The sequence below is a fragment of the Aquimarina algiphila genome, assembly GCF_007489275.1.
Taxonomy (GTDB): Bacteria; Bacteroidota; Bacteroidia; order Flavobacteriales; family Flavobacteriaceae; genus Aquimarina; species Aquimarina algiphila.
On record NZ_VLNR01000009.1, the window covers coordinates 1 to 57,671 of the forward strand.

The window sequence follows — 57,671 nt, forward strand, 5'->3', positions numbered from 1 at the left end:
CAGACCCAACAACAGCTATAGATTATAGCAATCCAGTGAAATTTACAGTAACAGCAGAAGATGGTACAACCAAAGAGTATACAATAACAGTAACTGTGTTAAGTGCAGCTAGTACAGAAAAATCAATAACTAAGTTTACAACAACAGAAGGAATAGACGGAGTTATAGATGAGTCTTCTAAAACAATAGTAGTAATTTTACCATCAGGAACATCAAAGACGGGATTAAAAGCAACAGCAGTTATATCGGATAAAGCAAGTATTAGCCCAGACCCAACAACAGCTATAGATTATAGTACTCCAGTAATATATACAGTAACGGCAGAAGATGGTACAACTCAAGAGTATACAGTATCTTGCTCATTTGCGAAATTCACAGAAGCAGATTTTGTAGGAGAATTTATTGCCCAAAAAGCTAAACTTGTGTCAGTGATAGATGGTAATACTACTATATTTTATGACGATGATTATACCTTAGATGATCAAACTCAAAATACAAATCTTTCTGCTGAGTTGTACTTTAAAGAAGATAATACAGGAGTTTATCGTATTTACAGATCAGGATCTATTACAGTGAGTTCTTTTAAATGGGAGGTAAATAAAGAAGGTAATAACTTAATTTTAAAAGGTATGGATGTTGGTTTTAAAGAAGATTTACCACATTCTGTTAATGATTTAACTTTTAATAATGGTGAGTTAAGTTTTGTGTATTCTTTTGGTACAGATTTAGAAAGAAAAGGAACAAGAACATTAACATTTGTTTTAAAAAAGAAAGTAGAGTCAGAGTCAAAATAATTGATTGAGTCGTCCTAAAATAGGTTGACAATTTTACGATATTTAATTTAGTCCTGTGAAGCTAGCTTCACAGGATTTTTTGTTATGTACAAAATTAGGTGTTTTTAAATTAAGACTCCAATGTGGTCTTTTGTTATTATAAGTTTCTATGGATTGTTCTATTAATTTTTTGAGTTCTGTTCTATTATTACAGATATTGATTAAAAATTCACCTTTCAATATTCCATTGATTCGTTCAGCAAGTGCATTTTGATAACAATCATACCCATCGGTCATTGATGGAATTATCTTATGTTTTTCTAATGCTGACAGATAGGTGGCAGAACAATACTGTAAACCTCTATCGGAATGATGTATCAGATCTTTAGTAGTTTTTCTATTATGAGTTGCCATTTTTATGGCCTGTACCACATTTTCTGCACTCATATCATCACTAAGGTGGTAGTCCATTATTTTTCTACTATAAGCATCGGTAACCAATGATAAATAATGAGTTCTTTCTCTGCTTTTAATATAGGTGATATCGCTAACAAAAAACTCTTCAGGTCTTGAAGGACTAGTATCTTTCATTAAGTTAGGATGTTTTCTAAGCCAATGTTTAGAATTTGTGGTTTTTGTATAGTTTTTCTTTGGTTTTATCAATAGGGATTCACTACCTAGGTAATCAAATAGAGCATCTCTTCCTATTTTGATTCCTTGACGATCAAACTCTTCTTTCAATAAAAAATATAGTTTTCTAGTACCTAGCCTAGGCATATCCATTGGAACTTGTTGTACTAGATATTTTACCTGACTAAGTTGCTTATTACGAGCCAGTGATCGCTTTTGTGATTGATAGATCGCCTGTCTACTGATCCCAAACAATCGACAACAACGTGACAGACTTATTGGTCTTTGTTGCTGGATGCATCTGATTGATTGGGTAAAAACTTTTTTCTGATCCCAGTGCCATATTGTTTATCTGAAATATCGATCATGGTATTGAGAATCTCATTTTTGAGTTTTTCATCCGAAAGCTCACGCTCTAATCGCTTGATCTTTTGTGCTGGTGTTTCTTTTGATTTTGGCATTTGGTGTTGAATTGGTTTACTCCAGTCTAAAGTACCATGTTTTCGTAACCAAACCAAAACAGTACTTCTCCCCTGTATACCATAAGATTTTTGGGCTTGCTTATAGGTCAGCTCACCTTTTTCAACTTGGGCAACTACTGCTAATTTAAAGCCTAAATTGTAATCTCGTTGTGTACGCTTCTTCCTTGGTTGTTCTGAATGTTTCATAAATAAGTCAATTTTGTGTCAACTTATTTTAGGACAAGACAATATAAATAAAAAGGTCTGAAAATTAATTTTCAGACCTTTTTATTTTAATATTAGTATTCTTTTCCTTTAAAAAGAGTAACGCTGTGGACCTCCTCGTCTAATTTCTTCGTTAGCATAAGCTTCGAATTTTTTGAAATTCTCTCTAAAAGCATTTGTTAACTTAAATGCAGTTGTGTAATACGCTTCATCATCATTCCAAGTAGCTCTCGGACTCAACACACTTGTAGGAACACCAGGACACTCTCTTGGTTGCGCTACTCCAAATACCGAGTGAATGTGATATTTGTCGTATGAATATGTTCCTAAATCTCCGTTTAACACTGCGTTTATCATAGCTCGAGTATACTTCAGTTTCATTCGGGTTCCTACACCATAAGACCCTCCAGTCCAACCTGTATTTACAAGCCACACATTTACACCAGTATCATTCATTTTCTTAATTAACATCTCTGCATATTTAGCAGGATGCAACGGCATAAATGGTGCTCCAAAACATGCAGAAAACGAAGGTGTAGGCTCTACAATCCCTGCTTCTGTACCTGCTACTTTTGCAGTATATCCAGACATAAAATGATATGCTGCCTGACTAGGTGTTAGCTTAGAAATCGGAGGAATTACTCCAAAAGCATCAGCAGTCAAAAAGAATATATTCTTTGGGTTTTTACCAATAGAAGGTTTCTGTATATTTTCAATATGATGAATTGGATAGCTAACTCTGGTATTTTGAGTAATTGACGTATCAGCAAAATCTACAACACCGTTATCGCCAATGATTACATTCTCAAGAATTGCTCCTTTTTTAATTGCTCTATATATTTCAGGCTCTTTCTCTTCGGCAAGGTCAATAACTTTTGCATAACACCCTCCTTCAAAATTGAATATGGTATTTTCTTTAGTCCACCCATGCTCATCATCCCCTATCAATTTACGGTTAGGGTCTGTAGACAATGTAGTTTTACCAGTACCAGAAAGACCAAAAAATATAGCAGTATCTCCATCTTCTCCTACGTTAGCAGAACAATGCATAGGAAGCGATTCCTTATACACAGGTAAAATAAAATTCAACGCAGAAAAAATACCTTTTTTAATTTCTCCAGTATATCCTGTACCTCCTATTAATGCAATCTTTTTTTCAAAATTTAATATCGCAAAATTGTGTTGGCGCGTACCATCTACAGCAGCATCTGCCATAAAACCTGGTGCATTAACAATTAACCATTCTGGATCAAAATCTTTTAACTCCTCATCTGTTGGCCTCAAAAACATATTATACGCAAACATATTTGACCAAGGATACTCGTTAATCACACGTATATTTAATTTATACTCGGGATCTGCACAAGCATAGCTATCACGCACAAAAACCTCTTTTCCAGAAAGGTAGTTTGTTACCTTATCGTACAGTGCATCAAATGCATCTGGATCAAAAGGAATGTTGATATCTCCCCACCACACTTTGTCTTGTGTGATCTGATCTTTAACAATAAAACGATCCATAGGAGAACGACCAGTAAATTCACCGGTGTTAATTGCCAGTGCGCCTGATGACGTAATCTTTCCCTGACCTTTTTGCACTACTTCATCCTCAAGATCTTGAGGTGATAATTGGTAGCGCATTGTAGCATTTTCAATACCGTAATGCTTTAACGAAAACGTTTTCGTAATTGGATACAGTGGTTCCATAAAAATATGTTGTGTTTTGTTATGTACGTGCAAAATTATAAATAATAATCACACCAACCGATAAAAAATCATTTAATCTTAACTAACGAAATTATAAAGAAAATCCATCCAAGAATTAACAAAAAACCTCCTAAAGGTGTAATAAAACCAATACTTGACAGAGAAACCCCTAATACTTCATCTATTACCAAAAGGTATATTGACCCCGAAAAAAGGGTTATTCCCCCCAGAAATAAATAAAAAATTCTCTTTTTGGAAGTAGAACTCAAAATAGTCATATTTCCTAAAATCAAACACACAATCGCATGATACATTTGGTATCTGACTCCGGTAGTAAAAGAATCAATACTTTCTGCGTTCACTAATTTCTCCAATCCATGAGCTCCAAAAGCTCCTAATAACACCGCAAGCAATCCCATCACACCCCCCATAATCAAAATTGTTTTATTCGTAGATATTTTATTCATAATTGACTATACTAGCTATTAAATTTTAAAATTTAGACACATTTTTATCAAAAACATAATTAATCCGTCAAAATTGAGAACCTACTTTTTACGGTATTTACTACATTCGTATCAAAGTTATTAAAATATCATCAGGTATGCGAAAGATCTTAGTTATTGGTGCAGGTAAATCTACAGCGGTATTAATTAAATATTTTCAGGATAAATCTATTACTGAGAATTTATTTATAACGATAGGTGATATTTCTGTTGAAAATGCCAAAAACTTGGCAAATGATCACCCAAACACCAAAGCAATTCTTTTGGATGTTTTTGATCAAACTTCTCGTCAAAATGCTATTCAAGATGCTGACATTGTAGTTTCTATGCTTCCTGCACGTTTTCATATCGAAGTTGCAAAAGATTGTTTGACGTTTAACAAATGTATGGTTACTGCCTCCTATGTAAGTAAAGAGATGCAAGAACTCGATACTGAAGTTCGAGAAAAGGGATTGATTTTCATGAATGAAATTGGGGTAGATCCTGGCATTGACCATATGAGTGCTATGCAAGTTATAGATCGCATACGTAACCAAGGAGGAAAAATAATTCTATTTGAATCCTTTACAGGCGGGTTAGTAGCTCCCGAAAGCGATACTAATCTTTGGAATTATAAATTCACCTGGAATCCCCGTAATGTAGTAGTAGCTGGGCAAGGTGGAGCAGCAGAGTTTCTTCAGGAAGGCACATATAAATATATACCATATCATAAATTATTTAGAAGAACAGAATTTTTAGAGGTTGAAGGTTATGGTCGTTTTGAGGCATATGCAAACCGGAATTCATTAAAATACCAGAGCATCTATGGATTAGAAGATATCTTAACCCTTTATCGAGGGACCATAAGAAGAGTAGGGTTCTCCAGAGCCTGGAATACCTTTGTGCAATTAGGCATGACTGCTGATGATTATACTATTATGAACTCTGAGCATATGAGTTATCGAGATTTTACGAACTCTTTTTTAGCCTACTCTCCTTCTGATTCGGTAGAATTAAAACTTCGTCATTACCTCAAAATAGATCAGGATGACATCATGTGGGATAAGCTTCTAGAGCTTGATCTTTTCAATCCTAATAAAAAAATTGGAATTCCAAATGCAACACCAGCGCAAGGACTTCAAAAGATTTTGATGGACAAATGGACACTGGATGACGGTGATAAGGATATGATCGTCATGTATCATAAATTTGGTTATGAGTTTAATGGTCAACAAAAACAAATAGATGCAACTATGGTAAGCACTGGTGAAGATCAAACATATACTGCTATGGCTCGAACTGTGGGACTCCCTGTTGCAATGGCCACCCTGCGCATACTAAACAAACAAATTTCTCTTACAGGGGTTCAGATACCTATCCATGAAGAAGTATATGCTCCCATACTTAAAGAGCTTGAAGAGTACGGTATTATATTTAAAGAAAAAGAACGTGACTATCTTGGTTATAATCCTGATGGAGTAAAAGGATAAATCACATTAGTAGTATAGAAAGGAAATCTACATAACAAAATATTACAATAAAATATATTTCAACTTTACACATCCATCAATTTTACAAAAATACATGCTTTTGCATTTCAATTAAAAAGCATTAATTGCGTTTTTAATTAATATCTGTAACTTTGTATATTATGAAAAATCAAAATTCAACTTTGAAAATTGATGGAATTGATAAAGAAATCCTACGTAATCTTATGGAAGACGCACGAAGGCCTATTCTTGAAATCGCAAGAAAAGTTGGTATTTCTGGAGCAGCTATTCATCAAAGACTGCGCAAATTAGAAGCCTCAGGGCTTATCGCAGGGTCAAAATTTGTTATAGACCCCAAAGTACTTGGATACAAAACCATGGCTTTCGTTGGAGTATACCTGGACAAAGCCGTAAGCAATCCTAAAGCTGTAAAACAACTGCAAGAAATTCCTGAAGTAATTGAATGCCATTATACCACAGGAAATTGGTCTATTTTTATTAAAATCTTATGCAAAGATAATGAGCACTTAATGATTGTTTTAAACAAAGATATCCAGGCAATAGAAGGAGTATCCAGAACAGAAACTTTCATATCACTGGATCAGCAAATTGATCGGCAGATTAAAATATAATCAGACCTTACCCGTCAGAAAACAGATAAGATCTGATCCATAAATTATTTAATCTCTTCTACCTAAAAAAATGGAAATAAAATAGAGTAATGTGGCTAACGAACCTAAAGCAGCAACCAGATATGTTCTGGCCGCCCATTTTAAGGCATCTTTAGAAGCAGCATGCTCTTCTCTAGTTACCATATTTGTCTTTTCTAACCAAGCCAGCGCTCTATTACTTGCATCATACTCTACAGGTAATGTTATAAATGTAAATAAAGTAGTCACTCCAAAGAGCAAAATACCGACTAAGAAAATAGTATTTCCAAGCACCATCCCTGAAGCAGATAAAACTAATCCTGCCATAATGACCAAGTTAGAGAGTTTACTAGAAATCCCTACTGCTGGCACTATTTTGGATCGCATGGTTAACCAACTATAGGCAGTAGCATGCTGTACAGCATGTCCACACTCATGAGCAGCAACAGCGGCAGCGGCGGCATTACGTTGATTGTATACTCCTTCACTTAAATTCACTGTTTTATTCAACGGATTATAATGATCGGTTAGCATTCCTGGTGTCGAAATTACTTTCACATCTCGTATCCCATTATCGTGTAACATCTTTGTCGCAATTTCTGCTCCGCTCATTCCATTTTGCAAATGAACATTAGAATATTTCTTGAATTTACTTTTAAGTTTATTGCTTACATATGAACTCACAAGAAATATAATCCCTGCAATGATATAATATCCCATCATAATTCAATACTTTTTATACTTATTAATACGGGTACATAAAATACAAAAACCTCGCCAAAATAGCGAGGTCTTTGTTTAAATAAACTTGAGTTAGCCAATAAATCGAGTCTACTTTAAATATCCATTCACATCCTCTAGAGGAAGGTTAAAAGCTTCTGATATCGCAGGATACACTACGTCACCGTTAATAACATTTAGTCCTTTTTTAAGTGGTTCATTCTCTGCACAAGCCTTTTTCCAACCCTTATTTGCCAATTGTATTGCATATGGCAAAGTGACATTAGTTAATGCCAAAGTTGAAGTATATGGCACAGCTCCTGGCATATTTGCCACAGAATAATGCACTACATCGTCAATAATATACACAGGATCCTGGTGAGTTGTAGGTTTTGTTGTTTCAAAACAACCACCTTGATCAACCGCCACATCAACTAATACAGTTCCCGGACGCATCTCCTTCAGCATATCTCGGGTAATTAATTTAGGTGCCTTAGCTCCTGGTATTAATACTCCTCCAATAATTAAATCTGAAGTTTTTATATGTTTACGAATATTATGTTCGTTAGAAAATTCTGTATTCACATTAGCAGACATTACATCATCAAGATAACGTAATCTCTTTATACTAATATCCAAAATTGTTACATCTGCACCCATTCCCGCTGCCATTTTTGCTGCCTGTGTCCCAACAACTCCGCCTCCAAGTACCAACACCTTTGCTGGTGCCACCCCTGGAACTCCTCCTAAAAGAATCCCTATACCTTTTAACGGTTTTTCAAGATATTTTGCTCCTTGCTGAATAGACATACGACCAGCTACTTCACTCATCGGAGTTAATAACGGCAAACTACGATCAGGATCTTCAACAGTTTCATAAGAAACACAAACCGATCCACTATCAATCATAGCTTTGGTAAGAGGTTCACTAGATGCAAAGTGAAAATATGTAAATACTAATTGATCTTTTTTAATCAATGTATATTCCTGCTCAATAGGTTCCTTTACTTTAATAATCATCTCAGCAGTTTGATACACCTCTTCAATGGTAGCCAATATTTTACCTCCAGCTTTGGTATATTCTTCGTCCTCAAAACCACTTTGAAGACCAGCATTTTGCTGAATGAAAACGGTATGACCATGTTTAACAAGCTCCATAGTCCCGGCAGGTGTAAGACCTACTCTGTTCTCGTTATTTTTGATTTCCTTAGGAACACCAATTATCATATTCTTATTTTTTGGTCGAAAATAGCTGTTTTTATGAAATAAAACAATAAAAGATACCCTAAAAATATTTTATCAATAATTTTACTAGGTTATCACTTTATTTGTTAAAAAACAAGAAAAATTGAAAATTTCTATTAGTTTTTATATCGATACTTAAAATAAAGTAATAGAAATCCTGATATCGCGGTTATGAAATTCGCTAAAATGATGGGTACACTATTGATTAAAAAACCATAAATAAGCCAACAAAGCACTCCAATGACAAAAATATACAACATTGACAATGATAAACTATCGGTAGATTTTGTTTTCCAAGTTTTGTAAACCTGTGGTAAAAAAGCAGTTGTGGTTAATATTGCTGCCACTAATCCTAAGATTTCTATTGGATTTATCATAATCTAAAAAAAAGAGTACACTTCGACAGACTCAGTGTACGATTCTACAAATTCTCATAACAATACTCACCCTTCAAGAGCCTTAGAATTCGACAATAAAGGTAGATTAAAACTCTTGTCAATTATTATTAAGGTTACTTATCCAACCACATTAACAATCTTACCAGGAACAACAATTACCTTTTTAGGTGTTCGTCCATCTAGTTGTTGTTTCGTTTTTTCATGTCCCATCACCTCGGCCTCGATCTCATCTTTACTTAAATCTAAAGACAATTCTAATGTAAAACGTGTTTTACCATTAAACGAAATTGGATATTGCTTTGTACTTTCTACTAAGTGCTTTTCTTCGAATATTGGGAATGCTTCAGTAGCAATAGATTCACTATGCCCTAGTTTTTGCCATAACTCCTCGGCAATATGTGGTGCATAAGGAGAAACCAGTATTGTCAATGGTTCTAATATCACTCTCGAATTACATTTCTGAGCAGTTAATTCATTCACTGCAATCATAAAGGTACTTACCGAAGTATTAAAACTAAAATTCTCAATATCTTCTTCTACTTTTTTAATGGTTTTATGTAAGGTCTTAAGACTGTCTTTGGTAGGTGCTTCATCAGTTACATCAAAAACATCTCCATTATGATATAATTTCCACAATTTTTTTAAAAAAGAATGCACTCCAGTAATCCCTGCAGTATTCCAGGGCTTAGCCTGTTCTAGCGGTCCTAAAAACATCTCGTATAATCGTAAACTATCTGCACCATATTGCTCGCAAATACCGTCTGGATTGACTACATTATACCATCGTTTAGACATTTTTTCAACTTCACGGCCAACAATAAATTTACCATCTTCCAGAATAAATTCTGCATCTTTAAATTGAGGTTGCCAGCTCATTAACTCTTCTGGAATCAGTTCATCTGAAGCATTAATCATATTAACATCAACCCGAAGTTCTTCGGTTTCATACTCATCTTTTATTCCCTTAGAGACATATGTATTCGAACCACTAATCCTATATACTATAGCACTAGTCCCTAAAATCATCCCCTGATTGATCAGTTTTTTGGCAAATTCATCAACTGGCACAACACCTCTATCAAACAAGAATTTTTGCCAGAAACGAGCATATAACAAATGACCCGTTGCATGTTCGCTTCCGCCAATATATAAATCTACTTCTTTCCAGTAGTTAATTGCTTCCTTAGAAAATACCTCATCTACGTTATGAGGATCCATATATCGATTAAAATAGTATGAACTCCCAGCCCAACCTGGCATTGTATTTAATTCTAAAGGAAATACATTAGTATCATCGATTAAATCGTTAGACACCACTTTATTATTCTTAGCGTCCCAAGCCCAAACTGTAGCACGACCTAAAGGAGGCTCTCCAGTTTCGGTAGGTAAATATTTTTCTACTTCGGGTAATGCGATCGGTAAATGCGCTACATCAATCATTTGTGGCATGCCATCTACATAATATACCGGGAATGGCTCTCCCCAATACCGTTGACGACTAAATACCGCATCACGTAGTCGGTAATTAATTTTTCCTTCTCCCTGACCAATCTTTTCTAACTCAAAAATAGCAGTTTTTGTTGCTTTCTTATAGCTTAAACCATTTAAGAAATCAGAATTAGCAATGATGGTATTTTCCTTATCGGCAAAAGCTTCTTCAGAAATATCAACTCCTTCAAAAATATTAGGGATATCGATTTCAAAATATTTCGCAAAGTCATAATCACGCTGATCCCCACATGGCACAGCCATTACAGCTCCTGTACCATACCCCGCCAATACATAGTCTCCTATCCAAATCGGCACTGGTTCTTTGGTAAAAGGATGTTCGGCATATGCACCGGTAAACACTCCACTAATGGTTTTTACATCAGCCATACGTTCACGTTCGCTACGTTTTGCCGTGGCTTCTACATAAGCTTGTACTTCTTCTTTCTGCTCAGAAGTAGTTATCTTTTGAACCAATTCATGCTCTGGAGCCAAAGTCATAAAACTAACTCCAAAAATAGTATCTGGCCGTGTTGTAAATACTTCGATAGTAGCCTCATGATCCTTTACATTAAAAGTTACACTTGCACCTTGAGATCGTCCTATCCAATTGGTCTGAGAATCCTTTAGCGGTTGTGGCCAATCAATCGTATCTAATCCATCTAATAATCGTTGTGCATACGCAGAGATTCGCATACTCCATTGCGTCATTTTTTTACGAACCACAGGATACCCACCACGTTCTGAAACTCCGTTTACAATTTCATCATTTGCCAAAACAGTTCCTAATTGCGGACACCAATTTACTTCGGTTTCTGCTAAATAGGTCAACCTATATTTTAACAATACCTCTTGTTTTTCTTTTGATGAAAAACCATTCCAACCTTCTGCTGTAAATGGTTCTACATCTTCATCACAAACTGCATTTACGTTTGCATTCCCTTCTTTAGTAAAAATAGCTTCGAGATCAGTAATTACTCTCGCTTTATCCGCATCCTTATCATACCAGGAATTGAAAAGTTCTATAAAGATCCACTGGGTCCATTTATAAAACTTTGGGTCACTGGTTTTAACTTCTCTACTCCAATCAAAAGAAAACCCAATTTTATCTAATTGCTCACGATAACGTGCTATATTTTCTCTGGTTGTAATCGCCGGATGCTGACCCGTTTGAATGGCATATTGTTCTGCTGGCAACCCAAAAGAATCATATCCTTGCGGATGCAATACATTAAATCCTTTATGACGCTTATATCTCGCATAGATATCACTTGCTATATATCCTAGTGGATGACCAACATGCAATCCTGCTCCTGATGGGTAAGGAAACATGTCCAAAACATAATATTTGGGCTTTTCCCTGTTATTTTCTGCGTTAAACGTTGCTTTCTCTGCCCAATATTTCTGCCAATTGGCTTCAATAGTATTAAAATCGTAGCTCATTCCTCTAAAATTAAGACCGCAAATTTACAATTTTATGTGAGTTTACTACTCTTTTTTGTTTTAGTTTTTAGCACTTCTCGCCTTTACCTCCATAGGCTGTAAACATCTGTAGGTAAATCCATTTATAGGTGTGGATATACCTAATTTTATCCCTTCTTTTACTATAAAACCATTAAAATTATCTAATTCTGATGGTCTACCTTCTATAATATCTCGTTGTGTAGAGGCTGTAGAATCATAAGGTTGCTTGCTAATAAAAACCATTATTCGGTCTACAAGGTCTTTTGGTAAGTTTATGTTTTTGCCGGTACCAATTTTATAAATTTCGGTTGCCGTTTGCTCTAAAAGCTCTTTGACATCTGGGTTTTCATACATTTCTCCAATTGTAGCCCTAGTTAACGCTCCCAGTCCGCTAACCGTAGCAATAAACATAAATTTGCTCCATATATCTACTTCAATATCTTCTGATATTGTATTCTTAAAACCAGCTTTATCAAATATTTCTTTTATGTTTTGAAGACGATCTGTTTTGCTTTTATCTAATTCTCCAAAAACAACTTCTGGAGAATGACCAAAATGAGAAATAACACCTGGAGCTTCTATTTTACTGTAAATCCTGCACAATCCTCCCAGAACATATTTTTTATCCAATACAGCACATACTTTTTCTGCATTATCAGCTCCATTTTGTAATGGTATCACCACCGTATTCTCTTTTAGAATAGGCATTATCAATTTTGCTGCTTCGGCTACTTGCCAGGACTTGGTACAAATCAATACCAAATCTGCTTTTTCCAAAGTATCAATATTATCGGTTACCAGGAACGGATGAGTTACAAAATTACCATCGATACTCTTTACTTGTAAACCATTTTTGCGAATAGCATCAAGATGCTTCCCTCTGGCTATTAATGTTACTTTTTGACCTGAATTGGCTATTTTACCTCCAAAATATCCACCAACACCGCCAACTCCTATAACTACTATATGCATATTTAAAATCAATTATATAAATAAGATTGTATTCAAGTATACGTTATTCTTATATAAACCAAAGTTAATTAAAATACAAAACAGAATAAAGACTCCCATTCTACAACAGGATTAATTCGATTAATTTATTTTAAAATGTGCCTCATTTTATAATAAAAAATTATAGATCCCGTGCTGGAACAGGATTAATTCGATTAAGGTATTCTAAAAATGTACTGCATTTTAGAATACGAAGTCTCATTAACTTTATTATTTTTACCAGAAAATTAGATTATCTATGAGTTCATCTTTTGAAAAATACCAAAAACGACGACTAATTTCTTCTTATTTTTCTGTAGTTATTAGTATATCGTTAGTATTATTTTTATTGGGCTTATTAGGACTATTGGTTTTAAATACAAAAAAAGTTGCTGATCACTTTAAAGAGAAAATCGCACTTACAATTTACCTAAAGGATACTGCCAAAGATGTTGAGATAAAACAACTTGAAAAGACTCTAGCATTAGCAGAATATACCAAATCCACCACGTTTATTTCTAAAGACGAAGCTGCAGAAGAGCATAGCAAGGATATTGGAGAAAATTTTATGGATTTTCTTGGATATAATCCACTTCAGAATTCAATTGACGTATATCTAAAAGCTGATTTTGTGGATCAGGCCAAAATTGAGGAAATCAACGCATCGATTGTCAAGAAAGATTTTGTAGATGAAGTAATTTATGACAAACCCTTGATTTCGCTACTTAATGACAACATAAAACGAATCAGTTTCTGGGTATTACTCATTAGCGGTATTTTTACATTTATTGCGGTTCTACTTATTAATAGTTCTATTCGTCTGTCGGTATACTCCAAAAGATTCATCATTAAAACTATGCAAATGGTTGGAGCAACAAAAAAATTCATTCGCAAACCCTTTGTCTGGAAAAGTGTTCGGTTAGGCATGATAGGAGCTTTTGTTGCCTTAGTTGGAGTTAGTGTTGTTCTATATTATCTTAACAAAACCTTTCCCGAATTAGCACTACTGGATGATGAAATTTTACTTGTTATTTTGTTTGCTGGTGTTTTTGGAATTGGAATACTTATCACATGGATCAGTACTTTCTTTGCTACACAACGATTTTTAAACCTAAGAACTGACGAATTATATTATTAATACCAGATACTAATGAGCCCAATAGAATGGAATGTTGATCCTGAAATTGTAACGTTGTTTGGTGTTTTTCCTTTACGTTATTATGGTCTTTTATTCGTCACTGGTTTATTACTAGGCTATGGTCTTGTGAAAAGAATATATAAATCTGAGGGTGTCCCTACAGAAAATCTTGAAAAACTATCTACCTTTCTTTTTATTGGTGTATTAGTAGGAGCAAGGCTCGGGCACTGTCTATTTTATGATTTTGCCTATTTCTCTCAGCATCCACTAGAAATCTTTCTTCCATTTAAAATTACAGATGACAACTGGCATTTTACTGGTTTTACTGGATTAGCCAGTCATGGAGGTACTATTGGTGCAATTCTAGCAATTCTATTGTATTGTTATAAGAGTAAAACATCTTTACTCTGGGTTATGGATAGAGTAGCTATTGGCGCTCCTATTACTGCAGCATTTATACGGTTTGGAAATTTTATGAATTCTGAAATCTACGGAAAGCCAACAGAAAGTAACTATGGTGTTATATTTATGAGAGACGATATGATCCCAAGACATCCTACCCAATTGTATGAAGCCTTTTCTTATCTTATTATTTTTGGGATATTGTGGTACTGCTACAAAAAAACGGATCTAATACAACATAAAGGATTTATTCTAGGTCTATTAATGGCCACCTTATTTTCGGCAAGATTGCTACTAGAAGTTTTTAAAGAAAATCAAGTTGCATTCGAGGATGAAATGATGTTAAATATGGGGCAATTATTAAGTATTCCATTTATAGGGATAGGAATCGCTCTAATAGTGATGAGCAGAATGAAAAACAAACCTCCAATATTCTAAACAATGAAAAAAATTGCTAAAATATGGTTTTCGATTGTTTTGATAATATTTATTGGATTTATGGCAGTAGTGATTCAAACATTTCGCCCTGTACGTGATGTTCAACCTGATGATGTTATGAAGATTGAAGGAATTGTGGACGATCTCCAAGAGGGCGCAGGTTTTGATATCGTTATTACTCTTAAAAATGATCATCATCACTATTATATTAACAGAGGGTTACAATACAATATTGATTTAGATCAATTGCGTTCTAATATTCTAAATAAAAAAGTTACTTTGTTTGGTATTAAAAGATGGACTATATTTACCCGAGATAGCAACATGGGACATATTTCTAAGTTAATGATTAATAACGAAGTGATATTTAACGAAATTAATAACGATACACATGAAAAAACAAGCTACTAAAAACACTCCTTTTACACCTGATTATGTTTTTGGAAAGAAGAACTATGTCGTGATGGCTATTGGAATCGCTGTTATCGCTCTGGGTTTTATTCTTATGGCAGGAGGAGGAAGTGATGACCCAAATGTTTTTAATCCCGAAATCTACAACTTCAGAAGAATACGATTGGCTCCAACCATTGTTTTAATTGGTTTTGGAATTGAAGTATATGCTATTCTACTAAATCCTGATAAGCAGAAAAAATAGTAATACGAATAAGACATCTAAATTCCGGCGGTAATTATATATTTGCATCAAATTTAAGAAAACCGAAAATCCTATATGGAAACTATTGATGCAATCATTCTGGGCATAGTACAAGGACTCACAGAATTCTTACCAGTTTCTTCTAGTGGCCACCTCGAATTGGGGAAAGCTATTCTAGGTGATAAAAGTGTACCTGAAGAATCATTACTATTTACTGTTGTATTACATTTTGCCACAGCACTTAGTACGATTGTGGTTTTTAGAAAAGATATATTTAGAATCATAAAGGGATTATTTGCTTTTAAAAAAAATGAAGAAACTCTATTCTCTATAAAGATCATTATCTCTATGATTCCAGCAGTAATTGTTGGTTTATTTTTTGAAGAACAGCTAGAAAAGCTTTTTGGTAGTAATATTATGTTTGTAGGTTTTATGTTGATCATTACAGCAGCATTACTATGGTTTGCTGATAAGGCCAAAAGCACCAGAAAACCAGTAAGTAGTTCAAACGCCCTTGTGATTGGTATCGCACAAGCAATTGCAATGTTACCTGGGATTTCAAGAAGTGGAGCTACAATCTCTACTTCAGTTTTACTGGGGAATGATAAAACTAAAGCCGCACGCTTTTCTTTTTTAATGGTTATTCCTTTGATTCTGGGAAAAATAGCAAAAGACTTACTTAGTGGAGATCTTACATTTTCATCAGAAAACAGTATCCCATTAGCTATGGGCTTTATTGCAGCATTTATTTCTGGGCTCTTTGCCTGTACATGGATGATTTCGTTGGTAAAAAAGAGTAAGTTAACTTATTTTGCCGTATATTGTATTCTTGTTGGCTTATTAGCCATCATCTTTGGTTTTATTAAATAGCCCCATCTATAATGTTAACCGAACAAGACTATAAGGACGGTCAAATTCTTTTGATCGATAAGCCATTGCAATGGACATCTTTCCAAGTTGTGAATAAACTTCGTTGGCTTATTCGAAAGCAATTCAATATTAAAAAATTAAAAGTAGGACATGCAGGAACATTAGATCCTCTTGCATCAGGGTTACTTATTATCTGTACAGGAAAATTTACAAAACGTATTCAGGAATTTCAAGGGCAGGCTAAAGAATACACAGGTACAATAATGCTTGGAGCTACAACTCCATCATATGACCTGGAAACCGAAATTGATCAGACATTCTCTACCGATCACATTTCTAACGAATCAATACAAAAAGTGACTACTCAATTTACCGGAGAAATCGAGCAGTATCCACCCATTTTTTCGGCTTTAAAAAAGGATGGTAAACGATTATATGAATATGCTCGAGAGGGTGAAGCTGTAGAGGTTAGTTCTAGAAAAATAACCATTGATACATTTGAAATTACCAGGATTGAATTACCTGAAGTCGATTTTAGAGTAGTTTGTAGTAAAGGAACATACATCAGATCACTAGCACATGATTTTGGAAAAGCTTTAGATAGCGGGGCTCATTTAACGGTTTTGAGAAGAACTAAAATAGGATCATTTTCTGTCGAAGATGCTACTACAGTTCAATCTTTTGAAAATCAGTTACAAGTAAAAATTGAAACTACATAAAATATTGTAGAATAAAAGCAGTTATAGATACCTATGGAATTTATAGAAAAACATAAAGCTCTGATTATCACATCAATGTTAATGGGAATTGTTGTTCTTAGTCTTTATAATATCAATATGATTAATAAGCAAAAAGAACAGTCTGAAATTTTAATGGAAATTCCCGAGGAATTCCTTGCAGAGGAAGAAGAGCAACAACCAGAAGAGGAGCTCATCGCTCAAGAAGACAGGCAACTTGATAATGCCAGAAGAACACATGATGCATTTAATGAAGATTTTGAGGATCACGATGAAATCGAAGAGAGAATTAAATCCTTAACTGAAGCTGAGCAAGCCTCTGAAAGCGAAGAAACTCAAACAAATGAAGGTGAAGTCCCTATTGAGGAAGAAGAGAAGAAAGATAGTGATGACACCAAAAAAGAGGAAGCAAAATCAGAAGATGAAGAAACTAATAATAGAAACAGTTCCCTTACCTATAGTTTAAAAGGTAGAAAATCTGTTGATTTACCAAATCCTGTATACACTTGTAATGGAAGTGGTAAAGTCGTTGTGAAAATAGAGGTAAATAAAAACGGATATGTAATCGATACCAAGGTCGACAAAAGAAAATCAACCACTCGAAACGAGTGTCTCTTTGACAATGCAATGGATTATGCTCGTCAGGCTTTATTTTCTCGATCAGATATAGAAAAGCAAGAAGGCTCTATTACGTATTATTTTAACTATGGTGGTTAAATACTATTATAAAAGGTCTATCAAATCTTCTACGATATTTGTTCCTTTATCCTTATTATACCAAACTTGTAAATCTTCTTTGAATTGCGGGTCTAAAGCACCATGCTCTGCCTTATAATCATTTACCATTTGCGTAGCAACAGAAGGTCTTGGACCCCAAGTATTCAATACTTCTTTACTTTTATTATCGTACACTAATAATTTTGGTATTGACTTTCCTCCATTTGTTAAAAAATTATTCATTAGCTCATCATGGTCATCTCTTGAAATAATTTTTAAGTCTATTCCATTATTTAGTTCTGCTAATTTATTCACTACCGGAAGAGATTGCGCTGCGTCTCCACACCAACCCTCAGTTAATACAACCCAGGTTAAATCTAAATCAGCATTAGAAAATTTGGCTGCAACTGATTCATCAATTTTTATGGTCTTATCTAATCGTTTCATTCTGCGCTCATTAAGCATACTATAATTTGTCAACGCTTCTGTTTGATCATGACCTGTAGATTTACCTTCTCCTAACAAGTCACTTACCAAATTCTTATATTCTTCATAGGTATATGAATTAGCAATTCCTTGTTCAATTAATTCGGGTATTGTCATAGTAGTAGGTTCCATAATGTTTAATCTCAAAAATAGTTAGATTGTAAATTTATTTATTACGATTATCTTCTAATATGACGAAAATCATTTCAAAAACTTACAAATAAAGTAAATACCCTGAAAACAGTGATCATCTTTTTACTGTTAATAGTGTACTAGCAATATTATTTGTTTTTAATCTTTGTAAACACCTATGTTTTAATTTTTAAATAATAACTTTACAAGAAAGGGGCTTAAAAAATGAATGTACATTTATCCCCATACATTCCTTTTTAGCATTCTTCTACAAGCATCTGACAGAAAACATCAAACGTATGAAGAAATTAATTACCTTAATTATAGTACTTATCGCATATATATCTGGGAGAGCTCAAGAACACAAAATTTATACATCACTACAAGAAGCTCTTCTAAACAAAGATCAAGTTTATAAATTAAATTTAAGCCATACCAACCTCACTGAAATACCAAAATCTATTGTACAATTAAAACAATTACAATATCTTAACCTAGAGGGAAACAAAATAAATCAATTGTCTGATGCAATTGGAAATTTAAAAAATCTAAAAACACTTAATTTAAGAAAAAATAAACTTGTCAACTTACCAGATTCATTCTGTAATCTACAACATCTGGAAGTATTACAATTATCTGAAAATCAAATTAACAAATTACCAGAATCCATTGGAAATTTAAAAAATTTAGGTTGGGTATTCATACAAGAGAATCATATAGAAACATTACCTGAGTCTTTTGGAAATCTTACACAATTAAAAAAGCTAGATGTAACACAAAATGAGCTTACCCACTTACCAGAAACTTTTGGAAATCTCACCAGCTTACAAGAGTTTTATATTGAAGGTAATCAACTTTCTGATTTACCAGAAACCTTTGGCAACCTAAAAAGTCTGGAAGCAATAAATATCTCTAATAATCAACTTTCTGATTTACCAGAAACTTTTGGAAATCTAAAAAACCTGGAGTGGCTAATCTGTAAAGACAATAAACTGGACCATATCCCAGAAACGATTGCAAATTTATTCAAACTAAAGCTTTTGTATTTAAATTCGAATAAAATTGGAGAACTCCCAAAAGCTTTAGAAAACCTTACTAAACTAAAAGATTTGAACATCTCTGGTAATAAATTGTCTACAGCTCAAAAGGAAAGAAGCAAGCAATTATTGCCCAATTGTAATATCAATTTTGAAAACAGTTATTATTCTCTACAAAAAGCATTACAACACAAAAAAAGCGTAGACATTTTATATCTTTCTGAAAACAAACTGACTGAGCTTCCAGAATCTATTGGGGAACTCAAAAACCTGCAACAACTTTATCTAACAGATAACCAACTCGAAAATTTACCAAAGTCTATTGAAAAATTAAAAAAACTAGAAACCCTTTCTTTATCCTCTAATCGAATTATAACCTTACCCAAATTTGTAGGTAAACTTAAAAACTTACAGGAACTAAACCTTAATGATAATCAGCTTACTTCATTACCAGAAGCCATAGAAGGTTTAAAAAACTTAAAAACACTATATCTATCTGGCAACAATTTATCTGAAGCTGAAAAAGAAAGAAGCAAGCAACTACTTCCAAATTGTTCGATTGAATTTTAAAAATAAGCAGTACTTTAGATATTCAATAAAAAAACCTATATAACATATGCAAAAACATAGATGTGGCTGGTGTCTTGGAGATCCTCTATATGAAGCTTATCATGACAATGAGTGGGGAGTACCTCTTCATGATGAACGTCTTTTATTTGAGTTTTTGGTGCTGGAAACTTTTCAAGCCGGGTTAAGTTGGATCACTATTTTAAGAAAGCGAGATAATTTTAGAGTGGCTTTTGATAATTTCGATTATTCTATTATTGCTAATTATGGGGATGCAAAAAAGGAAGAACTTCTACAAAATGCAGGGATTATTCGCAATAAATTAAAAGTAAATTCGGCAATAACCAATGCTCAGAATTTTATGAAAATCCAGCAAGAATTTGGAAGTTTCAGCACATATATTTGGAGTTTTGTAAATGATAACCCCATTAAAAATAATTGGCCACACTATAAAGACTGTCCTGCTACGACAGAGATTTCTGATCGAATCAGTAAAGATTTAAAAAAACGAGGATTTAAATTTGTAGGCTCTACGGTTATGTATGCTTTTATGCAGGCAACAGGGATGGTAAATGATCATGAAATCGGTTGTTTTAGATATAACGAAGTATAATCTCCTAGCTATTGATAATTGAAACAGATGAGTGTAGTTGATTGGATTGGGTCTATTGGTTTTTTTTAATATTGTTGGCATATTTTCTAAATATTAGCAATAAATTATCAACTAATGATTTAATGTATACGCCATTGAATTTGGTTGGTACTGGATATGCTTGTACTGCATCAATATTACTAAAATATATCCCTTTTATTCTATTAGAAGGAGCTTGGGCATTAGTTTCATCAGGAGTATTAATTAAAAAACACTTCAAAAATCAATAACATCAACGTATGGCAGGAGAAACCAATTTATCCACTTTAATCAAAAAAATGTCTCCAGAGCTGCATCCTGGCGACTATGTTTTTTGTACTACAAATAAAGTTAATCAAATTCCTAGAAAGGATATTATTGGAGAGTTTAAAGAACCTGAGGGGATCACTATAATTCTAGAACGTAAAATAGCTGATCATTTTAATTTGTCTTATGAGTACGTTGCTTCATGGATAACTCTAAAAATTCATTCTTCTCTAGATGCCGTAGGACTCACTGCAGTTTTTTCTAGTGAACTTGCAAAACACAATATTAGTTGTAATGTAATTGCAGGGTATTACCATGATCATATCTTTGTTAGCAAGAAAGATGAAAATCAAGCAATTCATGCCTTAAAAACATTATCCGAAACCTATAAAGGATAATCTCAAAAAGAATTATAGCTTTACTCCAAATGCTAAATCTCCTGCATCTCCAAGACCTGGAACAATATAGCTTTTATGATTTAATTTTTCATCCACTGCAGCAATCCATAACTGCGTACTCTCTGGAAATACATCTTTTATATATGCTATTCCTTCTTCTGAACCAATCACAGACACAATATGTATTTGCTTAGGAATTCCATGATTTTTTATAGCAGCAAAAGTGTTCTCAAGTGTCTTACCTGTTGCCAACATTGGGTCTACCAAAATCAAAGTTTTATCTTGTATTGAAGGAGATGCTAAATACTTTACAACGATTTCAAAATGATCATCTCCGTCTTGATGATCCCGATATGCAGAAATAAATGCATTTTCTGCCTTATCAAAATAATTAAGTACTCCTTGATGCAATGGTAATCCTGCTCTAAGTATAGAGCATAATACCAATTCATTATTAGGAATCGAAATATCTTTATTTCCTAAAGGCGTTTCAACTGTAGTATTTTCATAATCTAAAGTCTTACTAAGTTCATAACTTAGAATTTCACCAATACGTTCTATATTCCTCCTAAAACGCATCGTATCTTTCTGTATATTAACGTCTCTGAGTTCCAGAACAAACTGATTTAAAACTGAATTTTTTAACCCTAAATCATGAACAGTCATTATTTTATCTTTTAAAATTATTTTAAATACTCTATAAACTCATCTCTAGAAATTTCTACAGCACCCAAACTAGCCAGATGATCGGTATACACCTGACAGTCTACTAGTCGTACCTCTTTTTGCTTAAGCCACTCTACCAAGGTAATAAATCCATATTTAGAAGCATTACTTACTTTAGAAAACATACTCTCTCCACAAAATACTTTTTTATCTTCTAAAAAAACACCATACAAGCCTCCTACCAAAGTCGAATCTTCCCAAACCTCAACAGAAATAGCATATCCCAACTCATGAAGTTTTTTATATGCATTTTTCATATCGCTTGTAATCCAGGTATCTTCTTGTTCTGGTCTTTTGATCATAGCACAGGATTCTATAACACTTTCAAAATCTTTATTAAATGTTACTTCAAATCTATTTTTCCTGATAAGTTGACGCATACTTTTACTCACCTTAAGTTTTAATGGAAATAACACCATTCTAGGATCAGGACTAAACCAAAGAATTGGTTGATCATCACTATACCAGGGAAAAATACCATGATTGTATGCCTCTAATAGTCTATCTGTAGAAAGATCTCCGCCTAAGGCTAATAACCCATCACTGTCCGCATAAGTTACTGGTGGAAATTCTATTGCATCTGTTAGAACGTACAAAATATATTTATCATATGTTTATACAACGTTAAATATCAATCAGTTGTTTGAATTGATTAAAAAAATCGCAATATTTGTTAGGACCTTTTAAGATAAATTTTGTTCATCATTGCTTTTTTGAGTTTTATTAAAAGGTTAACCTAAAACCACAATAACGAAAAGTCCGATATCATAAATATCGGACTTTTTTCTTTTATTACCTTATTCTTGTATTTAGAGATTCATTTAGAACGGTAAATCATCATGTTCTTCACTAGAAAAATCTGTTGCTGGTTCAAAAGTATCTGCTGGTGGAACTGGAGGAGCAGAAGCGTTTTGAGCTGCAGGTTGCAAGTTTTCGATTCTCCATCCCTGGATAGAATTAAAATATTTAGTCTCTCCTTGAGGATTCACCCATTCACGACCTCTTAAATTAATACTTATTTTTACATCCTGACCTACCTGAAACGTGTTTAATAAGTCACATTTATCCTGAACAAACTCTACCATAATGTGTTGTGGGTATTGCTCTTCAGTTGTAACTACAATTTCTCTCTTTCTAAAACCGTTGCTCCCAAAGGTTTGTGTCTCACCGATCATCTTTACTTTACCTTGTACTTCCATCTTACTGTTATTATTATTTTGCTGCTAAAATGTTCCATGCTGTATCTATATCATCTTGATCCAAATACTGCTTTACAAATTTATGAATTTCTATTAGGTTAGCCTGCTGAATTTTATCCTTAATATCATTATGTTTATTAACAAACTCCAAAGCAGCTATTTTTTCTGGGATTTTTGCAACATTAGCAAGCTTCCCCAGATCATTTCCTGTAAAAATATCACTTCTTATCACTTCTTCTGGTAAAGAATCAACTCCAATTCCTATTGAACTTAATGGTTTTGGCACTTCAAACATTCCCATATTGGCTCTAGAATACCAATTACCTCCCATACGTGCCACAAGATCAATCTTGTGCTGATCAATTTTATTCTCTTTATCAAGCACTTCTTCATTAATATGCATAAGCAAAACTTCACAAATAATTAGGTTTCCTGCGCCTCCTTCTTCTCCCATAGGCACAATCTGATTTACTTTACATTCGAACTGTACCGGAGATTCTCCAACGCGATAGGCCTTAACTTTCTCTGAATCTATCATCGTAAGTCCTGATTTTATAAATTCATTTATATCCTCAGCATATTCTGTACTAGATAATGACATTTGTTGCACAATATCATAGTTTACTATATTAATTACTACTTCACCTGTTAATTTTGCATTCTCTAACGTATGTTTCGTCGTATTATCTCTAACCCTTCTGGCTGGAGAAAAAATAAGGATTGGGGGATTTGCACTAAATACATTAAAGAAACTAAATGGAGATAAATTAGCCCTTCCATTTTCATCAATGGTACTAGCAAAAGCAATAGGTCTTGGACCAATAGCTCCAAGTAGTAAACCATGTAATTTTCCTGTAGAGACCTGTGATGGATCGATTGTAACCATAATTTGTTTTATATTGAACAAAGATAACCAAAGTTTAGTCTTTGATTTGCTATTCAAATTGGTTTTAGTAATCCCTTTTTATAAACAATAAAAACGTTTTAAAACGTTTATATTTAAGATTTAGTTAACAAGTCTATATGAATTTTTCTGATGAGCGTAATTTTTCAAGCTATTTTATCATTATAGCTGTTTTACTTATAACTGGCCTTGTTTTATGGAACACATCATTATTTATGCAGCGTCTTAAAGATGATGAAAGAACTAAGGTTCAGATATGGGCGCAATCGCAAAAGGCTTTAAATAGCGAGCAATCAGACGATTACCTTGAGCTCTCTATTATCATTGGAGCTACCAATAAATCTATCCCTATAATTATTACTGACTCCAAAGGGGATTTTGTTAGAGATTCTTTAGGAAAACCAGATCCCAGTTATTTTCAAAACTTATCTGAGAATGTAACAAACAGTGAGAGTAGGCTTCAATCTTTTTTAAAAAAATTAAAATCAGAAAATGATCCTATTGAGCTAGATCTTAAAGACACCGTTCAATACATTTACTATGGAAATTCGGATATTTTAAATAAGTTAAAATATTATCCGATGACTATCGCAATAATTATATTTTTACTCATTGGAGTAATTTATTTCTTTTTTACCACTTCTAAAGCTAGTGAACAGAACAAATTATGGGCTGGTATGGCAAAGGAAACCGCACACCAAATCGGAACACCACTGTCCTCACTAGTAGGATGGAATGAGATTCTTAAGACCGAAAACGTAAACCCAGAATATATTGTAGAGATCGAAAAGGATATTGAGCGATTAAAAGTTATTACAGAACGTTTTTCTAAAATTGGTTCTGTTCCTAACCTTGAAGATGTTGATATTGTAGAAGAAACTCGAAATGCTTATACTTATCTTCAATCCAGAAGTTCTAAATTGATTAATTTTTCCCTTCACTTACCCGAAAAGCCCATCACTGTATCTTTAAATTCTCAATTATATAGCTGGACTATTGAAAACCTTGTAAAAAACGCTATCGATGCAATGAGAGGAAAAGGAGATCTTAAAATAGATCTTACAGATGATGCAAAACGAGTTTTTATTAGAATAAAAGATACAGGAAAAGGATTATCAAAAAGTAAATTCACTAAAATTTTCGAACCTGGTTATACTTCTAAAAGCAGAGGGTGGGGATTAGGTTTATCCTTATCAAAAAGAATTATAGAAGAATATCACTTAGGAAGAATAAAAGTGCTAAAATCTGATATTGGAAAAGGCACTACTTTTCAGATCACACTTCGTAAATCCGGAGTCTCAGTATAACAATATTTTTTTCGCAACGTTATAGAATATACCAGTTTTAAACACCAAATCTTAACAAAAGTGAAAACAGAGTATATTACATTAAAAGAGGCAACACTTAATAACAATTGTCCAGAATGTTATTCAACAGATGGCATGATACTTTCTTTTAAACAAAAAAGAATAAAATCAAAACTCCTGGTAAAAACAAAAGGCAATATTATTGAAAGTATAGAATGTAATAAATGTGAAAACAAAATTTTTCCAGGGCAATGGACTATTGACATAGAACGTGTCTATGATTATCATAAAAAAACCATTACTCGTAAATCTCCATCTATACGTTTTACAAGTTTGTTTTATATCCTATTACTTTTAGTCTTGATTTTCATTGTTTTTGGATACATCTATATATCTAATCCAGATCTTCTAGGATTAGCAACTTAGACTAATAGGATTCCATTATTTTTCGGAGTTCATCGTTAATATTAAATGTCTTATCTATATTAAAATCAAAGCAGACCGCCACATCATGACCTTCTGCACATAAAACACCGTCATCGTTATATAATCTATGGTATAATCCAAAACTAGAGTTCTTAATAAATTCTACCTTGGTCTTGATGAGCACATTTCCCGGAAAAAATAAAGGGTGTTTAAAATCACACTTTGTAGACACCAACATAGGACCTTTTTTAGTATCAGCATACATTTTCCCTAATCCTGTAACTTCCCAAAACTGAACACGTGCACTTTGCATGTATTTCATAAAATTAACATTATTCACGTGTTGGTAAGTATCCATTTCACTCCAGTCAATTCGAAGCTTCAAGGATAATTTAAAATCAGAATCCTGCATAAAGTTACATATTCGATTGAATCTCTGCTGCTAATGATTGAAAATCAGAATCTGACATTGATATTTTATGTTGAAAAGTCATTTCTTTCATTTCATTTATCGGAATAAGATGTACATGCACATGAGGCACTTCTAACCCTACAACAGCAATTCCCACACGTTTACAGGAAACTGTTTTCTCTATAGCTTTGGCTACTTTGCGAGAAAAACGCATCAATTCCAGATACATATCTTCCTCAAGGTCAAAAATTTTATCTTCTTCTTTTTTAGGAATACAAAGCGTATGTCCTCTTGCATTAGGATTAATATCCAAAAAGGCGTAAAAATTCTCGTCTTGGGTAATTAGGTGCGACGGAATCTCGCCATTTACAATTTTTGTAAACAGGGTAGGCATTCTTAAAATTTTAGTTGGTTTACGGATTGGTAATATAGTTTATTTATCTTTAAATTAAACCCATAAAAAAGCCTTTTTTAAAAAATTAAAGAAGGCTTTTAGTTTGTTTAAAAAAATATTATTATTTATTCTCTCGTAATCTTTACAACGTCAAATTTCATAATTCCATTGGGAACTTGTATTTCGGCTATTTCGCCTACACTTTTTCCCAAAAGACCTTTACCAATAGGAGAATCTACAGATATTTTTCCTGTTTTAAGATCTGCTTCGCTTTGCGCCACTAATTTATAAGTCATTTCGGCACCATTAGTTTGGTTTTTGATTTTTACAGTAGAATGTATAAGTGCTTTGGATGTGTCCAATTGGGATTCATCGATTAAACGGGCATTAGCAAGAGTTTCTTCTAATTTAGAAATTCTTAACTCTAATAATCCTTGTGCTTCTTTAGCCGCATCATATTCGGCATTCTCACTTAAATCTCCTTTATCACGTGCCTCAGCGATTGCCTGAGAAGCTTTTGGACGTTCTATATCTTTGAGTTGATTTAGTTCATCTCTTAATTTTTTTAGCCCCTCTGCAGTATAATAAGATACTTTGCTCATAACTTCATCGTTTATATAAATACAAAAAATCCCATAGGAATGGGATTTGTTATTCAAAGATAACAAAAAATTTACTGAAGACTACAAATTTACGTAATTTGGCAATACATTAATAGTGTTATGAAAAGGAATGATTATTTTAATCGTTTAAGAGTATATGTGACCTCTAAAACAATGAAAAAATACATGAAAAACAGCATATTTTTATTACAAATTTTTTTGATTCTATCTTGCAGCAGTGATGATCGAAGTGATAACAATCAATTTTTACCTCCATCTAGTATCAACTATCAGATTAACCTTAATCTTCCTCAATTCAATCCTCTTAAATTCCCTGGGAATCATCTTATTGACAGAACTGAAAATGGGAGTATAAAAGGGATTATAATTTATAATATTGATGACTCACAGTATAGTGCTTTTGAGCTTAGTGACCCTAATCACTCTCCTAATGACTGTTCTACTCAAACCGTTGAAGGAATTACTTCTACATGTGAATGTGATGATGGAAATAGTTATAATATCGTAACAGGACAGCAAACTTCTGGAGAAGGTCAATTTGGATTAAGACGATACAATATACGAAGAGACGGAAACACCTTATTTATAACCAATTAGATACACCTAAATCGCACTGAAAACATGTTTTTATGATTCTAAGAAAGATGTTATTGCCAATTATGAGCCCAATCTTTCCAGACCACATCTAATCCTTTACTTTTTAACATTTTAACAACATCTTCTGTTGAACGCTCATCAGAAATCTCGAACTGTTCTAAAGATTGTGGTGCTACCGCATACCCTCCTGGATTAGTTTTGGATTCTGCACTTATTGAAGTGATACCCAAATTAACAATATTTTCTCTAAACACTTCGCTTTCACGAGTCGACATAGACAACTCTAAATCTTCATCTAATAATCGAAAAGCACATATAAGTTGAACCAGATCTGCATCTGTCATTTCTACCTTAGGCTCTATTCCGCCACTAAATGGTCTTAACCTTGGGAATGATATTGAATATTTTGTTTTCCAATACACTTTCTGCAAATAGTTAAGATGTAATGCCGTAAAAAAACTGTCTGCTCTCCAGTCTTCTAATCCAAAAAGTGCCCCCAGACCTATTTTGTGAACTCCGGCACGTCCCAATCGATCGGGAGTTTCTAATCGATAATCAAAATTAGATTTTTTTCCCTTTGGATGATGTTTTTTATATTCTCCTCTATGATATGTTTCCTGATATACTAATACTGCATATAGGCCACTATCGATAAGCTGTTCATAATCTGGTTGATCTAATGGCTGTATTTCTATTGTAATATTTGCAAATTTTGATCTTATCAATTGTATTGCATTATCAATGTAATCAACTCCAACCGTCCTATTAGCCTCTCCTGTAACCAAAAGAATATGATCATATCCTTTAGATTTTAAAAAATCCACTTCTTTTAGGATTTCCTCATCTGTCAATGTTCTCCTAGGGATTTTATTGGTCATACTAAATCCGCAATATGTACAGATATTCTGACATTCATTACTTAAATACATTGGCGCATACATTTGAATAGTATTTCCAAATCTTTTTTTAGTAATTACTTTACTCATTTGTGCCATACGTTCTAAATATGGCTTTGCGGCAGGAGAGATTAGCGCTTTAAAATCCTCGAGATCCCTTTTGTCTTTTCCCAGTGCATGAATTACATCATCTTCTGTTTTAGACAAAATCCCAGATAGTAATGTATCCCAATCGTATTGATTGTATATATTTTTAAAACTATTCATTTAAAAAACTAGTTAACGGACTACTTGCTTCTGCCTTGTGACTAACTGGTGCCAATTTTGCATTATATGCCATACGTCCGGATTGTACAGCCATTTTAAATGCTTCTGCCATGGTTATTGGTTGTTGAGATACTGCAATAGCAGTATTAACCAATACAGCATCTGCTCCTATTTCCATAGCCAATGTAGCATGAGATGGACTTCCAATACCCGCATCTACAATTACAGGAACATTGCTTTGGTCAATTATAATCTCTAAAAATTCTAGTGTTTTCAACCCTTTATTACTACCTATAGGGGCTCCCAAGGGCATAACACACTGTGTTCCTACTTCTTCTAATCGTTTACACAATACAGGATCTGCATGAATATATGGCATCACTACAAATCCAAGTTTCACCAATTCTGAAGCTGCTTTTAGGGTTTCTATTGGGTCTGGTAATAGATATCTTGGATCTGGATGAATCTCTAATTTTATCCAATTAGTTTCTAAAGCTTCTCTTGCCAATTGCGCTGCAAAAATAGCTTCCTTAGCATCTCTAACTCCAGATGTATTAGGCAATAGATTAATTCTAGGATGATCCAGATGGTTTAATATATCATCATTTTTATCATTAACATCTACACGTTTTAATGCCACAGTAATCAGTTCACTTTCTGCGGCAAGCAAAGCTTTACGCATTACTCGGGCTGCGCTAAATTTTCCCGTTCCTGTAAATAATCTAGACGAAAATTCTTTATCGGCAATTCTTAATACATCCATTATTTAGCAATTTGTATTTTTATGTTTTGAATCTTTTTTTCCAGATCCTCTTGATTTGTTAACATTCCTGAAACGGCAATCCCAGAAACCCCGGTCTTTATAATATCTGATATATCTTTTTCGACAATTCCTCCTATAGCTACAATCGGTATTTTAGAGTTTTTACTAACTTCTTTTAAAATAGCCTTGTATCCCTCAGATCCCAGTACAGGGCTTAATTTCTTTTTGGTGGTTGTATATCTAAATGGGCCTAAACCAATATAATCAACTCCATACTGTATATGCTGCATACAATCAGCTACTGTATTTGCTGTTCCTCCAATAATAAAATTATCTCCAAGAATTTTTCTAGCTTCTCGAGGGTTCATATCATTTAAACCCAGATGAATTCCATCAGCCATAGCTGCTTTAGCAACACCTACATTATCATTAATAATCAAAATAGAACCATATTGATCACATATATCTCTAGCTTTTAATGCAGTATGTAAATACGTAGCCATATCCTCATCCTTAAGGCGAAATTGCACCCATTTACATCCTGCAACACAAACTTCTTCTATATTCTCAAGGTGCTCTTGAGGTGTTTTTCCTTGGGATATATATTGTAAATTAACCTCTTTCATAATTTCAATTTCTAAACTCTATGATATCCCAACAAAGTGTCATTTGAACTCAATACTTTTTCTGTATATCTTTTTGCTCTAAAACAAGCTTTTAATAATGGAAAACCTAATCCTAAATATGTTGTTACTGCTGAAGAAAGAACACAACCACTTCCATGTTTTTCTGATACATTCTGTTCTTTAGCGTTAAGAGTAAAACGTTTTCCTTTTCTGGTATATAATTCATCTTTACCTACATTTTCTTCTCGATGACCTCCTTTTAAAAATAGATTTGTTTTATTACTAATATGCACTATTGTTTCTTCAATAGTTTTATCTGTATATAACTTTTCTATTTCCTGATAGTTTGGTGTTAGCAGATAGATTTTTTCTAATATCTGTTCAAAATTATTTTGTTTTACATCCAGATCACTAGAATCATTGTTTGATTTATGAAAATCAAAATCTGAACTTGACTTTAATATCGGATCCAATACGATTTTGATCTTTTTATTTTTTTCTATCAGAACATCAATGATCTCATTCAATACCTTCCAGTTTTGAACAATTCCAATCTTTACAAATTCTATAGTAAATCGATCAAAAAGTATTTCAATTTGATGCTTAATCACTTCAACATCTACCCAGTAACATGTTTTCAGTTCAATATCATTCTGAATCGTATTTGCAGTACACACAGCCAAACCATATCCTTTTATCGCTTCAATAGTTTTAACGTCTGCTACAAGTCCAGCTCCTCCAGATGGATCAAAACCTGCAATAGTAAGGATATATGGTCTATTCTTCATATCTAGGTATCCTTTATTACTTTAGAATGTGCTTCTTTTATTCTCAAAAAACTAGCTATTGGATCTTTCGTATTCCAAATACCTCCTAAAACACCAACTCCTTTGAATCCAAGATCAAATGTTGCCTGCAACGTCTCGTCATTAATACCTCCCATGCCCACAACGAATTCATCCAGATCTGTGACATCAAATCCTTTTCCCTTATAACCTTCTTTAGAAATTGAACTAAAAACGGGACTCAATAACACATATTCGAAATCAATACTGCAATTTTTGATATCATCTTTAGCATGAAAAGAACTACTCACTTTAAAGTTATTTGCTTTATAACCATTGACATATTCTTCCAATTTTTCATCTAAATCTAATCTCGGTTGTTCTTGAATATGAATCCCTCTTAGTTTAAACTCCTCACATAGCTCATGAAACTGATGTATCATAATACGATTATAATACTTGGAATCAATTTTACGAAGTAGTGCTCTATACCCTTCTATATCAAAGGTTGGCTTTCTATAATGGAGCACTTCCAGACCATTCTGAAACAACAAATTAATGGATTCGGCTTCATTTTCTAATTCTCGCTCTGAGGTTAGTACTATTATCATAATTTCAAACTTAAAGAAGGAAGTTTGAGAGGCGAGATAGGATACACTTCGACAAGCTCAGTGTGACAATCTCACAACCACACCCCTCAAACCTACAACCTATTTATAAGTATACTTCGCTTCCTTTTTCTTTAAATTCTTCTGCTTTTTCTTGCATTCCTGCTTCCAGTGCTTTTTGGTCATCTATTTCCTTCTTGGCAGCATATTCTCTTACTTCCTGAGATATCTTCATAGAACAGAATTTTGGACCACACATACTACAGAAATGAGCTATTTTTGCACCTTCTGCTGGTAAAGTTTCATCGTGATATTCTCTTGCTCTTTCTGGGTCCAAGGCTAAGTTAAACTGATCTTCCCAACGGAATTCAAAACGGGCTTTACTTAATGCATCATCTCTATGTTGTGCTCCCGGATGTCCTTTGGCCAAATCTGCAGCATGTGCTGCCAATTTATATGTAATTACTCCAACTCGTACATCTTCTTTGTTTGGTAATCCAAGGTGCTCTTTTGGTGTTACATAGCATAACATAGCAGTACCATACCACCCAATCATTGCAGCCCCGATTCCCGAGGTAATATGATCATAACCTGGAGCAATGTCTGTAGTTAATGGTCCTAATGTATAAAAAGGAGCTTCCCCACAAGCTTCCAGCTGCTTATCCATATTCGCTTTAATCATATGCATTGGTACGTGACCAGGTCCTTCTATAAAGGTTTGCACATCATGTTTCCATGCTATTTTGGTTAATTCACCAAGCGTTTCTAATTCTGCAAACTGTGCTTCATCATTAGCATCTGCGATACAACCTGGTCGTAATCCATCTCCAAGAGAGAAAGCAACATCATAGGCTTTCATGATTTCGCATATTTCTTCGAAATGTGTGTATAAGAAACTTTCTTTATGATGTGCCAAACACCATTTGGCCATTATTGATCCTCCACGAGAAACAATCCCGGTAATGCGCTTTGCAGTCATCGGTACATACGCCAGACGTACTCCTGCATGAATCGTAAAATAATCCACACCCTGCTCTGCCTGCTCAATCAATGTATCTTTAAAAATTTCCCAGGTAAGATCTTCGGCTTTACCATTTACTTTTTCTAATGCCTGGTAAATAGGAACAGTCCCAATTGGAACAGGAGAGTTACGAATAATCCATTCGCGAGTTTCATGAATATTTTTACCCGTAGAAAGATCCATAATATTATCTGCTCCCCATCTACATGCCCAAACTGCTTTTTCTACTTCTTCTTCAATACTAGAAGTGGTCGCAGAGTTACCGATATTAGCATTTATTTTAACCAAAAAGTTTCTCCCTAAAATCATAGGTTCACTTTCTGGGTGATTTATATTAGATGGTATTACAGCTCTACCTCTTGCCACCTCTTCTCTTACAAATTCTGCAGTTATTACCTCTGGAATACTAGCTCCAAAATCTTGTCCTGGATGTTGTTTGGAGAGACGCTTAACTTCTTGTATTTTTTGATTTTCACGAATTGCAACATATTCCATTTCTGGAGTTATAATGCCTTGCTTTGCATAATACATCTGTGAAACATTCTTTCCTTGCTTTGCTCTCTTTGGTTTACGTAAATGATTAAATCTTAAGTGATCTAAACTAGAATCATTAAGCCTTTGGTTACAATACTCTGAAGAAAAACCACTCAACTCCTCGACGTCACCTCTATCCAAAACCCATTGTTCGCGTATGGGTTCTATACCATCATGCACATTAATCTCTTTTGAAGGATCGGTATAAGGGCCACTGGTATCATACACCGTTACTGCAGGATTAGGTGTTTTTTTACCCGTAAAACTATCTGTAGTATCATCCAAAGAAATCTCTCGCATAGCCACATTGATTTGTGGGTGGATATTTCCTGATACATATATCTTTTTAGAATTTGGAAATGGTGTTGTAGAAATTACTTTTTCTTGTGGTGCAGTATCTTTTTTCTTCATTTTATAATATTTTGCATGAATAATTAATAGCTTCGAATAGGATAAATCATTAGTTTTCTAAAAGAATTTCTATCCCCCTTGTGTAGCCTTGATAATAGTTACCTGATCTTCTTTTTGTACTTGTATTTCATTCCATTTCTCTTTTGAAATAATTTCATTGTTGATAGCAATAGCAATTCCTTTAGCAACAATATCTAATTGTTCTAACAATGCTGAAATAGAACTATTTTCTGAAATGGACTGATTTTGATTGTTAACGTTTACGGTCATCATTTTTTAGATTAAATCCATAAACTTTAGGTAAGACTACCTATTTGACAAGAAAAATCACATGATACACCCTGTGATATTAACTTTTCCCTTCGTCGGTACTAACCGCATCAGGTTCAAAGGGTTTTTCTCAGAATTCGTCATAACGAAGACACCCCTAAAGTTTAAGTTATAAAAGTAATAAAACTCAAGTTTAAAATTGCTTTTAGACCTGAGTTTTTATTAAAATTTTAATGTAGCACCAAGTAAGAAATTGATTCCTGCTTGTGGATAATAGCCTGCTCCTTCGACAGTTGTAATTGTTCCTGGGTTAGAAAAATCATCATCAAATGTAAAAAAGTATCCATTAGACACATATTCTGAATCAAAAATATTGTTAACCAATCCTGTTAGTACAATAGATTTAAAAACTGGTATACTTTTAATTTCATACACGATATTAAGATCATTTATGAAGAAGCTATCTAACTTAGAAGTTTCGCTATCAATATTTCCCATGTACTGTTCTCCAACAAATTTAGAAAGAAACCCTAGTTGAAGGTTTTCTATAGGTTGATAAATAAACATATTTCCCGCTACGATATCTGGTGAATATGAGATATTTGTATCTCCCAGATTAACCAAACTTCCATCTCTGGATGTTATAAAATCTTTATTCTTATTAGTACTTAACGCCACATTAGGTTTTATTGTAAACTTATCAGAAATTATAATATTCGCATCAATTTCTATCCCCAGACGATAACTCTCTCCACTGGTAGTACGTATTGGAGCCCCCACATCATCCAATGCGCCGGTTAACACCAATTGATCTTTGTACCACATATAATATATATTGGTATTCACAGTTGTTTTATTAGCCTTAAGCCTCCAACCCAATTCGATATCATTAAGTCTTTCTGCTGTATTAACTCCATTCTCAAAATCACTTCTTCTTGGCTCTCTATTGGCTCGAGCGTATGAAGCGTATAATTGGTTAGCTGTATTAAGTTGAAAAGTTGCTCCCAATTTTGGATTAAAGAAGTCATAACGCTCATCTACTTCTAGTGGAACTCGATCTGATGTTAACCCAGAAGTTTCATATCCTACAAAACGTCCTTGCAGATCTAAAAATGCACTCCACTTATCATTAACTCTATATGTAGTTTTTCCAAAAATGGTAAACTCATCTTTCTTACCATTACCAAAATAATAATTATCCCCCGCATTGAATCCTATAGGATTTTCTGACCAAATGATTTCACCAAAATGATCACCATCATAATGACTATAAAATACTCCAAAATCAATATCAAATGAATTATTCTTATAGTTTGCAGAAGCATTGATAACATAAAAATCATTATCTAACCATCTTCTACGTATATAATCTGTAGCTGTAATTTCCTGACCATTTACCGTTACCGGATCAACTCCTAAAAATTCTAAAGTAGCCTGATCTGAAAATAAAACATTAGCATAATACCATTCATCCACATATTGTTCGAAAAAACCTCGGCCATAAGTATAATTCAATCCAAGGTTTGTTGACCAATTATTATTATATTTTTGATTCCAGTGTAACTGATAATGATCTTGTTTATAATTATCTTCTTCATTTTCATAAAACCCCTGAAGATTTCCTTCTCCATCATATTGAAAACCAATTGGATTAAATCTCCTATTGTTGTCAAGAGTTGCCTGGTCAATTCCGTTCCATGACTGATATGTGATCTCATGTCCTCCAAATGCAACTGCTTTAATTAAGGTACCATCATCTACATATGACCCTTGTAAAAAATAAGATTTGAGATCAGAAGAAGCACGATCAACATAACCATCTGAAGCAATGGCAGATAAACGACCTGCAATTTCTATATGCTCATTAAGTAAACCTGTACTAAATTTTACATTGTGTCTTCTGGTACCAAAAGATCCAAAAGAGTTTGAGATTTCAGCACTTGCTTCTTCAGAAACAGCATCGGTAAGTAAATTTAAACTAGCTCCAAAAGCTCCCGAACCATTTGTAGAAGTTCCTACTCCTCTTTGTAATTGTAAATTCTCTATTGAAGATGCAAAATCTGGTAGATTTACCCAGAAAGTTCCCTGGCTTTCTGCGTCGTTAAACGGTATTCCATTTAATGTTACATTAACCCTGGAGGCGTCACTTCCTCTCACTCTAATATAAGTATATCCAACTCCGGTTCCAGCATCAGTAGTGGTAACAACCCCTGGTAGATAGTTTAATAAAATAGGAATATCCTGCCCTAGATTACGAGTTGCTAATTCTTCTTTGGACACATTAGAATGTGTAATCGGCGAATCTGCTTCTACACGTACTGATTTTACTAAAACTTCATCTAGCTTTTCAACCTCAGAACTAATAGAATCTGTTTGTTTTTCCTGAGCATTTAATGGAATACTCAAAATTAAAATGACGAGATAAAATAATACATTTTTCATTCGTAAAAACTGGTTACGAATAAAAGGGGTTATTATTCTGTTTTAAAATTAATTTGATAAAGTAACATTTTTGACGAATCATTGAAGCAGGTTTGACCAAAATCATACTTTCCTTACCTTGCCTTCTTAATCGTCACAAAAAGGTATACACTGCACCTTTTTGCTCCATCGTCCCTTAGCAGCATTACCTGCCCAGGTTCATTGGGTATGATCTCAGCCTTTTTGAAATTATGAACACTTGTGTACTTAACATTCTGTATTCAAAACCAAAAAAGCACCCCTTTTGAGATTTCTCGGCAAAAGTACTGTGTTTTATTGATTTATCGTAAATTTATTTGATGTAAAACAATGCCCGAGCATTTTTGAAGTTATAAAAGAATATGAAGAATACAAAGAGATCAGTTACCTTTAAAATTATTTCAGGCTACCTTCTTGCTGGTGTACTGGCAGTAACTGCTTTTTGGGTTATTTATCAACAATTAAATAACTATACTGAAATCACTAAAATCAAAAATGACAATAATGAAAAACTCTTTCTTGTAGGCGAAACTATAACCGGACTATATGAAGCAGAAAGTTTAACCAGAAATATAATCCAAACCTCAGATACCAAGAAGTTTGAAACGTATAAAAACAAAATAGACACTATACTTTACACCATCAATAAAGTTTCACAAATATCATCTGATACACTACAGACTCGAAAAATAGATAGTATAAAATATCTTATTGATAGTAAAAACAAAAACCTGGAAGAGCTCATCAAGATCTATGAACAGCGAAAGAAAAAAGGCGTATACGAAACAGCTATTAATGAATTAGAGAAGATAAATAAAAGTTTTGGTAGCGGGTATACTGATTACGACATACGATTTAAGCAATATGACCCTCGAACCCGAAGGGCATTAATTGATATTTTAGAATATACAAAAAAAGACAACGCTAAACTTCTAACCAATCAAACTGTTGATTCTTTAGCCACATCTGTAAAACAGGTTCTTGCAGAATTAGAAAAAAAAGAAAAAAAAGACAAGCAGAAAATATCTGTAAAAGAAAACAACTTACTCAAAAAAGATCAAATCATAACCAAACAATTAAGGGATGTTCTTGCCGCTATAGAACGTAATGAAAGAAAACAATATGATGATCTTATAAGAGCATCTGCTAAATTACTGAATAAAACCTCTAATATTATTTTAATTATTGCTGCCATAAGTTTATTGATTGCAATAATATTTCTCTTTCTAATTACTAAAGATATTTCTAAAAGTCAGAAATATCGTAATGAGCTGGAAGCTGAAAAAACATATACAGAATCATTGCTTAAAACCCGAGAATCCTTAATCAATACGGTTACTCATGATCTTCGTTCTCCATTAAATACTGTGATAGGTTATTCTGATTTATTAGAAAGAACCGGGCTTGACAATAAGCAAAAGCATTATTTGGATCATCTTAAAAAGTCTTCAGACTATATCCTTCATCTGGTAAATGATCTTCTGGATTTATCAAAACTAGAAGCCGGCAGAATGGTAATCGAGGAACTACCTTTTTCTCCTAAAAAATTAATTGAAAATACGATTTCGAGTGTACTTCCGATAAATGATAAAAAAAACCTTGATATCAGAATTATCACTGATGATCAATTAAAAAAACAACATTTAGGAGATCCTTTTAGAATTAAACAGATATTAACAAACCTTATCAATAACGCCTATAAGTTTACTGATCAAGGCTCGATCACTATTGATAGTAAAATCATTGAAAATGGTTTATCCGAAAAACAATTAATTATCTCTGTTAAAGACACGGGAATAGGAATAACAAAAGAACAACAACAGCATATATTCGAAGAGTTTTCTCAGGGTGATGATACAACCGAAAAAAGATATGGAGGTTTCGGACTCGGATTAGCTATCACAAAAAAGATCATAAAACTTCTTAAAGGTAAAATCGAGCTGGATAGTGAACCCAATAAAGGAAGTGAATTTATCTTTACAATTCCGATTAAAACTTCTGGTTTATTAATCCCCGAGGAAGAACCAGAAATTGCAGAAATACAAAATTTTACCAACAAAAAAGTTCTTATTGTAGACGACGACCCTAGTCAATTGGCCTTAACAAGTGAAGTAGCCTCACTAGCTGGATTAACTTATGATATCTGTAAAAACGGCATAGAAGCAAACTCTTTACTACAAATCAATTCCTATGATCTTGTTCTCACCGACATTCAGATGCCTAAGATGGATGGTTTTGAGTTATTACAAACTATAAGAAACAACCCAAACCATACTAATTTACCCGTGATTGCATTATCCGGAAGAACAGATACCTCTTTTTTAGAATATCAGGAAGCTGGATTTTCTGGGAGTTTACGTAAACCGTATGCCCCAACAGAGCTCATTGATCTTATTAGCGAAGTGCTTCGTGTTGATTTTGGAAGCTATCAGAATACAATTGTAAATGGTTATTCTGAAGAAGAATACTCTCTTAGTGACCTCATGCTCTTTGCCCAAGGCGATTCTGATTCACTCTACGCCATTTTAGATACATTTTATGAAAGTACTATTGATAATGTTAAAGAATTAAAAATGGTAATGAAGAAAAAAGACATTCATCATATTTCAAAAATTGCTCATAAAATGCTTCCAATGTTCAAACAAATAAAAGCAAAAGAAGTAGTACCCGTATTAGAAAAATTAGAACACCCAGATCAATACAATCTTAACAAAACTTCGATATTAGAATTAACAAAAGATGGTATTGAAAAAATTGAAATTCTAATAGATAAGCTTAAAGTAGAGAACTAAAGAAAAGTATGTTTAAAGGCTGATATCGTATTGCTTTAATTTATTGTATAAAGTTTTACGATCTATTGAAAGCATTCTTGCTGCTTTAGCTTTATTTCCATTAGCCTTCTCCAAAGCATCCAGGATAAGTTCTTGTTCATTTTGATTTTTGAATAGCCCATAGGTCTGTTTTGCATTATGAGAAGCATAAGCTATATCGTTTGGTAAAACATCTAAGGTGATCATGTCACTTTGAGAAAGAAGTACAGAACGTTTTACCATATTTTTTAACTCTCTAAGATTACCAGGCCAATTATATTTTTTAAAAGCTTCTAGCACTTCATCAGCAAATCCTACTACATGTTTTTCGAGTTCTATATTTGATTCTTCTAGAAAATGATTTGCAAAAAGCATTAAATCTTCAATTCTATCTCTTAGCGGTGGCACTTTGATAGAAAACTCATTAAGCCTATGATATAAATCTTCTCTAAACTCTCCTTCTTTTACAGCATGACTTAAATCTTCATTAGTCGCCACAATAACTCTGATATCCACTTCAATTTCTTTATTACTACCTACTGGTTTTATTTTTCGTTCCTGAAGAGCCCTAAGCAACTGAACTTGCAACTCATAACTTAAATTACCAATTTCATCCAGAAATAACGTTCCTCCGTTTGCTGCTTCAAAATGCCCTACTTTATCATTTACAGCACCCGTAAATGATCCTTTTATATGGCCAAAAAACTCGCTAGAAGCAATTTCTTTAGGAATAGCTCCGCAATCAACAGCAACAAAAGGTTTTTCTGCTCGCTTACTTGCTTTATGAATACTACTGGCCACATATTCTTTACCTGTACCACTATCACCTATTACCAAAACAGACATACGAGTAGGAGCTACCAAAGCAACATATTCATTTAGTTTTTTAGAAGCATCACTTACCCCTCTTACAAAAGAGGAACCTGTAGTTTTTGAAGTTTTGGATATTGTTGTATTCGTTTCTTTTTCCTTAACTCTAAGATTAACACCATTTCCATGAAGTGCTTTTTCTATAGTATGTAATATAGTATCTGGGTTAAACGGTTTAGAAACATAATCAAAAGCACCTTGTTTTATTGCATTTACTGCCATATTGATTTCTGCATACCCTGTCATGATAATTACCTGAGTACTCGAATTATGTTTTAAAATTTCATCTAATAAAGTAATCCCATCACTATCAGGTAATCGTACATCTGCCAATACAACATCAAAAATCTCTTTTTTAATCTTTGGAATAGCTTCATTTCCCGAAAACGCAGTAGCAACATCATATTCCTTTTTTTTCAAAAAGGTCTTAAGCATTGTACAAAAGGCCACATCATCTTCTACAATAAGTATCTTAGGCATATTTAATAATTTATAATCTGAAAAAGCTATTGTATAAAATTACAATTTAAAACACTTAGTTGGAACAAAAACATAAAAAAAGAGACCCTTGGGATTGAGTCTCTTTTTTAGCACTAAACAACTTTATATCGTCCTTGGTTGCAAAACGATATCCTTTTCTACCCCTAGATTTAAGATTTATTGTTTGGCTTTATCCATTCGCCATTAGCGCTTGCAAATACAACTTTTGTGTTATTCTCCTTGTCTTGCAAAATGATTTTATACGTATTATCTTTTGACATATAAGCTTTTACAATCCTAAGTTCTTCATAATCTTTAGCGGCTGATTCCTGAATTGATAATGGCAATTCAACAATATTTATTTCTGTATATTCTTGCTGCTCATATTCATAATCCATATACTCAAAACCATCATCAGTAAGAACGGCTAATTCATCCTGTCCTAAAACACCCTGTGCCGAAAAGATACTTACTACAATTGCTACTATCATTGGTAACTTTTTCATTGGGTTAATTGGTAAAATTATTTCTACACTATAGTAAATAGTAATAATTGTTCCAAAAACAGAAACCAATCCAAAAATACGTTAAACAACTACATACCAACCGTTTAAGTTTTTGTCACGATAAAGAATAAGTGACTAAAAAACGTGGAATCCACATAAAAGTGTAGAAATACTACACGTTTTTTGATATAGGAATAAATTTACAAAGGTGGTTTTCTACGATTTGCTTTTTTTAAAGCTTGCTTTTGCTTATTATCCAAACGTTTTCTGATCGCCGCTCTAGAAGGCTTAGTTGGTTTTCTTTTTTTAGGAATATGAAGACCCGTTTTTAGCATATCCAAAAACCGTTTAATAACTAGTTCTTTATTTCGATGCTGGCTTCTACTCTCACCGCACTGTAATAATAGAATCCCTGATTTGGTGAGTCGCGAATCCAATTTCTGAGTTAACACTAGTTTTTCTTCATCGGTTAATCCCATAGAAGCCATAACATCAAAACTGAGTTCTATTTTTGAAGACACTTTATTTACATGTTGACCTCCTGCTCCAGAACTTCTAACTGCTTTAAATTTTAATTCATTAATTATTACTGAAGTATTCACGAGAAAAGAGTTACCTGATGTGCAGATTTTAATAAGTCATTTACTGTTTTCACTGGGTTAAATGTAGTAAGAGGAACTTCTACAAAAACACTAATCCATTTTGCCATTGCCCCATTCCACAATCCCGGAAGCTCTAGTGCTTTAAGTATTTTACCATTCATTGTTTTTTGTGTAATAAATCCAGAATCAGGATCTACAAAATCAAGTAGATTAAATTTCTCTCCGTGATAATCTCTTACACCGCAGACTAAATCTACCGGGTTAAAATGGGTAGCACTATGTAGAATATCTTCTTGTCTACGATCTGCAATATCAATCTGGGGTGCTTCAATAATCTGCAACACTAATCTTCCATTTTCTTGTTTAATCCAAAACGGCCCTCCTCCAGGTTCTCCTTCGTTAATTACCATACCACAAACACGAATAGGACGATTTAAAGATTCTCGTAAAAACTGAAGTTTGTATTTATCAGAAAATTTATCAAAATCAAGAGGCAGTCTAACATTGAGCTGTTGTACTAGGAACTTTTTAATATCTTTTAATTCTGCCTCTGATGGCTTTTTTTGATCAATCGCATTTAATATTCGAAATACTTCATCCTGTATTTCAATTAATTTACCAGCCAATACTTTTTTATATCCCGAAACCTCATCCTGGTATTTTCTCACCACTACATTATCTATATTTTTAATATAAATTATATCACCGTCTAGATCATTAAGATTTTCTATTAATGCCCCATGTCCTCCTGGCCTAAACAATAATGTCCCATTTTCTGTTCTAAAAGGTTCATTGTCCTCTGTTACTGCTACGGTATCGGTTTCTGATTTCTGAAATGAGTACGTTATACTAAAATTAGTATTTGTTTTTTCTTCTACTTTTTTCTTTATCCTCTCAAATTCGCCCTTAAACGCTTCTAAATGTTCTTTAGAAATCGTAAAATGCAATTTTGAATCTCCTTTATCATTTGTATTATACCCAGCTGCCTCATATAAATGTTCTTCAAAAGAAGTTGCAATACTATCTGTATAGTCATGAAAAGGCAACAAACCTTTAGGAAAACTCCCATAATTTAAGCCTTTTTCTTTTAACATCATTTCAACAAATATATACAACTGTCGCCCTTCTGATAACGATTCGAATTTAGGGTATACACTCTTCACTTTTTCCATTACGGGAGTATAAAAAGGAAATTTTTCTAACCCAATTAAAAACAATCGTATTGCATTTGCTTTCTCATGGTTTGTATATGAGTTTAAGCTTTCTTTTTCCCAATCATAATTATCCAGAAATCGAAACAAATCCTTAAACATTCTCGTAGCAGCTCCTGATGCAGGAACAAATTTTATTGTATCAAGATTAGATAACCTAGAATCGTACAGCTTGGTCAGCTCTGATTGGTAGTGTTCTGAAAATTTAAGAATCCCATTATCCAAAGTAGCTGCACTTCTTAATGCCACAAAAGGAATTTCGTTCTTAAAAGTTTCTACTTGAGCAAGTACCTTTTCAACTGTTAACCCCTTTGATTTGATTAACTTAATATCTTTATCTGTTATATTCACTTTTCTTCTTTATTAATTGGCTAATATTTGTTACTGCTTTCTCAAAACGAGAATTTTTATCTCCTTTTATGACGATATATGGAAGATTATGCTTATCAAGACATTCTTTAAAGCTTAAAAACATTTCTTCTCGTTGGTGGGGTTTATCTCTTAGATCATCTGGGGTCCAAGGAACGTCAATATAAGTCAAAAGATACAAATCATAAACATTTTCTAATGAAACTTTATCCAAAACAGGATGAACTAAACCATTAAAGTACAGCTCAGAATAGACTTTAGTTTCTAATAGATCAGTATCACAAATCAAAACTTTATTTGCTTTTTTTGCAGCTTCATTCTCCAGCTTCATTTGACCTTCTGCAATTAACATTAGGTCATCATATGTACAGATTTCTTTAGTCCTATCCCATTTTTCCTGAAGGTATTCTCGAGCATATTCTGGAATCCACTCGGTATTATAATATTCTGCCAATTGTTTGGCTAGAGTTGTTTTTCCAGTAGATTCAGGACCAAACAGTACTACTTTTATACAATGACTGGGCTGTTGTCTAAGTTTTTCTTCCATTTTAGATATCCAAAAATTGCGATGACAGTAAATAGTAGATATTGAAAACTTGTAAATGTAAATCCTTTATAAAAATACAATGGCACTGATATAATATCTCCTACAATCCAAAATATCCAATTTTCAATTTTCCTTCTTGCCATTAACCACATTCCAACAAAGAATATTGCTGTTGTTAACGTATCTATATAAGCCGTCCAATTATTCCATTTATCAAAAGTAATATATACGATATAGACAAAAAACAAGGTAGTAACAAAAATCAATATTTCTATGACCTTTTCTTTAGAAGTTGTTCTTGAAATAGGAGTGACATGGGTTTGATCTACTTTTCTGGTCCAAATATACCATCCATAAACACTCATAACAAAGTAGTAGGCATTGATCATCATATCTCCCAGCAACGACCATTTTAAAAGCAAGTATACATAAATTGATGTACTTATTATACCTGTTGGATACACCCAAATATTATTCGCTCTGGCAAAACTTACACTGAGTAAACCAAAAATTACAGCAATAATCTCTAGAATGATATGTAAATTGGAGTATTCTGAGTACTGTCCAAAGAAAAAATCAAAAATGGGGTTCATAATCGCTTCTATTACTTTTCACCATTTTCATAAATACCAAAACCTGATCCATATCACCAAATGTTTTTTTAATCTCCTGTGTCAAAAAAGGCATGACTTTATCGTACTCACCATATATCTGTGTACTTAATGGGTTTTCTAAGATTGTAAATTCTGAAGCCCGTAACTGTTTTATAAAACGAATAATATGCTCTTCAAAATCGTTCTGAAGTGGGGTCAGGGTTAGCTCTATTGATACTTGCATGTTATAAAACTGGGATTATGGTTTTAGAAACACGAAGGTACGTATTGCTTATATTTTAAAGAATGACTTTAGGTATTTTTTTGGTTGTTGTTTTTGTTATGATACACACAAATAGAACCTCTTCAAGTTATTTTCTGTTTTTAAACTAAATATCAGTAGCGGGTTGGGCATATACGCAAGTAAATCCATCAAATTCTATAAACGACATATCATAATGACTGATACTGTCATTGTAATTAATCGCCCCATAGATAAATGGATGATCTATGGTAAAAGGGGAAATATAAACATGTTGCTTAAAGCTCAAGCCTGCAGTCCCATATAATTTGTATAAAGACTCTTTAGCCCCCCATATAACGGTTAAAGAACGTGTTTTATCTACATCTTCTTCTATATACCCATTTTCAAATTCATTAACGAATTTATGTGCAATTATATGAATCTTTTCTCGTTGCTTTTCTATATCTATCCCTACCAGCTTATCACTCACTATAATCCCTGCATAATTAAAAGAATGTGAAATCGAAATATGTTTCCCATCCTTAAGATGTGGTTTTCCAAACTCATCATAATACAGATCATGATCAATATAACCAAATACAGCCAATAAATGTCGTACACTCATAAAAGCTCTACGATGCATATCAGACTTCATACTATCAACTCTATCCTGACAATGGTCTGTTAATTCTATTCCTTGACTAAGCTGCTCATAAGACTCTTCGATCTTCCAAATCAACAGATTAGTACTTTCATCTACTGTTATAGTTTTGTAAAGAGGCATCTAAATTCTTAAAGTTATTATGTATCTTTGCAAACCGAAAAAAGAAAGTTATATCCTTATTTTTTCGAAAAACGAATTTAGAACAATTTAGTGCGAAATACCAAAATGCGCTTCATAAACATAAAATAAAAACTATGAGTACCAAAACAGTACCTTACGTTCCTTACAAGGTAAAAGACATTTCGTTAGCTGCCTGGGGAAGAAAAGAAATTGAATTAGCAGAAGCAGAAATGCCAGGGCTTATGTCACTTCGTGAAGAATACAAAGATGAACAACCTCTTAAAGGTGCTCGTATTGCTGGGTGTCTTCATATGACTATCCAAACTGCAGTGTTAATAGAAACACTTCAGGCTCTTGGTGCAGAAGTAACATGGAGTTCTTGTAATATTTTCTCTACTCAGGATCAAGCTGCAGCTGCTATTGCAGATGCTGGAATCCCGGTATACGCGTGGAAGGGTATGAATGAAGAAGAGTTTGATTGGTGTATAGAACAAACTTTATTTTTTGGAGAAGATCGTCAGCCTCTAAACATGATTCTTGATGATGGTGGAGATCTTACTAATATGGTATTAGATAGATATCCAGAATTAGTAGATGGTATTAAAGGTTTATCTGAAGAGACTACTACTGGTGTTCACCGTCTTTATGAAAGAATGAAAAACGGAACGCTACCTATGCCAGCGATTAACGTAAATGACTCGGTAACTAAATCAAAATTTGATAATAAGTATGGATGTCGTGAGAGTGCAGTAGATGCTATTCGCCGCGCTACAGATACTATGCTTGCCGGTAAGCGTGTAATCGTATGCGGATATGGAGATGTAGGAAAAGGTACTGCCGCATCTTTTAGAGGAGCTGGTTCTATTGTAACTGTTACCGAAATTGACCCTATCTGTGCATTACAAGCAGCTATGGACGGTTTTGAAGTTAAAAAAATGGAAACTGTAGTTGGTAACGCAGATATCGTAATTACTACAACTGGAAATAAAGATATTATACAAGCACAACATTTCAAAGCTTTAAAAGATAAAGCGATTGTATGTAACATCGGTCACTTTGACAATGAGATTGATATGGCTTGGTTAAATGATAACTACGGAAATACCAAAGATGAAATCAAACCTCAAGTTGATAAATATACTATCGATGGAAAAGATATCATTATTCTTGCTGAAGGACGCTTGGTAAATCTTGGCTGTGCTACTGGACATCCAAGCTTTGTAATGAGTAACTCATTTACAAATCAAACTCTTGCTCAGATCGAGCTTTGGAAAAATTCTGACAATTACAAGAACGAAGTATACATGTTACCAAAACATCTTGATGAAAAAGTAGCAAAATTACACTTAGCTCGTCTTGGAGCAGAATTAGAAATCCTAAGACCAGAACAAGCAGAATATATTGGTGTTACGGTTGAAGGACCATTTAAACCAGAATATTACAGGTACTAAAAACTGTATTAATTTATATAAAAGAGCCTCATCAATTGATGAGGCTCTTTTATATAAATTAAAGACCTAGTTTCTCTAAGTTATAAAAATAAAAATTCTGCTCATTATTCATCGCCACAAAAAGCCCTTTACCAAAAGTAGTATTTAACGGCACTGTAGTTACTTCGCAACCATCGGTCTCATTAGTCCCTAGGTTAATGGCTTTAATAAAGCTATTATCTTTTCTTGAGAACACATTGAACTGCCCTTTTTGTTGATCTGATACGATAAGTACTCCATTCCCTTCGGGTTTACTAGCAATAGCAATCCCTTCTATATCATCTTCAAAATATTCTCCTCCAAAAAATGCTAATTCATCGTTACCTTTTTTTGGATCTGCATAATACTTTCTAATTCCCACTCCTTCATCAGCATAATAAACAAAACCTAATTCATCATCCACAGCAATGGCTTCAATCTCTTTTTTGGCACTAAATTTTCCGAATTTTCGAATAAGTTTAGTACACACACCCAAGCTATCACTTATAATTTGATATTGGTATAGATATTCATTTTTTGGTCCCGACTTTCTACTTACAATAGCAGAAATACTATGATCTACAGGGTTTTTATACAATCCTATACCCATTGGCCTCCTTAATTCTAAAGTAGTCTCATCCTCAAATACAGGAAAACCACCATTATCTATCGGTTTCATATCAGGAACAGAAAAAAGACGAATTCGATTTCGTTCTCTTTCTGTAAAAACAATAATATCAACAGTTACAGAATCATTCAGTTTAAAACCATATTCTAAATCAATATTATTGGGATATTTTATGTTCTCGATTACTTTACTCGGAATTATTTTTCCTTCTAAATCAAAAGCATAAATTGCTCCGTCTGTGTCTTTATCAGTTCCGAAAACAATACTTTTTGAAGCATCTGTAGGATGAATCCAAATTGCAGGATCATCAGTATCATATTGTACTTTCTCTGAAATAATATCAGGATGTACAGGAGGTAGTTTTTTAGTACAGGAAAATAATAAAATCGCTATTGCAACTATAATTGTATTTTTCATCTATTCAAAATTTTATTAAGCCGTTATTAGTTTTTGAATAGATCATACTTTAAACCAAAAGTAAGTCTTCTTTCATAATACTCTGCCTGCATTGTTCGCTCAGAAATCCCCTGATAAAAACGCAAAGGCTGATCAGTAATATTATTTAAATCTGCATAAATCCTAAGGTTTTTTGTGATAGCATAACTTGCACTAAAGTCAAGAAAAAATTGTTGATCATAATATCGGTCTTCAAAACTACTTCCTCCAATCTCATCGACATAAGCATCAGAAAAATTTGCGGATAATCGAACACTAAACTTGTTATCATTATAACCTAGAGAACCGTTAAACATATTTGGAGCCGTGTTTGGCAAGTCTAAATCTTCGCGTTCTTCTCCAGATTCGTTACGAATTCCATCTGCATCAGAAGTAAGGTATGTATAATTAAGATAAACACTAAAGTTCTTGGCAAACCCTGGTAAAAAATCCAATTGTCGCTGAAAAGCTATTTCTGCTCCAAAGATTGATGCATCATCACCATTAAGCGGCTGAAAAATATCAAATCCAGCAGTACCACTACCAAAGTTATCATTAGTAGTCTCTCCTCTAAAAGTATATATAAAATTATCTATCTTCTTATAAAACAATCCTCCAGAAACGATACCTACTGATTTAAAATAATGTTCTGCCATCAAATCAAAATTCATAGAAGTTGTAGGGTCAAGATCAGAGTTTCCAACAAAAATTTCCTCATCGCTAGATACCACATCCAAAGAAGGCACTAAATCCGCATAATTAGGCCGTGCTAAAGTATTTGTCCATGCAAATCTAAAAATAGTTTGACGAGATAAATCATACTTAAGATGTACACCTGGTAGAATATTTGTATACGATTTTTCTTCAGTAATTTCGCCAATCACATTTTCTTCATCTTCTATTTGATTTCCAGTAGCCTTAATCATTGTATGTTCTAATCTAACACCTCCTAAAACACTAAACTTCTCTGATAATTTTTGATTTGCCATTGCATATCCCGACAGTACATCTTCTTCAACATCAAAATTTGCTCTTAAAAATTCATCCGGTACAGATTCACCATTTTCTAGATTAAGCCCTCCTAACCACCTTTCGTCTGCATAAACTCCCGCTTGGTATTCACTCCCAGCCAAGAAATCAGGATCTGTATAATCCCTTGTCGGGATACCTGAAAGTGTTGGAAAACTATCTTCTAAATCAAACTCAAAAAAACTGTTATCTCTAAGTTTCTTTTTCAGACGACTTCTTACTCCAAATTTGATACTCCCATCTCCTTTCCCAAATAAATCCGAAGGTATTTCAACATTAGCAAAGAAGTTAATATCCTCTTCCTCTGTGTATTGATTTTCTTCTGTAATCTCCCCATATTCAAAATTAGAAAGATCATTGGCTTCTATACCATTTACAGGAATGAATATTGGAAACTCTGGATTAGAATTATCATTATTTACACTATACTCAGACTCATATTCTGCATAACGCTCATTAAGTCTTTCTTCAGATGCTTTTGCAAAAGAAGCCATCCAATCCACCTTAACATTTCCAAAAAGATGATCTCCACCCAAGCTATAATTTTGCATACGCTGATCTTCTAATCTTCTGTTTTTATTTCGACTATTATCAATCCCTCCTTTGGTTTGACGTTTTACCTCTACAGGGAAACGAGTAAGCACATTATTTGTCACTGTAAAATCATCTATTTCGATATCTTCGGCATCTAAGATTTCATGTTCTAAGCGAAATCTATTTTCTCTATCATCTCTCCAGTTATACATAGTCTTTAAAAACATATTATGATTGCTATCAAATTGATAATCAAAATTAGCTGCAAAACTTCTTCTAATACGTTGTACAAGATATGTTCTAATCTGAAATTCTTTGGTGTATGGACGAACTGAAACTTCTTCTAAAATTGGCTCTCCATCAGCATCGTCAACACCTGTATAATACTCGAATTCATCAGTCCATTCTGCTTCAATATTATCAGAACCAAAATCATTATCAGTAATAGAAGCAGAAAGCATCCATCCAAATTTTTTGTTTTTTGAACGATCTCCGACCAGAAATGACCCATTAAGTATTCTTTTATCTGTAATAAAATTAATCCCAGACCCTAAGTTTGCAGAAAGTCTAAATCCTTCTGGAGCTGTTCTTGTAATTAGATTAACCGAACCTCCTAGTGCATCTGCTTCCATGTCTGGAGTAACTGCTTTATTTACTTCAATGGTCTGTATCATATCTGACGGAATCAAATCCATCTGAATATTCCTATTATCTCCTTCTGCTGACGGAATTCGACTACCATTAAGGGTTACAGAGTTTAACTGAGGAGAAAGTCCTCTTACAATTATATTACGGGCTTCCCCTTGATCAACCTGCATTGTTACTCCAGAAATACGCTTTACAGCATCACCAATATTAGCATCAGGAAATTTACCTATCTGGTCTGTAGACACTACATTGGTGATATTTATATTATTTTTTTGTGTATTAAGCGCTCTCGCTTGTCCACTATTCCCATATCCCAAAACAGTCACATCGTCTAGTTTTACACTTTTTGATGTTAAAACCAGAGATACAAAAGTTGTTTTAGATTCGACTATATTTACTTCTTGTTCAATATCTGAAAAACCAAGATATTCTACTTTCAATGTATAACTCCCTTCTGGAATATTTACCAATATAAATTTTCCATTAAAGTCAGAAACAGTAGCTTTATTTATTGCATCTATTCGTACTGAAGCCCCTGGCATAAAAATGCCATTTTCGTCGGTTACTGTTCCTTTGACAAAACCATTTTGAGCGAGTAAATCCCCTGAAGTTAGAACGGTTAAAAGCGTTACAAAAATTAATTTAAAAAAATTTGACGGTATCATTTCTTTGAGTTTAAAAATCAACACAAAGCTATATTAATACAGAGGTTTACGGATAAAACGCAAGGCAACAAAGGATAAACATTTTACTAAAATCATAGAAACAATAAAGCAACAATTAAGATTAATTTACATTGCAATAACATTTACAAAAAAGAAAGCATGATCTTCTTAAAAAACCTATAGAGCAATCATAAAATTTACAAGTTCTTCTTTTTGATCTATTGGAAGTTTTTTTCGCAAACGATATCTAGCGACTCTGACGCTGTCTGGAGTCACCCTTAAAATAGATGCAATTTCTTTAGATGATAAATTAAGTCGCAACAACATTCCCAAACGTAATTCTGCTGGTGATAGATTTTCTTCGGAAAGTAAGGATAGTTTTTTTATAAAATCAGGATGGATTTCTTCAAAAAAATTATTGAATTCGACCCATTCTCGTTCCTGGTGTAAATTAAAATTAATTTCCTTTATCAGTTTTTTGATATTTGCATTTACATCAATATTTTTTCTATCCACCATATTTGTTAGTGTAAGGGACAAATCTGATAGTATTTTGTTTTTTTGTGATATATGTAAACTGTATCTGGATAATGCAGATGTTTTTACATGCACTTCATGTTGTAAATTCTTTTCTTCGAAGGCTTTTCTTTCTAATTCTGCTTTTAACATTCGTTGTTTGTATTTTTGAAGTTTTAGGTTTTCTTTTCTCTTTCTTCTAAAATACACAAACAGAATACCTACCATTAGTACTGTTGTCCCAAAAATAACCAAAAGAAGATCTTGATTAGCTCGGCTTATCTTTTTTTGTTGTAAAAGTGAGTTAATTTGAGTTTCCTTTTGTTTGGTTTCATAAACCGCCTGCAATGTATTTAATTGATTAATATTTTGAGAAGATATTAATTCTTCATTAATACGTTCTGCTTCTAAAAGATGATCAAAAGCTTTTTTAAAATCTCCTATCAGCCCATAGGTCTTTGATAAATCCTTATGAGCACTCTTTAATTCATACATATCTTGAAACTGAACCGCTAGCTTATATGCATTATTTGTGTAAGTAAGAGCGACACTATAATTACCTGTCTTTCGATTGATATCCCCTAAGTTATTCAAAACACCAATACGACTATTCTCATTTATCTTTTTAAAATACTCATCTGCTTTTTTAAAATATTCATAAGCAAGATTGTATTGTTCAAGGTCCTCATAGATACTTCCAATATTTTCATTCACTATTGCAAGCCCTTCCTTATTTCCAAGTTTTTTAAACAGTGAAAGGCTCTCTTTTTGATATTGGAGTGCCTCTAAATACTCTCCTTCTTTCTCGTAGCATGAACCCAAAAAACTTCTTGCTTTTGCCTCTCCCTTTACATATTTGATTCTGGATGATATTAATATACTTTCATTAAAATAATCCTTTGCTTTGCTACTATTTTTTAATGATAAATAGATTACTCCTATTTCATTTTTTAGGAATACAGTAAGTGTATCATATTTCTGAACTAAAGTAAGCGCGTTATTATACTGTTCTAATGCTTCATTATATACTCTTGCTTTTTGATAATACTTCCCTAATTGCAGATGTTTTTGAGCGGTGATCACAGAAGCACTATCTTTTTTTGCAGTTTCTAGTTCGAGTTTTAGGCTTAAAAGTACTTTATCTATTTGCTGTTGCTCTACTAAATCAGATTGTGCCCCAAAACAAAAAGGAATTGAGGCTACAAAAAAATAAACAAGGAAAATAAACCTTTGTAATTGTTTCATAAAACTTGTGTGAAAAATAGCTCCCTTAACTATTGAAAAATCTTACAAATTTAATATGCTCACAATTTTTTTTCGTTATTTGTTTATTATTTTTGTGTTGTGTTATTATTTACTTTTTCTAAAGATATAACTCATCCATACGGGATCATTTTCTTCAGAAACTATAGATTGTCGATCTACAAATTCCCAATTGGCGGCATTCATATAATTTAATAAATCTGAAGTGCTTTCTAAATCTTCTAATTTATCTATTGTTATTTGTTTACCCTGTAAAGATGTTTGTTCTTCTACTTTTATTCTTTTTACCCTTCCACTATTATTTGCTTTTTGAATTACAATTACTTCTAGATAATCATATTTAGGGATATCTTGCGAGTATCCCTCAAAGCCTATAAACAACACAAGGAGAGCGCTACACAGAGCACTTATTATTGAAATTTTCATATAAATTGATTTGGTTTATCATTCTTTAGAAGTAAATTTAGGCAATTAGTTTAATGTACAAAACAATGAACATACTAATAAAAACACTTCTTATTCTTATCCTTTTTATACCTAAAGGTCTTGCGCAAACCAAGGGAGATATCAAAAACATAAAAGAGGAGTACTCCTCAATTACAAAATTGTTAGAACAAGACAAACTAACAGCGTTAGCTCTTGAAAACAAATGTAATAGCAATGGCCAAACTGAAGCTTTTCTGACATTTTATTATAACAATGACAATTTAGTACATATACAACATACGTATGCCGAAGGGCATAGCAGCTACACAAATCATTATTATATCAATGACAATAAATTATTCTTTTATTTCTCTGAGCATGAGTCATGGAGATGGGATTATGAAGGCACTCCTAAAGAACAAGGATTTACTAACGAAATTTGGACCTATGATGAACAACGAATCTATTTCGTCAAAGAAGTGCCCATAAAATGTTTACGTAAGGCCTATACTGAAAAATCTGTTGATCAACCAAACAAAGGCGAAACAACACTATCAGAAGCCAAAAAAAACAAAGAGGTAGATTGCGACAAAAATTCTATGAAGCTGATCTTAAAAAAATATCAGCTACTTCTAACTTTCCAAAAGAGTACTACTCAGAATATCTGTGATATTAGTTTTGAATAAATAATACCACAAGGCTTTATTTAGAGAAAATAAAAAAACCCTTTCCATTTCTGAAAAGGGTCAATATATTACAAAGGAAAGGTCCTTTATGCTTCAAATGGAACTATTGAAACATAGGACTTATTATCTCTCTTTTTAGTAAATTTCACCATACCATCTACCTTAGCATGTAGTGTGTGGTCTTTACCTGCATATACATTTTCACCTGGTTTGTGTGCTGTACCTCTTTGTCTTACAATGATGTTACCAGCCACGGCAGCTTGTCCACCAAAAATCTTAACACCTAAGCGTTTGGATTCTGATTCTCTACCGTTTTTCGAACTACCAACTCCTTTTTTATGAGCCATTTTCTTTCGGTTTTATATTGTTATTACTAGCAGGATGTTCTGCTGTCTAAATTTGTTATCCTTGTAAAGCTGCTATTAAATCTGCTTTCTTCATAGAAGAAATTCCAGAAATTCCTTTAGCTTTAGCCATGTCTTTCAATTCAGCTACAGTTTTAGTACTCAAATCTTCAGTACTTGCTGCTTTTGCTTCTTTTTTAGGAGCTGCTGCTTTAGTTTTAGTTTCTGCTTTAGGAGCAGAAGCTTTTACTTCTTTTTCAGCTTTTGCTTTTGGCTCAGCTTTTTTAGCCTCTGCCTTAGGAGCAGCTTTCTTTGCTCCAGAAGTTACAATGCTTTCAATTACAATTTCTGTAAGAGATTGACGATGACCATTTTTAACACGGTATCCTTTACGTCTCTTTTTCTTGAAAACAATAACTTTATCACCTTTAAGGTGTCTTGTGATTTTTGCTCCTACTTGAGCTCCATCTATAGCTGGGGCGCCTAAAGTAACTTTTTCACCATCTGCTGCAAGAAGAACTTTGTCAAAAGAAACTTTGTCTCCTTCTTCTCCAGCTAAACGATGTACGAATACTTTTTGGTCTTTTGCAACTTTAAATTGCTGCCCTGCTATCTCTACAATTGCGTACATAGCGTAACGTTTAATTAATTATTTTGTAAATAAAGAACTGTACCTATTTCTCAATAGGCGGGTGCAAATATACTGCTAATTAATTAAATGACAAACATTTTATGCTTCTACAGGACGAGAATTTCCATTTTTCTTCGGATTCCAACTTTCTTTGAATAATTGCATAAAAGATAAAGTAAGTACAAAAGTAGTGGCAAAACCCATAATTGCAGCAATGAAAACCACTATACCCACACCAACATGATAGTGGGAACTCCAGTTCGCAAGCATTTCTGGTAAAAAAGTAGTATTAATATTGGTTACATATATAGCAAAGAAAATTGTAAAAATAAGTGTTGCATTAAAACCAGTAAAAAGTCCGGCCATGAAGCCTTTTTGATAATCAAAGTCACCTCCCTTTTCTTTTTTAAAATTTTTCATTGCACTATATAACCCAAAAGCAACAATAACACCATTACCAAGGCTAAAAACAGGATTAGTTTGTACTCCTATTAACGAAAGAATTAAAAAATATATGATGAGCCCGATTGCAATTAAGACTCCGTATTTAACTGGGATGGTTGACTTTTTCATAACTTCTCTCTTTTAAATTCTTACTTAAAAATATAAAATTTAAGAGTTCTTTAACCTTAAAAGGTTGTTAATTTGTTGTTTAACAGAAGAATACGAGCTTACCTATTCCTATTCGCCAGATAAACTCCTAAAATAATAATTCCAGAAGCTAATACCTGATAAAAAGTAAATTGTTCATTATCTAAGACACCCCATAACAACGCTACAATAGGAATTGTATAAGTCACAGAAGTTGCAAAGACGGGGGTACTAATCTGCACCAATTTATTAAACAAAACCTTGGCAATACCTGTTCCTACTACTGCAAGTATCGATATGTATATCAAACTTGCATGTACTTTTGGGCTAGAAATTACTTCAGCTTTAAAAAAATCAGACCCGTATAACACGATTAATGCTGGGATAACAAGCACAATAAAATTTCCATTTGCAATAGCCATAGGAGAAATATGCTGCATGTATCGTTTTATGATATTTACATTCATTGCATAACAAACCGAAGCACAAAGCACTAATAAAGCATACCAATAATTTTGACCAGGGTTTACTGAAGCTCCTTCCAAAATTAATGCGAGACAACCTACAAATCCCACTATCACCCCTATCAACTGGTTTTTATTAAATCGAATAGAGAAAATTAGTACTCCCAAAATAAGTGTTACAAGTGGTGTTGTGGAATTGAGAATTGATGCAATCCCACTATCAATTTCTGTTTCGGCAAAAGCAAACAAAAAAGCTGGAATAAACGTCCCCAAAAAGCCTGATATCGCAATCCATTTCCAATCAGATGCTGCTATAGTTTTCATGCTCCTAAAACCTATTAGAAATAAAAACACAGCTGCAAAAAGAGTTCTTAACGCCCCTAGTTGCAGTGGGGTAAGACCAATAAGCGACTTCTTAATAAGAATAAATGAACTACCCCAAACCAGAGAGAGTATAATAAGATATAACCATTTTAATTTTGTGTTTTGCATCTTTCAAAAAGTAAACTGCAAAAGTGATGAAATTATAAATGTATGAGTGTAGTTTTGGAAGAAAATTAACTATTCTTTCCAACGAAGGGTTTCCATCAATTGTTTCATATCATTACGTAAATAATTTGCAGCCGGAAGAATAGAGTCATAATTTGGTTTTACTTTAAAATACATAGACCCCACTACAAAATGATTAATACTATCAGTAGCATAAAACTGAGACTGTGAAGCCGCATTGCCAGACACCTCATAAAACATACCAAACACACGATTTTTTTCATCAATATAAGGTTCTTGTAAAATACCATCTGCCTTAATCACGTGTTCTTGAGTAAGATTTTGAGCATCCCGTAGCAACGAATCAAGGTTATTATTAATTTTAAAATAAGAAATATACATGGTTGCTTTTAATTTCTTATACTCCAGATTATACCAACATCGATTATTCCTTCTGGCTTTTTGAAATTCTGAAAAATCATTTTTCTCAAAAGAATAAGGGCAAGGTAACATCACTTCTTTATACTCTGGTTTAGGATAACTTAATCGCAACATTCCTTCTGGTTTAGGTAGGATCTCACCACCACAAGAAAGTAATAACACTGCACTTATTACTAAACAAAATCTAACTATTTTCCTTTTCATTAATGGTTAATTTCACTTGTTTTATTCGTTTATTATCCAATGATTCTACTTTAAAAGTATACTGGTTCAAATTAATCATTTCACCTCGTCTTGGAAAACTTCCTGATATTTCCAGCAACAATCCCGCGATGGTTTCTGCATCTCCTTTTTTATCTTCAAAAATTTCATTGTCTTCGAGCTTTAATACTTTGTAAAAATCTTTTAACGCCGTCCTTCCTTCAAAAACATAATTTTGATCATCGAGTTTAGAATACACCAAATCTTCATCGTCAAATTCGTCACTAATATCACCAACAATTTCTTCGATAATATCTTCTAAAGAGATCAATCCACTGGTCCCTCCATATTCATCTACCACGATAGCCAGATGATTCTTTTTGTTTTTAAAATCATTAAGCAGATCATCGAGTTTTTTATTCTCTGGCACAAAATAGGGATCTCTTAATAACGGTATCCAATCAAAATTGGTTTCATTAATATGCGGTAAAAGATCTTTTACATATAAAATCCCGATCACTTTATCAATATTATCTTCATAAACAGGAATACGTGAATATCCATTCTCGATAACCTCTGGCAGAATTTCTTTATAGGACGCTTGGTTATTCAATGCAAAAATATCCATTCTGGGTCGCATCACTTGTTTTGTATCTGTATTTCCAAAGGACACTATTCCTTCCAGGATTTTCTTTTCTTCATCAGTAGTATCCTTATCAGAGGTTAGTTCTAGTGCTTGTGACAATTGATCTACACTTAAATTAG

At 33.3% G+C, this 57,671-nt stretch carries 62 protein-coding genes and 1 riboswitch (1 of these 63 running past the window's edge); of the genes, 20 read left to right on the forward strand and 42 right to left on the reverse strand.

Annotation, left to right across the window (positions count from 1 at the left end):
- On the forward strand, positions 1-794 hold a 794-nt coding region (locus FOF46_RS05745), incomplete at its 5' end, for a DUF5018 domain-containing protein (RefSeq protein WP_143915798.1).
- Positions 795-836: 42 nt separating this feature from the next.
- Here the strand turns inward: FOF46_RS05745 and FOF46_RS05750 are convergent.
- The 3 genes from FOF46_RS05750 to FOF46_RS05760 all read right to left on the reverse strand — a co-directional run bounded on the left by FOF46_RS05750 (position 837) and on the right by FOF46_RS05760 (position 4,263).
- Positions 837-2,071 (reverse strand): IS3 family transposase gene (locus FOF46_RS05750; RefSeq protein ID WP_244299576.1). Its coding sequence is split into 2 segments (ribosomal slippage): positions 837-1,714 and positions 1,714-2,071, totalling 1,236 coding nucleotides; the frame shifts between segments, so codons are not numbered across the junction.
- Positions 2,072-2,179: 108 nt separating this feature from the next.
- Positions 2,180-3,796: a phosphoenolpyruvate carboxykinase (ATP) gene (gene pckA / locus FOF46_RS05755; protein WP_143915799.1), complete on the reverse strand. Its 1,617-nt coding sequence runs from the start codon at positions 3,794-3,796 to the stop codon at positions 2,180-2,182.
- 68 nt (positions 3,797-3,864) lie between these two features.
- Entirely contained in the window at positions 3,865-4,263 is a 399-nt protein-coding gene (locus FOF46_RS05760; RefSeq protein WP_143915800.1) for a DUF423 domain-containing protein, read from the reverse strand.
- 137 nt (positions 4,264-4,400) lie between these two features.
- On the opposite strand from FOF46_RS05760, the gene FOF46_RS05765 reads away from it, so the two are divergent.
- Both FOF46_RS05765 and FOF46_RS05770 read left to right on the forward strand, forming a co-directional pair.
- Positions 4,401-5,771, forward strand: a complete 1,371-nt coding sequence (locus FOF46_RS05765; RefSeq protein WP_109434380.1) for a saccharopine dehydrogenase family protein — start codon at positions 4,401-4,403, stop codon at positions 5,769-5,771.
- Positions 5,772-5,932: 161 nt separating this feature from the next.
- Entirely contained in the window at positions 5,933-6,403 is a 471-nt protein-coding gene (locus tag FOF46_RS05770; RefSeq protein WP_109434381.1) for an Lrp/AsnC ligand binding domain-containing protein, read from the forward strand.
- Positions 6,404-6,451: 48 nt separating this feature from the next.
- Here the strand turns inward: FOF46_RS05770 and FOF46_RS05775 are convergent, their stop codons facing one another.
- The 5 genes from FOF46_RS05775 to FOF46_RS05795 all read right to left on the reverse strand — a co-directional run bounded on the left by FOF46_RS05775 (position 6,452) and on the right by FOF46_RS05795 (position 12,708).
- On the reverse strand, positions 6,452-7,144 hold the full coding sequence (locus FOF46_RS05775) for a zinc metallopeptidase (protein ID WP_143915801.1): 693 nt from the start codon (positions 7,142-7,144) through the stop codon (positions 6,452-6,454).
- A gap of 108 nt (positions 7,145-7,252) precedes the next feature.
- Positions 7,253-8,368, reverse strand: a complete 1,116-nt coding sequence (gene ald / locus FOF46_RS05780; protein WP_143915802.1) for an alanine dehydrogenase — start codon at positions 8,366-8,368, stop codon at positions 7,253-7,255.
- Between the two features lie 134 nt (positions 8,369-8,502).
- Complete coding sequence (locus tag FOF46_RS05785) at positions 8,503-8,763, reverse strand: SemiSWEET transporter (RefSeq protein WP_208746754.1); 261 nt, start codon at positions 8,761-8,763, stop codon at positions 8,503-8,505.
- A gap of 138 nt (positions 8,764-8,901) precedes the next feature.
- Positions 8,902-11,715 (reverse strand): leucine--tRNA ligase, encoded by a 2,814-nt coding sequence (leuS, locus tag FOF46_RS05790; protein ID WP_143915803.1) that lies wholly within the window; start codon positions 11,713-11,715, stop codon positions 8,902-8,904.
- 60 nt (positions 11,716-11,775) lie between these two features.
- Positions 11,776-12,708 (reverse strand): ketopantoate reductase family protein, encoded by a 933-nt coding sequence (locus FOF46_RS05795; protein WP_143915804.1) that lies wholly within the window; start codon positions 12,706-12,708, stop codon positions 11,776-11,778.
- 277 nt (positions 12,709-12,985) lie between these two features.
- Here FOF46_RS05795 and FOF46_RS05800 point away from each other — a divergent pair, with 277 nt between their 5' ends.
- The 7 genes from FOF46_RS05800 to FOF46_RS05830 all read left to right on the forward strand — a co-directional run bounded on the left by FOF46_RS05800 (position 12,986) and on the right by FOF46_RS05830 (position 17,683).
- Positions 12,986-13,864, forward strand: a complete 879-nt coding sequence (locus tag FOF46_RS05800) for a cell division protein FtsX (protein WP_109434386.1) — start codon at positions 12,986-12,988, stop codon at positions 13,862-13,864.
- A 12-nt stretch (positions 13,865-13,876) separates the two neighbouring features.
- Complete coding sequence (gene lgt / locus FOF46_RS05805; protein ID WP_109434387.1) at positions 13,877-14,704, forward strand: prolipoprotein diacylglyceryl transferase; 828 nt, start codon at positions 13,877-13,879, stop codon at positions 14,702-14,704.
- Between the two features lie 3 nt (positions 14,705-14,707).
- Positions 14,708-15,115, forward strand: a complete 408-nt coding sequence (locus tag FOF46_RS05810) for a hypothetical protein (protein WP_143915805.1) — start codon at positions 14,708-14,710, stop codon at positions 15,113-15,115.
- Complete coding sequence (locus FOF46_RS05815) at positions 15,096-15,359, forward strand: DUF3098 domain-containing protein (protein ID WP_143915806.1); 264 nt, start codon at positions 15,096-15,098, stop codon at positions 15,357-15,359. Before FOF46_RS05810 ends, FOF46_RS05815 begins: the two co-directional genes overlap by 20 nt.
- Before the next feature lie 75 nt (positions 15,360-15,434).
- Positions 15,435-16,229, forward strand: a complete 795-nt coding sequence (locus FOF46_RS05820; protein ID WP_109434390.1) for an undecaprenyl-diphosphate phosphatase — start codon at positions 15,435-15,437, stop codon at positions 16,227-16,229.
- A gap of 11 nt (positions 16,230-16,240) precedes the next feature.
- A complete protein-coding gene (gene truB, locus FOF46_RS05825; protein WP_109434391.1) occupies positions 16,241-16,948 on the forward strand; it encodes a tRNA pseudouridine(55) synthase TruB in 708 nt (235 codons plus the stop codon).
- Between the two features lie 33 nt (positions 16,949-16,981).
- On the forward strand, positions 16,982-17,683 hold the full coding sequence (locus FOF46_RS05830) for a hypothetical protein (protein WP_109434392.1): 702 nt from the start codon (positions 16,982-16,984) through the stop codon (positions 17,681-17,683).
- Positions 17,684-17,689: 6 nt separating this feature from the next.
- On the opposite strand, the gene FOF46_RS05835 is transcribed toward FOF46_RS05830, so the two are convergent.
- Positions 17,690-18,301 carry a thioredoxin family protein gene (locus FOF46_RS05835; RefSeq protein ID WP_208746755.1) on the reverse strand — a complete coding sequence of 204 codons (612 nt, stop codon included), beginning with the start codon at positions 18,299-18,301 and terminating at the stop codon, positions 17,690-17,692.
- A gap of 299 nt (positions 18,302-18,600) precedes the next feature.
- Here FOF46_RS05835 and FOF46_RS05840 point away from each other — a divergent pair, with 299 nt between their 5' ends.
- From FOF46_RS05840 to FOF46_RS05855, 4 genes are all read left to right on the forward strand, one after another.
- Complete coding sequence (locus FOF46_RS05840; RefSeq protein ID WP_143915807.1) at positions 18,601-19,908, forward strand: leucine-rich repeat domain-containing protein; 1,308 nt, start codon at positions 18,601-18,603, stop codon at positions 19,906-19,908.
- A gap of 46 nt (positions 19,909-19,954) precedes the next feature.
- Complete coding sequence (locus FOF46_RS05845; protein ID WP_143915808.1) at positions 19,955-20,518, forward strand: DNA-3-methyladenine glycosylase I; 564 nt, start codon at positions 19,955-19,957, stop codon at positions 20,516-20,518.
- A 74-nt stretch (positions 20,519-20,592) separates the two neighbouring features.
- A complete protein-coding gene (locus FOF46_RS32495) occupies positions 20,593-20,787 on the forward strand; it encodes a CBU_0592 family membrane protein (protein WP_420885149.1) in 195 nt (64 codons plus the stop codon).
- Between the two features lie 9 nt (positions 20,788-20,796).
- The gene (locus tag FOF46_RS05855) at positions 20,797-21,201 is read left to right on the forward strand and encodes an ACT domain-containing protein (RefSeq protein ID WP_143915809.1); all 405 of its coding nucleotides are present in this window, start codon (positions 20,797-20,799) and stop codon (positions 21,199-21,201) included.
- A 12-nt stretch (positions 21,202-21,213) separates the two neighbouring features.
- Here the strand turns inward: FOF46_RS05855 and upp are convergent, their stop codons facing one another.
- From upp to FOF46_RS05875, 4 genes are all read right to left on the reverse strand, one after another.
- Positions 21,214-21,867 carry a uracil phosphoribosyltransferase gene (upp, locus tag FOF46_RS05860; RefSeq protein WP_143915810.1) on the reverse strand — a complete coding sequence of 218 codons (654 nt, stop codon included), beginning with the start codon at positions 21,865-21,867 and terminating at the stop codon, positions 21,214-21,216.
- 17 nt (positions 21,868-21,884) lie between these two features.
- Positions 21,885-22,523, reverse strand: a complete 639-nt coding sequence (aat, locus tag FOF46_RS05865) for a leucyl/phenylalanyl-tRNA--protein transferase (RefSeq protein WP_109434397.1) — start codon at positions 22,521-22,523, stop codon at positions 21,885-21,887.
- A 225-nt stretch (positions 22,524-22,748) separates the two neighbouring features.
- Positions 22,749-23,126, reverse strand: coding sequence for a DUF3127 domain-containing protein (locus FOF46_RS05870; RefSeq protein ID WP_109434398.1), 378 nt, complete (start codon positions 23,124-23,126; stop codon positions 22,749-22,751).
- 13 nt (positions 23,127-23,139) lie between these two features.
- A complete protein-coding gene (locus tag FOF46_RS05875) occupies positions 23,140-24,012 on the reverse strand; it encodes a flavin reductase family protein (RefSeq protein ID WP_143915811.1) in 873 nt (290 codons plus the stop codon).
- 137 nt (positions 24,013-24,149) lie between these two features.
- Between FOF46_RS05875 and FOF46_RS05880 the strand changes: the two genes are divergently transcribed.
- Both FOF46_RS05880 and FOF46_RS05885 read left to right on the forward strand, forming a co-directional pair.
- Positions 24,150-25,337, forward strand: coding sequence for a sensor histidine kinase (locus FOF46_RS05880; RefSeq protein WP_109434400.1), 1,188 nt, complete (start codon positions 24,150-24,152; stop codon positions 25,335-25,337).
- Between the two features lie 60 nt (positions 25,338-25,397).
- The gene (locus FOF46_RS05885) at positions 25,398-25,763 is read left to right on the forward strand and encodes a hypothetical protein (protein WP_109434401.1); all 366 of its coding nucleotides are present in this window, start codon (positions 25,398-25,400) and stop codon (positions 25,761-25,763) included.
- Between the two features lies 1 nt (position 25,764).
- Here FOF46_RS05885 and FOF46_RS05890 read toward each other — a convergent pair whose 3' ends face one another.
- From FOF46_RS05890 to greA, 3 genes are all read right to left on the reverse strand, one after another.
- On the reverse strand, positions 25,765-26,175 hold the full coding sequence (locus FOF46_RS05890; RefSeq protein ID WP_109434402.1) for an acyl-CoA thioesterase: 411 nt from the start codon (positions 26,173-26,175) through the stop codon (positions 25,765-25,767).
- A gap of 4 nt (positions 26,176-26,179) precedes the next feature.
- Positions 26,180-26,569, reverse strand: coding sequence for an HIT family protein (locus tag FOF46_RS05895; protein ID WP_109434403.1), 390 nt, complete (start codon positions 26,567-26,569; stop codon positions 26,180-26,182).
- Between the two features lie 125 nt (positions 26,570-26,694).
- Positions 26,695-27,171: a transcription elongation factor GreA gene (gene greA, locus FOF46_RS05900; protein ID WP_143915812.1), complete on the reverse strand. Its 477-nt coding sequence runs from the start codon at positions 27,169-27,171 to the stop codon at positions 26,695-26,697.
- Positions 27,172-27,357: 186 nt separating this feature from the next.
- Here greA and FOF46_RS05905 point away from each other — a divergent pair, with 186 nt between their 5' ends.
- Entirely contained in the window at positions 27,358-27,789 is a 432-nt protein-coding gene (locus FOF46_RS05905; RefSeq protein WP_235010896.1) for a Rieske (2Fe-2S) protein, read from the forward strand.
- Between the two features lie 50 nt (positions 27,790-27,839).
- Here the strand turns inward: FOF46_RS05905 and thiH are convergent, their stop codons facing one another.
- From thiH to FOF46_RS05945, 8 genes are all read right to left on the reverse strand, one after another.
- Positions 27,840-28,952, reverse strand: coding sequence for a 2-iminoacetate synthase ThiH (thiH, locus tag FOF46_RS05910; RefSeq protein ID WP_143915813.1), 1,113 nt, complete (start codon positions 28,950-28,952; stop codon positions 27,840-27,842).
- Positions 28,945-29,715, reverse strand: a complete 771-nt coding sequence (locus tag FOF46_RS05915) for a thiazole synthase (protein WP_208746756.1) — start codon at positions 29,713-29,715, stop codon at positions 28,945-28,947. The genes thiH and FOF46_RS05915 overlap by 8 nt, the downstream gene beginning before the upstream one ends.
- The gene (locus FOF46_RS05920) at positions 29,715-30,341 is read right to left on the reverse strand and encodes a thiamine phosphate synthase (RefSeq protein ID WP_143915815.1); all 627 of its coding nucleotides are present in this window, start codon (positions 30,339-30,341) and stop codon (positions 29,715-29,717) included. Before FOF46_RS05920 ends, FOF46_RS05915 begins: the two co-directional genes overlap by 1 nt.
- Before the next feature lie 11 nt (positions 30,342-30,352).
- Positions 30,353-31,129 carry a hydroxymethylpyrimidine/phosphomethylpyrimidine kinase gene (locus FOF46_RS05925; protein WP_143915816.1) on the reverse strand — a complete coding sequence of 259 codons (777 nt, stop codon included), beginning with the start codon at positions 31,127-31,129 and terminating at the stop codon, positions 30,353-30,355.
- A gap of 2 nt (positions 31,130-31,131) precedes the next feature.
- Positions 31,132-31,737, reverse strand: a complete 606-nt coding sequence (locus FOF46_RS05930) for a thiamine phosphate synthase (protein ID WP_143915817.1) — start codon at positions 31,735-31,737, stop codon at positions 31,132-31,134.
- A 103-nt stretch (positions 31,738-31,840) separates the two neighbouring features.
- A complete protein-coding gene (gene thiC / locus FOF46_RS05935; protein ID WP_109434411.1) occupies positions 31,841-33,700 on the reverse strand; it encodes a phosphomethylpyrimidine synthase ThiC in 1,860 nt (619 codons plus the stop codon).
- Positions 33,701-33,769: 69 nt separating this feature from the next.
- Positions 33,770-33,970: a sulfur carrier protein ThiS gene (thiS, locus tag FOF46_RS05940; protein WP_244299578.1), complete on the reverse strand. Its 201-nt coding sequence runs from the start codon at positions 33,968-33,970 to the stop codon at positions 33,770-33,772.
- A gap of 70 nt (positions 33,971-34,040) precedes the next feature.
- Positions 34,041-34,139: riboswitch (TPP riboswitch) on the reverse strand.
- A 53-nt stretch (positions 34,140-34,192) separates the two neighbouring features.
- Positions 34,193-36,412 (reverse strand): TonB-dependent receptor, encoded by a 2,220-nt coding sequence (locus FOF46_RS05945; protein WP_143915818.1) that lies wholly within the window; start codon positions 36,410-36,412, stop codon positions 34,193-34,195.
- A 380-nt stretch (positions 36,413-36,792) separates the two neighbouring features.
- On the opposite strand from FOF46_RS05945, the gene FOF46_RS05950 reads away from it, so the two are divergent.
- Positions 36,793-39,222: an ATP-binding protein gene (locus FOF46_RS05950; protein WP_143915819.1), complete on the forward strand. Its 2,430-nt coding sequence runs from the start codon at positions 36,793-36,795 to the stop codon at positions 39,220-39,222.
- Positions 39,223-39,234: 12 nt separating this feature from the next.
- Here FOF46_RS05950 and FOF46_RS05955 read toward each other — a convergent pair whose 3' ends face one another.
- The 8 genes from FOF46_RS05955 to FOF46_RS05990 all read right to left on the reverse strand — a co-directional run bounded on the left by FOF46_RS05955 (position 39,235) and on the right by FOF46_RS05990 (position 45,446).
- On the reverse strand, positions 39,235-40,590 hold the full coding sequence (locus FOF46_RS05955) for a sigma-54-dependent transcriptional regulator (protein ID WP_143915820.1): 1,356 nt from the start codon (positions 40,588-40,590) through the stop codon (positions 39,235-39,237).
- 170 nt (positions 40,591-40,760) lie between these two features.
- Entirely contained in the window at positions 40,761-41,096 is a 336-nt protein-coding gene (locus FOF46_RS05960; protein ID WP_143915821.1) for a hypothetical protein, read from the reverse strand.
- A gap of 200 nt (positions 41,097-41,296) precedes the next feature.
- Entirely contained in the window at positions 41,297-41,698 is a 402-nt protein-coding gene (gene arfB, locus FOF46_RS05965; protein WP_109434417.1) for an alternative ribosome rescue aminoacyl-tRNA hydrolase ArfB, read from the reverse strand.
- Positions 41,695-43,260 (reverse strand): DUF4301 family protein, encoded by a 1,566-nt coding sequence (locus FOF46_RS05970; protein ID WP_109434418.1) that lies wholly within the window; start codon positions 43,258-43,260, stop codon positions 41,695-41,697. Before FOF46_RS05970 ends, arfB begins: the two co-directional genes overlap by 4 nt.
- On the reverse strand, positions 43,244-43,825 hold the full coding sequence (locus tag FOF46_RS05975; protein ID WP_143915822.1) for an AAA family ATPase: 582 nt from the start codon (positions 43,823-43,825) through the stop codon (positions 43,244-43,246). The genes FOF46_RS05970 and FOF46_RS05975 overlap by 17 nt, the downstream gene beginning before the upstream one ends.
- Entirely contained in the window at positions 43,786-44,418 is a 633-nt protein-coding gene (gene pnuC / locus FOF46_RS05980; protein ID WP_143915823.1) for a nicotinamide riboside transporter PnuC, read from the reverse strand. Before pnuC ends, FOF46_RS05975 begins: the two co-directional genes overlap by 40 nt.
- Positions 44,402-44,662, reverse strand: coding sequence for a thiamine-binding protein (locus FOF46_RS05985; RefSeq protein ID WP_109434421.1), 261 nt, complete (start codon positions 44,660-44,662; stop codon positions 44,402-44,404). The genes pnuC and FOF46_RS05985 overlap by 17 nt, the downstream gene beginning before the upstream one ends.
- 145 nt (positions 44,663-44,807) lie before the next feature.
- Positions 44,808-45,446, reverse strand: a complete 639-nt coding sequence (locus FOF46_RS05990; RefSeq protein ID WP_109434422.1) for a 4'-phosphopantetheinyl transferase family protein — start codon at positions 45,444-45,446, stop codon at positions 44,808-44,810.
- Between the two features lie 134 nt (positions 45,447-45,580).
- Here FOF46_RS05990 and ahcY point away from each other — a divergent pair, with 134 nt between their 5' ends.
- Positions 45,581-46,897 carry an adenosylhomocysteinase gene (ahcY, locus tag FOF46_RS05995; protein WP_109434481.1) on the forward strand — a complete coding sequence of 439 codons (1,317 nt, stop codon included), beginning with the start codon at positions 45,581-45,583 and terminating at the stop codon, positions 46,895-46,897.
- Positions 46,898-46,955: 58 nt separating this feature from the next.
- Here ahcY and FOF46_RS06000 read toward each other — a convergent pair whose 3' ends face one another.
- The 4 genes from FOF46_RS06000 to FOF46_RS06015 all read right to left on the reverse strand — a co-directional run bounded on the left by FOF46_RS06000 (position 46,956) and on the right by FOF46_RS06015 (position 53,059).
- The gene (locus FOF46_RS06000; protein WP_143915824.1) at positions 46,956-47,960 is read right to left on the reverse strand and encodes a phytase; all 1,005 of its coding nucleotides are present in this window, start codon (positions 47,958-47,960) and stop codon (positions 46,956-46,958) included.
- A gap of 26 nt (positions 47,961-47,986) precedes the next feature.
- Positions 47,987-50,854, reverse strand: coding sequence for a TonB-dependent receptor (locus tag FOF46_RS06005; RefSeq protein WP_143915825.1), 2,868 nt, complete (start codon positions 50,852-50,854; stop codon positions 47,987-47,989).
- A gap of 177 nt (positions 50,855-51,031) precedes the next feature.
- Positions 51,032-52,615: a tetratricopeptide repeat protein gene (locus FOF46_RS06010; protein WP_143915826.1), complete on the reverse strand. Its 1,584-nt coding sequence runs from the start codon at positions 52,613-52,615 to the stop codon at positions 51,032-51,034.
- A 105-nt stretch (positions 52,616-52,720) separates the two neighbouring features.
- On the reverse strand, positions 52,721-53,059 hold the full coding sequence (locus FOF46_RS06015) for a hypothetical protein (RefSeq protein ID WP_109434426.1): 339 nt from the start codon (positions 53,057-53,059) through the stop codon (positions 52,721-52,723).
- A gap of 65 nt (positions 53,060-53,124) precedes the next feature.
- Between FOF46_RS06015 and FOF46_RS06020 the strand changes: the two genes are divergently transcribed.
- Positions 53,125-53,745 carry a hypothetical protein gene (locus FOF46_RS06020; RefSeq protein ID WP_143915827.1) on the forward strand — a complete coding sequence of 207 codons (621 nt, stop codon included), beginning with the start codon at positions 53,125-53,127 and terminating at the stop codon, positions 53,743-53,745.
- 86 nt (positions 53,746-53,831) lie between these two features.
- Here the strand turns inward: FOF46_RS06020 and rpmA are convergent, their stop codons facing one another.
- From rpmA to FOF46_RS06050, 6 genes are all read right to left on the reverse strand, one after another.
- Complete coding sequence (rpmA, locus tag FOF46_RS06025; RefSeq protein ID WP_109434428.1) at positions 53,832-54,092, reverse strand: 50S ribosomal protein L27; 261 nt, start codon at positions 54,090-54,092, stop codon at positions 53,832-53,834.
- 55 nt (positions 54,093-54,147) lie between these two features.
- A complete protein-coding gene (gene rplU, locus FOF46_RS06030) occupies positions 54,148-54,720 on the reverse strand; it encodes a 50S ribosomal protein L21 (protein WP_109434429.1) in 573 nt (190 codons plus the stop codon).
- A 99-nt stretch (positions 54,721-54,819) separates the two neighbouring features.
- Complete coding sequence (locus tag FOF46_RS06035) at positions 54,820-55,293, reverse strand: DUF4199 domain-containing protein (RefSeq protein WP_109434430.1); 474 nt, start codon at positions 55,291-55,293, stop codon at positions 54,820-54,822.
- Between the two features lie 98 nt (positions 55,294-55,391).
- A complete protein-coding gene (locus FOF46_RS06040; protein ID WP_143915828.1) occupies positions 55,392-56,267 on the reverse strand; it encodes a DMT family transporter in 876 nt (291 codons plus the stop codon).
- A 69-nt stretch (positions 56,268-56,336) separates the two neighbouring features.
- A complete protein-coding gene (gldD, locus tag FOF46_RS06045; protein ID WP_143915829.1) occupies positions 56,337-56,909 on the reverse strand; it encodes a gliding motility lipoprotein GldD in 573 nt (190 codons plus the stop codon).
- Positions 56,890-57,671 carry the 3' portion of a gliding motility-associated protein GldE gene (locus FOF46_RS06050; protein ID WP_143915830.1) on the reverse strand. Its footprint extends 550 nt past the window's final position, so only the last 782 of its 1,332 coding nucleotides appear in the window; its start codon lies off the right edge, out of view — the gene reads right to left on this strand; its stop codon occupies positions 56,890-56,892. Before FOF46_RS06050 ends, gldD begins: the two co-directional genes overlap by 20 nt.

Bases quoted from the DNA above. Each gene is read 5' to 3' on its own strand.
- pckA (WP_143915799.1), bottom strand. From the start codon at position 3,796: ATGGAACCACTGTATCCAATTACGAAAACGTTTTCGTTAAAGCATTAC.
- FOF46_RS05760 (WP_143915800.1), bottom strand. From the start codon at position 4,263: ATGAATAAAATATCTACGAATAAAACAATTTTGATTATGGGGGGTGTG.
- FOF46_RS05765 (WP_109434380.1), top strand. From the start codon at position 4,401: ATGCGAAAGATCTTAGTTATTGGTGCAGGTAAATCTACAGCGGTATTA.
- FOF46_RS05770 (WP_109434381.1), top strand. From the start codon at position 5,933: ATGAAAAATCAAAATTCAACTTTGAAAATTGATGGAATTGATAAAGAA.
- FOF46_RS05775 (WP_143915801.1), bottom strand. From the start codon at position 7,144: ATGATGGGATATTATATCATTGCAGGGATTATATTTCTTGTGAGTTCA.
- ald (WP_143915802.1), bottom strand. From the start codon at position 8,368: ATGATAATTGGTGTTCCTAAGGAAATCAAAAATAACGAGAACAGAGTA.
- FOF46_RS05785 (WP_208746754.1), bottom strand. From the start codon at position 8,763: ATGATAAATCCAATAGAAATCTTAGGATTAGTGGCAGCAATATTAACC.
- leuS (WP_143915803.1), bottom strand. From the start codon at position 11,715: ATGAGCTACGATTTTAATACTATTGAAGCCAATTGGCAGAAATATTGG.
- FOF46_RS05795 (WP_143915804.1), bottom strand. From the start codon at position 12,708: ATGCATATAGTAGTTATAGGAGTTGGCGGTGTTGGTGGATATTTTGGA.
- FOF46_RS05800 (WP_109434386.1), top strand. From the start codon at position 12,986: ATGAGTTCATCTTTTGAAAAATACCAAAAACGACGACTAATTTCTTCT.
- lgt (WP_109434387.1), top strand. From the start codon at position 13,877: ATGAGCCCAATAGAATGGAATGTTGATCCTGAAATTGTAACGTTGTTT.
- FOF46_RS05810 (WP_143915805.1), top strand. From the start codon at position 14,708: ATGAAAAAAATTGCTAAAATATGGTTTTCGATTGTTTTGATAATATTT.
- FOF46_RS05815 (WP_143915806.1), top strand. From the start codon at position 15,096: ATGAAAAAACAAGCTACTAAAAACACTCCTTTTACACCTGATTATGTT.
- FOF46_RS05820 (WP_109434390.1), top strand. From the start codon at position 15,435: ATGGAAACTATTGATGCAATCATTCTGGGCATAGTACAAGGACTCACA.
- truB (WP_109434391.1), top strand. From the start codon at position 16,241: ATGTTAACCGAACAAGACTATAAGGACGGTCAAATTCTTTTGATCGAT.
- FOF46_RS05830 (WP_109434392.1), top strand. From the start codon at position 16,982: ATGGAATTTATAGAAAAACATAAAGCTCTGATTATCACATCAATGTTA.
- FOF46_RS05835 (WP_208746755.1), bottom strand. From the start codon at position 18,301: ATGGAACCTACTACTATGACAATACCCGAATTAATTGAACAAGGAATT.
- FOF46_RS05840 (WP_143915807.1), top strand. From the start codon at position 18,601: ATGAAGAAATTAATTACCTTAATTATAGTACTTATCGCATATATATCT.
- FOF46_RS05845 (WP_143915808.1), top strand. From the start codon at position 19,955: ATGCAAAAACATAGATGTGGCTGGTGTCTTGGAGATCCTCTATATGAA.
- FOF46_RS05855 (WP_143915809.1), top strand. From the start codon at position 20,797: ATGGCAGGAGAAACCAATTTATCCACTTTAATCAAAAAAATGTCTCCA.
- upp (WP_143915810.1), bottom strand. From the start codon at position 21,867: ATGACTGTTCATGATTTAGGGTTAAAAAATTCAGTTTTAAATCAGTTT.
- FOF46_RS05870 (WP_109434398.1), bottom strand. From the start codon at position 23,126: ATGGAAGTACAAGGTAAAGTAAAGATGATCGGTGAGACACAAACCTTT.
- FOF46_RS05875 (WP_143915811.1), bottom strand. From the start codon at position 24,012: ATGGTTACAATCGATCCATCACAGGTCTCTACAGGAAAATTACATGGT.
- FOF46_RS05880 (WP_109434400.1), top strand. From the start codon at position 24,150: ATGAATTTTTCTGATGAGCGTAATTTTTCAAGCTATTTTATCATTATA.
- FOF46_RS05890 (WP_109434402.1), bottom strand. From the start codon at position 26,175: ATGCAGGATTCTGATTTTAAATTATCCTTGAAGCTTCGAATTGACTGG.
- FOF46_RS05895 (WP_109434403.1), bottom strand. From the start codon at position 26,569: ATGCCTACCCTGTTTACAAAAATTGTAAATGGCGAGATTCCGTCGCAC.
- greA (WP_143915812.1), bottom strand. From the start codon at position 27,171: ATGAGCAAAGTATCTTATTATACTGCAGAGGGGCTAAAAAAATTAAGA.
- FOF46_RS05905 (WP_235010896.1), top strand. From the start codon at position 27,358: ATGAAAAACAGCATATTTTTATTACAAATTTTTTTGATTCTATCTTGC.
- thiH (WP_143915813.1), bottom strand. From the start codon at position 28,952: ATGAATAGTTTTAAAAATATATACAATCAATACGATTGGGATACATTA.
- FOF46_RS05915 (WP_208746756.1), bottom strand. From the start codon at position 29,715: ATGGATGTATTAAGAATTGCCGATAAAGAATTTTCGTCTAGATTATTT.
- FOF46_RS05920 (WP_143915815.1), bottom strand. From the start codon at position 30,341: ATGAAAGAGGTTAATTTACAATATATATCCCAAGGAAAAACACCTCAA.
- FOF46_RS05925 (WP_143915816.1), bottom strand. From the start codon at position 31,129: ATGAAGAATAGACCATATATCCTTACTATTGCAGGTTTTGATCCATCT.
- FOF46_RS05930 (WP_143915817.1), bottom strand. From the start codon at position 31,737: ATGATAATAGTACTAACCTCAGAGCGAGAATTAGAAAATGAAGCCGAA.
- thiC (WP_109434411.1), bottom strand. From the start codon at position 33,700: ATGAAGAAAAAAGATACTGCACCACAAGAAAAAGTAATTTCTACAACA.
- thiS (WP_244299578.1), bottom strand. From the start codon at position 33,970: ATGACCGTAAACGTTAACAATCAAAATCAGTCCATTTCAGAAAATAGT.
- FOF46_RS05945 (WP_143915818.1), bottom strand. From the start codon at position 36,412: ATGAAAAATGTATTATTTTATCTCGTCATTTTAATTTTGAGTATTCCA.
- FOF46_RS05950 (WP_143915819.1), top strand. From the start codon at position 36,793: ATGAAGAATACAAAGAGATCAGTTACCTTTAAAATTATTTCAGGCTAC.
- FOF46_RS05955 (WP_143915820.1), bottom strand. From the start codon at position 40,590: ATGCCTAAGATACTTATTGTAGAAGATGATGTGGCCTTTTGTACAATG.
- FOF46_RS05960 (WP_143915821.1), bottom strand. From the start codon at position 41,096: ATGAAAAAGTTACCAATGATAGTAGCAATTGTAGTAAGTATCTTTTCG.
- FOF46_RS05975 (WP_143915822.1), bottom strand. From the start codon at position 43,825: ATGGAAGAAAAACTTAGACAACAGCCCAGTCATTGTATAAAAGTAGTA.
- pnuC (WP_143915823.1), bottom strand. From the start codon at position 44,418: ATGAACCCCATTTTTGATTTTTTCTTTGGACAGTACTCAGAATACTCC.
- FOF46_RS05985 (WP_109434421.1), bottom strand. From the start codon at position 44,662: ATGCAAGTATCAATAGAGCTAACCCTGACCCCACTTCAGAACGATTTT.
- FOF46_RS05990 (WP_109434422.1), bottom strand. From the start codon at position 45,446: ATGCCTCTTTACAAAACTATAACAGTAGATGAAAGTACTAATCTGTTG.
- ahcY (WP_109434481.1), top strand. From the start codon at position 45,581: ATGAGTACCAAAACAGTACCTTACGTTCCTTACAAGGTAAAAGACATT.
- FOF46_RS06000 (WP_143915824.1), bottom strand. From the start codon at position 47,960: ATGAAAAATACAATTATAGTTGCAATAGCGATTTTATTATTTTCCTGT.
- FOF46_RS06005 (WP_143915825.1), bottom strand. From the start codon at position 50,854: ATGATACCGTCAAATTTTTTTAAATTAATTTTTGTAACGCTTTTAACC.
- FOF46_RS06010 (WP_143915826.1), bottom strand. From the start codon at position 52,615: ATGAAACAATTACAAAGGTTTATTTTCCTTGTTTATTTTTTTGTAGCC.
- FOF46_RS06015 (WP_109434426.1), bottom strand. From the start codon at position 53,059: ATGAAAATTTCAATAATAAGTGCTCTGTGTAGCGCTCTCCTTGTGTTG.
- FOF46_RS06020 (WP_143915827.1), top strand. From the start codon at position 53,125: ATGAACATACTAATAAAAACACTTCTTATTCTTATCCTTTTTATACCT.
- rpmA (WP_109434428.1), bottom strand. From the start codon at position 54,092: ATGGCTCATAAAAAAGGAGTTGGTAGTTCGAAAAACGGTAGAGAATCA.
- rplU (WP_109434429.1), bottom strand. From the start codon at position 54,720: ATGTACGCAATTGTAGAGATAGCAGGGCAGCAATTTAAAGTTGCAAAA.
- FOF46_RS06035 (WP_109434430.1), bottom strand. From the start codon at position 55,293: ATGAAAAAGTCAACCATCCCAGTTAAATACGGAGTCTTAATTGCAATC.
- FOF46_RS06040 (WP_143915828.1), bottom strand. From the start codon at position 56,267: ATGCAAAACACAAAATTAAAATGGTTATATCTTATTATACTCTCTCTG.
- gldD (WP_143915829.1), bottom strand. From the start codon at position 56,909: ATGAAAAGGAAAATAGTTAGATTTTGTTTAGTAATAAGTGCAGTGTTA.